This is a genomic window from Bradyrhizobium jicamae (assembly GCF_001440395.1).
Classification (GTDB): domain Bacteria; phylum Pseudomonadota; class Alphaproteobacteria; order Rhizobiales; family Xanthobacteraceae; genus Bradyrhizobium; species Bradyrhizobium jicamae.
Genome location: NZ_LLXZ01000027.1, coordinates 22,024 through 63,234 on the forward strand (window position 1 = coordinate 22,024; position 41,211 = coordinate 63,234).

41 protein-coding genes and 1 riboswitch are annotated in these 41,211 nt (G+C 62.2%); of the genes, 20 read left to right on the top strand and 21 right to left on the bottom strand.

Annotation, left to right across the window (positions count from 1 at the left end; all coding sequences use genetic code 11):
- The 3 genes from metE to CQ12_RS04690 all read right to left on the bottom strand — a co-directional run.
- Positions 1–1,576 (bottom strand): 5-methyltetrahydropteroyltriglutamate--homocysteine S-methyltransferase (metE, locus tag CQ12_RS04680; protein ID WP_245309732.1); only part of this gene is annotated, 1,576 nt, incomplete at its 3' end.
- Between the two features lie 104 nt (positions 1,577–1,680).
- Positions 1,681–1,905, bottom strand: a riboswitch (cobalamin riboswitch).
- Positions 1,906–2,206: 301 nt separating this feature from the next.
- Positions 2,207–2,731 carry a biotin carboxylase N-terminal domain-containing protein gene (locus CQ12_RS47570; RefSeq protein ID WP_430642182.1) on the bottom strand — a complete coding sequence of 175 codons (525 nt, stop codon included), beginning with the start codon at positions 2,729–2,731 and terminating at the stop codon, positions 2,207–2,209.
- 533 nt (positions 2,732–3,264) lie between these two features.
- Positions 3,265–4,362 carry an integrase gene (locus CQ12_RS04690; RefSeq protein ID WP_057834195.1) on the bottom strand — a complete coding sequence of 366 codons (1,098 nt, stop codon included), beginning with the start codon at positions 4,360–4,362 and terminating at the stop codon, positions 3,265–3,267.
- A 149-nt stretch (positions 4,363–4,511) separates the two neighbouring features.
- On the opposite strand from CQ12_RS04690, the gene dusA reads away from it, so the two are divergent.
- Positions 4,512–5,507: a tRNA dihydrouridine(20/20a) synthase DusA gene (gene dusA, locus CQ12_RS04695; RefSeq protein ID WP_283807350.1), complete on the top strand. Its 996-nt coding sequence runs from the start codon at positions 4,512–4,514 to the stop codon at positions 5,505–5,507.
- A 102-nt stretch (positions 5,508–5,609) separates the two neighbouring features.
- Here the strand turns inward: dusA and CQ12_RS04700 are convergent, their stop codons facing one another.
- Genes CQ12_RS04700 through CQ12_RS04715 form a run of 4 tightly spaced genes read right to left on the bottom strand, consistent with a single transcriptional unit; the run spans position 5,610 to position 9,899 of the window.
- Entirely contained in the window at positions 5,610–6,986 is a 1,377-nt protein-coding gene (locus tag CQ12_RS04700; RefSeq protein WP_057834196.1) for an MFS transporter, read from the bottom strand.
- Between the two features lie 45 nt (positions 6,987–7,031).
- Positions 7,032–8,057, bottom strand: a complete 1,026-nt coding sequence (locus CQ12_RS04705) for an amidohydrolase family protein (RefSeq protein WP_057834197.1) — start codon at positions 8,055–8,057, stop codon at positions 7,032–7,034.
- A gap of 40 nt (positions 8,058–8,097) precedes the next feature.
- Positions 8,098–9,330, bottom strand: a complete 1,233-nt coding sequence (locus CQ12_RS04710) for an acyl-CoA dehydrogenase family protein (protein WP_057834198.1) — start codon at positions 9,328–9,330, stop codon at positions 8,098–8,100.
- Between the two features lie 50 nt (positions 9,331–9,380).
- The gene (locus tag CQ12_RS04715; protein ID WP_057834199.1) at positions 9,381–9,899 is read right to left on the bottom strand and encodes a flavin reductase family protein; all 519 of its coding nucleotides are present in this window, start codon (positions 9,897–9,899) and stop codon (positions 9,381–9,383) included.
- Positions 9,900–10,075: 176 nt separating this feature from the next.
- Here CQ12_RS04715 and CQ12_RS04720 point away from each other — a divergent pair, with 176 nt between their 5' ends.
- Entirely contained in the window at positions 10,076–10,558 is a 483-nt protein-coding gene (locus CQ12_RS04720) for a MarR family winged helix-turn-helix transcriptional regulator (protein ID WP_063799674.1), read from the top strand.
- Positions 10,559–10,663: 105 nt separating this feature from the next.
- On the opposite strand, the gene CQ12_RS43395 is transcribed toward CQ12_RS04720, so the two are convergent.
- Entirely contained in the window at positions 10,664–10,858 is a 195-nt protein-coding gene (locus tag CQ12_RS43395) for a hypothetical protein (RefSeq protein WP_157088004.1), read from the bottom strand.
- Positions 10,859–11,066: 208 nt separating this feature from the next.
- Between CQ12_RS43395 and CQ12_RS47575 the strand changes: the two genes are divergently transcribed.
- Entirely contained in the window at positions 11,067–11,474 is a 408-nt protein-coding gene (locus CQ12_RS47575; RefSeq protein ID WP_430642185.1) for a VOC family protein, read from the top strand.
- A gap of 427 nt (positions 11,475–11,901) precedes the next feature.
- Positions 11,902–12,963 (top strand): class I SAM-dependent methyltransferase, encoded by a 1,062-nt coding sequence (locus tag CQ12_RS04735; protein WP_057834202.1) that lies wholly within the window; start codon positions 11,902–11,904, stop codon positions 12,961–12,963.
- A gap of 107 nt (positions 12,964–13,070) precedes the next feature.
- Here CQ12_RS04735 and CQ12_RS04740 read toward each other — a convergent pair whose 3' ends face one another.
- From CQ12_RS04740 to CQ12_RS04755, 4 genes are all read right to left on the bottom strand, one after another.
- A complete protein-coding gene (locus CQ12_RS04740) occupies positions 13,071–13,625 on the bottom strand; it encodes a TIGR02281 family clan AA aspartic protease (RefSeq protein ID WP_057834203.1) in 555 nt (184 codons plus the stop codon).
- A gap of 28 nt (positions 13,626–13,653) precedes the next feature.
- Complete coding sequence (locus CQ12_RS04745) at positions 13,654–13,857, bottom strand: DUF1289 domain-containing protein (RefSeq protein WP_057834204.1); 204 nt, start codon at positions 13,855–13,857, stop codon at positions 13,654–13,656.
- Positions 13,858–13,903: 46 nt separating this feature from the next.
- The gene (locus CQ12_RS04750; protein WP_057834205.1) at positions 13,904–15,505 is read right to left on the bottom strand and encodes a sensor histidine kinase; all 1,602 of its coding nucleotides are present in this window, start codon (positions 15,503–15,505) and stop codon (positions 13,904–13,906) included.
- Between the two features lie 202 nt (positions 15,506–15,707).
- On the bottom strand, positions 15,708–16,580 hold the full coding sequence (locus CQ12_RS04755; protein ID WP_057834206.1) for an NAD(P)-dependent oxidoreductase: 873 nt from the start codon (positions 16,578–16,580) through the stop codon (positions 15,708–15,710).
- 173 nt (positions 16,581–16,753) lie between these two features.
- On the opposite strand from CQ12_RS04755, the gene CQ12_RS04760 reads away from it, so the two are divergent.
- From CQ12_RS04760 to CQ12_RS04775, 4 genes are all read left to right on the top strand, one after another.
- Positions 16,754–17,191, top strand: a complete 438-nt coding sequence (locus CQ12_RS04760; protein ID WP_057834207.1) for a VOC family protein — start codon at positions 16,754–16,756, stop codon at positions 17,189–17,191.
- A gap of 176 nt (positions 17,192–17,367) precedes the next feature.
- A complete protein-coding gene (apbC, locus tag CQ12_RS04765) occupies positions 17,368–18,504 on the top strand; it encodes an iron-sulfur cluster carrier protein ApbC (RefSeq protein ID WP_057834208.1) in 1,137 nt (378 codons plus the stop codon).
- A 185-nt stretch (positions 18,505–18,689) separates the two neighbouring features.
- Positions 18,690–19,778, top strand: coding sequence for a TRAP transporter substrate-binding protein (locus CQ12_RS04770; protein ID WP_057834209.1), 1,089 nt, complete (start codon positions 18,690–18,692; stop codon positions 19,776–19,778).
- A 168-nt stretch (positions 19,779–19,946) separates the two neighbouring features.
- Positions 19,947–21,035, top strand: coding sequence for a TRAP transporter substrate-binding protein (locus CQ12_RS04775; protein ID WP_057834299.1), 1,089 nt, complete (start codon positions 19,947–19,949; stop codon positions 21,033–21,035).
- Between the two features lie 74 nt (positions 21,036–21,109).
- On the opposite strand, the gene CQ12_RS04780 is transcribed toward CQ12_RS04775, so the two are convergent.
- The 4 genes from CQ12_RS04780 to CQ12_RS04795 all read right to left on the bottom strand — a co-directional run bounded on the left by CQ12_RS04780 (position 21,110) and on the right by CQ12_RS04795 (position 25,616).
- Positions 21,110–22,711 carry a TRAP transporter large permease gene (locus CQ12_RS04780; RefSeq protein WP_057834210.1) on the bottom strand — a complete coding sequence of 534 codons (1,602 nt, stop codon included), beginning with the start codon at positions 22,709–22,711 and terminating at the stop codon, positions 21,110–21,112.
- Positions 22,708–23,247, bottom strand: coding sequence for a TRAP transporter small permease subunit (locus CQ12_RS04785; RefSeq protein ID WP_057834211.1), 540 nt, complete (start codon positions 23,245–23,247; stop codon positions 22,708–22,710). Before CQ12_RS04785 ends, CQ12_RS04780 begins: the two co-directional genes overlap by 4 nt.
- A 381-nt stretch (positions 23,248–23,628) precedes the next feature.
- On the bottom strand, positions 23,629–24,657 hold the full coding sequence (gene moaA / locus CQ12_RS04790; protein ID WP_057834212.1) for a GTP 3',8-cyclase MoaA: 1,029 nt from the start codon (positions 24,655–24,657) through the stop codon (positions 23,629–23,631).
- A gap of 272 nt (positions 24,658–24,929) precedes the next feature.
- Positions 24,930–25,616 (bottom strand): HAD hydrolase-like protein, encoded by a 687-nt coding sequence (locus tag CQ12_RS04795; protein ID WP_057834213.1) that lies wholly within the window; start codon positions 25,614–25,616, stop codon positions 24,930–24,932.
- A 64-nt stretch (positions 25,617–25,680) separates the two neighbouring features.
- On the opposite strand from CQ12_RS04795, the gene CQ12_RS04800 reads away from it, so the two are divergent.
- The 6 genes from CQ12_RS04800 (at position 25,681) to CQ12_RS04825 (ending at position 30,690) form a co-directional block, all read left to right on the top strand.
- Positions 25,681–26,517, top strand: coding sequence for an SDR family NAD(P)-dependent oxidoreductase (locus tag CQ12_RS04800; protein ID WP_057834214.1), 837 nt, complete (start codon positions 25,681–25,683; stop codon positions 26,515–26,517).
- A gap of 101 nt (positions 26,518–26,618) precedes the next feature.
- Complete coding sequence (rpiA, locus tag CQ12_RS04805) at positions 26,619–27,311, top strand: ribose-5-phosphate isomerase RpiA (protein WP_057834215.1); 693 nt, start codon at positions 26,619–26,621, stop codon at positions 27,309–27,311.
- A 24-nt stretch (positions 27,312–27,335) separates the two neighbouring features.
- A complete protein-coding gene (locus CQ12_RS04810; RefSeq protein WP_057834216.1) occupies positions 27,336–27,881 on the top strand; it encodes a DUF2059 domain-containing protein in 546 nt (181 codons plus the stop codon).
- Between the two features lie 40 nt (positions 27,882–27,921).
- Positions 27,922–29,307 (top strand): glutathione-disulfide reductase, encoded by a 1,386-nt coding sequence (gor, locus tag CQ12_RS04815; RefSeq protein ID WP_057834217.1) that lies wholly within the window; start codon positions 27,922–27,924, stop codon positions 29,305–29,307.
- A gap of 165 nt (positions 29,308–29,472) precedes the next feature.
- Positions 29,473–30,324: a 3-hydroxybutyryl-CoA dehydrogenase gene (locus tag CQ12_RS04820; RefSeq protein ID WP_057834218.1), complete on the top strand. Its 852-nt coding sequence runs from the start codon at positions 29,473–29,475 to the stop codon at positions 30,322–30,324.
- A gap of 96 nt (positions 30,325–30,420) precedes the next feature.
- Complete coding sequence (locus CQ12_RS04825) at positions 30,421–30,690, top strand: hypothetical protein (protein ID WP_057834300.1); 270 nt, start codon at positions 30,421–30,423, stop codon at positions 30,688–30,690.
- Between the two features lie 88 nt (positions 30,691–30,778).
- Here the strand turns inward: CQ12_RS04825 and CQ12_RS04830 are convergent, their stop codons facing one another.
- Positions 30,779–31,855 carry a flavodoxin family protein gene (locus tag CQ12_RS04830; RefSeq protein WP_057834219.1) on the bottom strand — a complete coding sequence of 359 codons (1,077 nt, stop codon included), beginning with the start codon at positions 31,853–31,855 and terminating at the stop codon, positions 30,779–30,781.
- A 71-nt stretch (positions 31,856–31,926) separates the two neighbouring features.
- A complete protein-coding gene (locus CQ12_RS04835; RefSeq protein WP_057834220.1) occupies positions 31,927–32,517 on the bottom strand; it encodes a cysteine hydrolase family protein in 591 nt (196 codons plus the stop codon).
- Between the two features lie 201 nt (positions 32,518–32,718).
- On the opposite strand from CQ12_RS04835, the gene CQ12_RS46010 reads away from it, so the two are divergent.
- Positions 32,719–33,069: a C40 family peptidase gene (locus tag CQ12_RS46010; protein ID WP_245309734.1), complete on the top strand. Its 351-nt coding sequence runs from the start codon at positions 32,719–32,721 to the stop codon at positions 33,067–33,069.
- A 96-nt stretch (positions 33,070–33,165) separates the two neighbouring features.
- Here CQ12_RS46010 and CQ12_RS04845 read toward each other — a convergent pair whose 3' ends face one another.
- Positions 33,166–33,858: a TetR/AcrR family transcriptional regulator gene (locus CQ12_RS04845; RefSeq protein ID WP_057834221.1), complete on the bottom strand. Its 693-nt coding sequence runs from the start codon at positions 33,856–33,858 to the stop codon at positions 33,166–33,168.
- A 201-nt stretch (positions 33,859–34,059) separates the two neighbouring features.
- Here CQ12_RS04845 and CQ12_RS04850 point away from each other — a divergent pair, with 201 nt between their 5' ends.
- The 3 genes from CQ12_RS04850 to CQ12_RS04860 all read left to right on the top strand — a co-directional run bounded on the left by CQ12_RS04850 (position 34,060) and on the right by CQ12_RS04860 (position 37,449).
- Positions 34,060–35,292 carry an acyl-CoA dehydrogenase family protein gene (locus tag CQ12_RS04850; protein WP_057834222.1) on the top strand — a complete coding sequence of 411 codons (1,233 nt, stop codon included), beginning with the start codon at positions 34,060–34,062 and terminating at the stop codon, positions 35,290–35,292.
- A gap of 55 nt (positions 35,293–35,347) precedes the next feature.
- Entirely contained in the window at positions 35,348–36,406 is a 1,059-nt protein-coding gene (locus CQ12_RS04855; protein ID WP_057834223.1) for a phosphotransferase family protein, read from the top strand.
- A 131-nt stretch (positions 36,407–36,537) separates the two neighbouring features.
- Complete coding sequence (locus tag CQ12_RS04860) at positions 36,538–37,449, top strand: DMT family transporter (RefSeq protein ID WP_057834224.1); 912 nt, start codon at positions 36,538–36,540, stop codon at positions 37,447–37,449.
- A gap of 101 nt (positions 37,450–37,550) precedes the next feature.
- Here CQ12_RS04860 and CQ12_RS04865 read toward each other — a convergent pair whose 3' ends face one another.
- On the bottom strand, positions 37,551–38,336 hold the full coding sequence (locus CQ12_RS04865) for an SDR family NAD(P)-dependent oxidoreductase (RefSeq protein WP_057834225.1): 786 nt from the start codon (positions 38,334–38,336) through the stop codon (positions 37,551–37,553).
- A 138-nt stretch (positions 38,337–38,474) separates the two neighbouring features.
- Here CQ12_RS04865 and CQ12_RS04870 point away from each other — a divergent pair, with 138 nt between their 5' ends.
- Together CQ12_RS04870 and CQ12_RS04875 are read left to right on the top strand one after the other, a co-directional pair.
- Positions 38,475–39,179 (top strand): histidine phosphatase family protein, encoded by a 705-nt coding sequence (locus CQ12_RS04870; protein ID WP_057834226.1) that lies wholly within the window; start codon positions 38,475–38,477, stop codon positions 39,177–39,179.
- Positions 39,180–39,267: 88 nt separating this feature from the next.
- On the top strand, positions 39,268–40,035 hold the full coding sequence (locus CQ12_RS04875) for an SDR family NAD(P)-dependent oxidoreductase (protein WP_057834302.1): 768 nt from the start codon (positions 39,268–39,270) through the stop codon (positions 40,033–40,035).
- Between the two features lie 119 nt (positions 40,036–40,154).
- Here CQ12_RS04875 and CQ12_RS04880 read toward each other — a convergent pair.
- Positions 40,155–41,211: serine hydrolase domain-containing protein (locus CQ12_RS04880; protein WP_245309735.1), on the bottom strand; the 1,057-nt coding region annotated here is incomplete at its 5' end.

Consider the following 41,211-nt stretch of genomic DNA (forward strand, 5'->3'; position numbering starts at 1 on the left):
TGAAGACGAAACCGGAGAGCTGCTCGCCGAAATACTGCACCATATCGTTGCGCTCGAACTCGCCATGGACCAGCACGTCGAGCCCGATCTCCTCCTGCCAGCGCACGGTGCGCGCGGTTTCCTCCTTGAGGAACTGCTCGTACTGTGCGTCGGTCAGCTTCCCGTTCGCATGCGCGGCGCGGGCGTTGCGGACATCGGCGGTTTGCGGGAACGAGCCGATCGTCGTCGTCGGGAAGGCCGGTAAGCCGAAGCGCTTGCGCTGAATTTCCGCGCGGCTAGCAAAACCGCTGGTGCGCCGCCGCATGGCGTCGTCAATCGCCGCCATGCGCTTGGCAACCGCAGCGTCATGGATTTTCGGGGAGGTCTGGCGGGCTTTCGCGGCCTTGTCCGAGGCGGCGAGGGCGTCCGCGACGCCTGTTTCGCCCGCGAGTGCCTTCGCCAGCGTCGACAGCTCGGCGATCTTCTGCACGTAGAAGGCAAGCCAGCTTTTGACGTCCGGATCGAGACCGGTTTCGAGCTCGAGGTCGATCGGCGTATGCAGGAGCGAGCAGGAGGGGGCGATCTGCACGCGGCGCGCGCCGAGCTTTGCAATGACCGGCTTGCAGCCCTCGATCAGCGCCGACAGGTTGGAGCGCCAGACGTTGCGGCCGTCGATGACGCCGAGCGAGATCACGAGGTCGGCGCGGGCGCCGGCTTGGATCTGGCTCAGTTGTTGCGGCGCGCGGACCAGATCGACATGCAATCCAGCCACCGGAAGCGCCAGTGCGGTTGTGAGGTTGTCGCTGATCGCGCCGAAATAGGTGGCGAGCATGATCTTGATGCCCGGCACATCCTTGGCGCAGCGCGCATAGGCGCGCTGGAGCGCGTTCCGCTCGGTCTCGCTGAGATCGAGCACCAGGCAGGGCTCGTCGATCTGGACCCAGTCGGCGCCCCGCTTTGCCAGCTCCTGGAGAACCTCGACATAGACGGGCAGTAGGCCATCTAGCAGTGACACCGGATCGAACGCGGCATCGTGGCTCTTGCCGAGCTTCAGGAAGGTGACAGGACCGACCAGCACCGGGCGAGTCTGATAGCCGAGTGCTTTCGCCTCGTCATATTCCTCGATCGCCTTGTGCGAGGAAAGCTTGAAGGTCTGGCCCTTGTGAAATTCCGGGACCATGTAGTGGTAATTGGTGTCGAACCACTTGGTCATCTCCTGCGCGGTCGCGCCGTGACCATGATGGGCATGACCGCAGCTGACGTCGTGTGTGTCGCCTTGTGATCCACGCGCCATTGCAAAATAGGTCTCGAGAGAGACCGGGCCGCCCTTCCAACCGTATGCGTCGGGGATGGCGCCGACCATGACGCTGGTGTCCAGCACCTGGTCATAGAGCGAGAAGTCGTTCGACGGAATGATGGTGGCGCCGAGCGATTTCTGGCGTGCCCAGTTGGCAGCACGGAGCCCGGCTGCAGTTTCGAGAAGCTCTTTCTCGCTGATCTTGCCGGCCCAGAAGCCTTCGAGCGCGAGCTTGAGTTCGCGGCGCGGCCCGATGCGGGGCGTGCCAAGTGTTGCGACTGGAAGTGAAGGAGAAGTCATAGCTTTAACCCCATTATGGTGGGGGCAAAGGCCATGGCGGACGCTGGCAGGGCCGCCGCGGATGCGGCAGCTGCTTGGCGCACCACCGGGACACCCCGCCCGTGGACGATTATGTTGTCGGGGCAGGTCTCCTGGCTCGCGGGTCGTCGCCTGCATCCGGCCTTCCCGAAGCTTTCGCTTCAGTGACACTGATGGATACGGACTCACCGCTTACAGTTGCGGGGGCAGCGCCGGCATTGCGTCAGTCCGAACTGGACCGGGAGCGCACCGGCTTCCCTCTTAGCTCCGGATCAAGCGGGACCCGGAGAACCTCGACGGTTTCGATTATCTGCAACGATGGGGTGCCGTCAACCTCTCAGTTCACTTGTGTTGTGGCATACCGGACAGAACCATCGTTTGAACGATCGAGGAATCGGGCGCACATGAGCGTCGATTGACTCCGTGAGCCAGCCCGTTTCTCCGCTCATTCGCGATCCAGTGTGCCGAAGTCCAGATCAAAGCGGTTGGAAGAAGCTCGGCAGATCATCAAGGATTACGCGGGCGATCAGCTAGAGATCATGAGAAAGCTCTGACGACGCGTGAATTAAGGGCGCCGCAGTTGGCGGCCTCTTTCAATCGAGTACTTCATATTCAAAAGCCTCGCCTTCGGGACCGTTTTCCTCGAACGAGGTTTCCGTGCCCTCCAGTAGTGGCGAAGACCTTGACGTGCTCGCGAGCGCCGACCTGTTTGCTGGTCTTGGTGTAAATAAAGACATTCATATCGGCCCTCTCGATCTCAGGTCTATCCAAACCTAATCCGGAGAAATCTGCTGCTTCATTTGCATGACAATAATGGCCGTCATGGCGCACGCAATCAGGCAAGCCAACGCGATCAACAAAGCGCGCTGCTTTGAAGACGCGTTCGATGTTGAGATAGCTGTCACGCGCCCGCGCCGGCCCGAGCAGCACGGCCTCATCGGCCATGGCGAAGTACATCGCGTCGCGGTCGGCCTCGGAGTCTTCATTGATCTCTCTTGAGCTTCCTCCGCCCCCAGTGATGCTTTTCCTTGACACTGTAAACTCGTGGACGTGGCCACGGTTCAATGCCCGCATGACGCCGATCCGGGCCAATGTTGTCGGGCCGCCGTTCTCTGCAACAAGGATTAGCGCCTCCATCGCCGCCTGCAATTCCCGGACCCAAATGCTTCATTGCAAAGCGTGCCAAGCGAACTTCTTCAGCCGACACTTCAATGCCGTGCACCGCTGCAGCAAGGGTAGCGACGGTTCTAATGAAGGAGAAATCGATAGCCAATGTTGCCGGCTCGGCACCTTGCTTCGCTCGCGTCCGACTAAATTCGATTAGTCGCTCGCGTTTAAGCCGGGGCAATGCACTGTTCCCAATGCTTCCCTCAGGGCCTCCAACACGGCGGCCTTGGAGGGCGGGGAAGGCAGCCGACCTCATGCGTATCTTCGATGTGCAGGTCGATGACGTCACCGAAAGTTCGAGCCTGCACGGCGGCGGCGTGGTTTCGGTGAACCCTTACGATCGATATTGCGCTCCATATCGAGCGCCCAGTCGTCGCCATCCTTGCGGCGGCAAAAGGTCTCCGCCGCGTATCGGTTCTTACGACGGGACGACCCAACCGTCGTGACCCATCTGTAGTCCAGGTAGTGTGTTCGTGTCACACCGCGGAGTATAAGTATGCGGCCTAATTCGCAGCCAGCGTTGCCATGAATTGCTCCATCGAAGGTTGTGAAGCAGTTTGCATTTTGTGCAGGTCTTCGGGCTTTAGATTCGTATAGCGGCGGAGCATCCGCCAATCCTTATGCCCCGTCACCATGGCGACCTGCTGTATTGAGAAACCGGCTTCAAAGAGGCGGCTTGTGCCTTCATGTCGTAAATCGTGAAAACACAAATCGTCGAGATCGATAGCGTTGCATGACCGATGGAATGCAGCTCCAACGGATTTCGAGTGATGGGGGAACACCCGCCCGAGGCCGCGCGTGACAATACGTTGCTCGAGAATGATCTGCCATGCGTCGTAGCCTGTGGAATTGAGGAGAGGAACTATTTGATGATTTCCGTCCTTTCGTCGCGGGTCCTTGCGATCGCGGACGGTGACCGTTCGCTTCGTCATATCGACATCAGTCCATTCTATCCGACAAATCTCGGCCTGGCGCATTGCAGTCGCGACTGCGAAGCGGATAATTCTTCCGAGCGGTATAAACTGTAGGGGATTGCCTTCAACATATTCAATCAATCGATTCAGTTCGTCCTGCGTGGGACGGCGATCGCGCTCGTTTGATTTTCCCACGAGATCGAGGTGCTTCAGTGCAGCTCGCGCTAACTGAACACTCTCTACAGAAACTTCGATGCCGTGGACTGACGCAGCGTGCAGTAGGATGGTTCTAATGAAAGAGAGATCAATCGCAAGGGTTGCCGGCCCGGCTCCTTGCGCTGCTCGCTTCCGTCCGAACTCGATCAATCTTTCGCGGGTTATGTCTTTGAGATTTGCGCGTCCGAGAGAAGTCTTGAGCGCCTTGAGCACCATGGACTTGGATCGTCGTACAGGCTTACCAACCTGAGCAAGATCGTCGAGATGCAGCGCGATCAAGTCGGAAAAGACACGCGGCTGCTCATGAGGCCGGGAGCGTGGGGCAGGGCGGCCACGGTCGATTGAGCGCTCCGCCTCGATGGCCCACTCTTCGGCATCGCGTCGCCGGATGAAAGTGTTCGCAACGTATTGACGTTTCCTTCTGACCTGAACTCGCCAGCTGCCAGATTTCAGCTTCGTAAATGTCGGCATTTGCGTGTGCACTCCACCCCGAATTCGTGTGCGCTACGTGTGCACCGGGAGATCAAATGCGGTACAAACGTGTGCAATTTTGGCTAGATTGGAGTGCACACGTGTGCACTTGTTCCTGATCTAGTCCATTGAAATAGTAGGGTAAGTATTTGGAATATCAAGGCTATCGCTTTTCTGTGGCACCCATGATGGATTGGACCGACCGGCATTGCCGTGTCTTCCATCGTCTGATGGGCCGGCGTGCGCGGCTCTATACCGAGATGCTGACGACCGGCGCCATTATTCATGGCGATCGCAGGCGGCTGCTCGGGTTCGATGCCAGCGAGCATCCGTTGGCGCTGCAGCTCGGCGGGTCGGTTCCGGATGATCTCGCCATGGCTGCGAAGATCGGCGAAGACTTTGGCTACGATGAAATCAATCTCAATGTCGGCTGTCCCTCCGACCGGGTGAAGGACGGCCGCTTCGGCGCCTGCCTGATGGCGGAGCCGGCGCTGGTCGCCGACGGCGTTGCCGCGATGAAGCGCGCGGTCAGGATTCCCGTCACGGTGAAATGCCGGATCGGCATCGACGATCAGGATCCGGAAGTGGCGCTCGACGTGCTGGCGCGCGGTGTGGTCGCGGCCGGCGCGGATGCGCTGGTCGTGCATGCCCGAAAAGCCTGGCTCAACGGATTGTCCCCGAAGGAAAATCGCGACATCCCGCCGCTCGATTACGACAGGGTCTACCGGCTCAAGGCAGCGATGCCAGATGTGCCCGTCATCATCAATGGTGGCATCGGCAGCATTGCGGAGGCGAAGCGGCATCTGGACCATGTCGACGGCGTAATGCTGGGGCGGGCGGCCTATCAGGAGCCGTGGCGCCTGCTCGATGTCGATCCGGAATTGTTCGGCGAGGCGGCGCCTTGCACGACGATGAAGGACGTCTTCGAAGCGATGTTGCCCTACATCGAAGACCAGTTGTCCCAAGGCGCAAGGCTGCATGCGATGACGCGGCACTTCGTCGGCGCATTTCACGGCGTTCCCGGTGCGCGCGCCTTCCGCCGCCATCTCGCCGAGAAGGGCGTCAAGCCGGGCGCCGGTGTCGATGTGCTGCGCGATGCGGTTGCGCTGGTCGAGGATCGCGCGGCTGCGTTGGTCGCGGCGTAAACGTAGCGTTTTCGGTTCGCGTGAAGAAAACGCGTCAAAACTAAAACCCGGCTCCGGGGTCAGACTGTCCCGGAGCCGGACGTTCCGCATCGACGCCTCATCTCAGGAGGCGGGCTGTGCCACCTTGCGCAAGCCGGCCGTCGCTTCAAGGCTGTTGGAAGCGACCGCCGCCGGCCGCTTCGCCAGCAGGATGATCGCGCCGGCGGCGATCGCGGAGATGCCGATCGACAGGAACATCGGCGTCGGGCTCTGGTAGTATTGCTGGAGCGCGCCGGCGACGAACGGGCCGAGAATGGCGCCGACGCGCGCAACCCCGAGTTCCATGCCGACCGCGGTGGCACGCACGCCGGTCTCATAGGACGCCGCGGTAAAGTTGTTCAGCACGAACTGCGCGCCGATAATGAAGAAGCCGGCGGCGGCGACCGAGGTGATGTTGACGAGGTGGTCGTTCATCGCCACCAGCGACAGCACGGCGAGGCCGCCGAACGCCCACCAGGTTGCGATCAGCCCACGGCTATAGCCGGACCGGTCGACGAGGTGGCCGAGCACGAGGCCGCCGACGAACGACATGATCTGCATCAGCGCGCCGAAGCCGAAGCTGGCCGCAAAGGTTTCGCCACGTTGCATCATCACGGTCGGAATCCATCCCGACAGGCCGAAGATGCAGAACAGGCTGAGGAACGCCGACGCCCAGATCGCGAGCGTGGTCCGGCGATACTTGGTCTGAAGCAGCGTCGCGACCGAATTGACCGGCTTCTCGGACTCTCCCACAGCAATCTCGGCCGATTTGTAGGCATTGGCGCGCTCCGGACGGAGCTTGGTCAGCATGTCGCGGATTTCGTCGACGCGGCCCTGCAGTGCCAGAAACTTCGGCGATTCCGGCAGCATCAGGTGCATGAAGGGCAAGAGCAGGAACGACAGCGAGCCGATCCAATAGAGCGACGTCCAGCCGAATACCGGGGTCGCAAACACACCGGCGACACCGGCGAGCGTCCCGCCCAGCGCCCAGCCGAGGGCTACGCCCCACAGCGCAAACGTGTTCGCCACGCGCCGCGGCGCCAGCTCGTTGATGTAGGTGGTCGCAAGCGGCAGCAGCACGCCAAGCCCGATGCCGGTCAGGATCCGCAGGATGCAGAACGACAGGAACGAGTCCGCCGAGGTCGCGGTGAGCAAAGTGAAGATGCTGGTGATCCACAGACCCCCTAGCAGGGTGCCGCGGCGGCCGAACCGGTCGGCAATGATGCCGTGGATCGCAGCCCCGATCAGGAATCCGACCAGCCCGCTGGAGATCAAAAGTCCCGCCTGGCCGGCCTGAAGGCCCCATGGTTTTGCGACGTAATGAATGACGTAGGCCGGATTGAACGTGTCGTAGCCGTCGAACAGCGTCAGCAGTCCCATGATGGCGCCGAGGCGCCAGTGAAATTTTCCGACCTTTGCTTCGGCGAGCTCTTCATGAAGATCGATTGCCTGTGCGGCCATGGCCGTTTTCCCTCCCAAGATGGTGATTGTGTCGTGTGAGACCGCTTATTCCGCGGCTTGATGGATGCCGTTCCCGGCGACGGTGGTTTCGCCGAGATTGAGCTTGAACAGGTCGATGGCGTTGCGTCGGCCGATCTTCAAACGGTCGTTCTCGCTGATGCTGGCGCTGTTGAACCAGTCGGAAGCATGATCGACATTTTCGAACGGCCAGTCGACCGAGAACAGGATGCGGTCCGCGCCGATCTCCAGAATGGAATCGATCAGCGTTTGCGTGCGGAAATTGCCCGAGGTGGTCAGGAAGAAGTTGGCGTTGAAATAGTCGCAGATCTTCTTCTTGGCCTTGTGCTTCGGCGGCGCCTTGACCCAGCCGTTGCGATGATCGACGCGCCACATGCTGTAGGGCAGGCCTTCGCCCATGTGGCCGAGGATGATTTTCAGTTTCGGATAGGCATCGAACAGGCCCGATCCCATCAGGCGCAGCGCATGCACCGCGGTCTCCTGTCCGAACGCCCAGGTCGGGCCCATCAGCCACGGATGTCCTTCATAGATCGCGCAGTCTTCCGGCAAGGGATTGCGCGGGTGCAGGTAGAAGGGCAGGCCGGTCTCTTCGACCTTGGCCCAGAACGGCCAGTATTGCGGCAGGTCGTAATAGACGGGACGCTTGCCGTCGCCAATTTGCGAGAAGCCGTTGACCAGCGCGCCGCGGAAGCCGAGCGTGTTGATGCAGCGCTCGAGCTCCTTGATTGCGAGATCGGGATCCTGCATCGGCAGCGCGGCAAAGGCCTGAAACCGCGACGGCCGCTTCGCCACCTGCTCGGCAAGGAAGTCGTTGGCGCGGATCGCAATCGCGTTGGCGCGGGCGACATCGGGAATCGCCTGAACCGCCGGCGCGTTCAAGGACAGGATCATCATCTCGATGCCGTGCTGGTCCATCTGCGCCAGCCGCTTGTCCTGGATGTCAAGCAGGCGGTCCTTCAGTTCAGGCCAATAGGATTCCGGGACGAAGCCCGCTGAATCCATCAGCGTGTCCGGAATGGCGAAATGTTCCTCCAATGCGATCTTGCCCTGCATGTCGTCCTCGCTGATGTCTGATGTTGGTTAGTACTGTCCCTTAGTATTGACCTTGCGGCGTCAGCCCGAGCGCGAGCTGGCCGTACATGGTGCCGACGGCATCCCAGTTCATGCTGATATGGCGGCCGACGGCATTGGCATCGCGCCAGGCGCGCTGCACCGGATTGGAAAGATCGAGGCCGAGTCCGCCGGTCGAGGCGTTCAGCGCTTCGCTGGCGCGGATGGCGAGTGCGACCGAAAACGCCTGGCCGCGTCGGCTGACGATGCGGTCCTCGACCGAGACCGGGTTGCCGGCGCGGATCGTCGCTGCGCGATCCCTGAGGTCGCGCAGCAGCACTTCGCGCGCGGCATCGACGGAAGCGGTCGCTTCGGCGACGCGCAGCTGGATGGTTGGAAATTCCGCCATGCGGTTGTTGTGCCCGGCGACCGCGCCGCGGGTGATCCGCCTTGCGGTGGCGGCGAGATAGTCCTCCAGCGCGCCGGCGGCGGCGCCGACCGCGGCGGAAGCCAGGCAGGAGGGAATGTTCGACAGCATCGGGATCGAGAAGGCGGGATTGGCGGCATGGAGCGCGGCGCCCGGTGTCGTGCCGGATGTGGTGTCGGCGAACGACAACAGGCGGTGCGCCGGCACGAATACGTCCGATAGCACCAGTGTCTTGCTGCCGGTGCCGCTGAGGCCGACGACGTTCCAGGTATCGTCGATGACGTAATCGGACGCCGGCACCAGCAGGAACGCCGGCGCAAACTGGCCGCTGTCCGTCTTCGACGGCAACAGCGCCGCACACAACGACCATTGCGCGTTGTCGCAGCCGCTGGCGAACGACCAGCGGCCGGAGAGGCGATAGCCGCCCTCGACTTCGATGGCCTTGGTAGCCGGCGCATAGGAGCCGCAGGCTACCGCATCGGGATTCGCGTCCCAGACGTCGCGCTGCGCGGCTTCCGGAAATCCCGCGATCAGCCATTGATGGGCTGCGAGCAGGCCGCCGACCCACGCTGTCGAAGCGCAGCTTTTCGCGAGTTCGATGTTCAGTTCGACCAGCACGTCGAAATCATGCTCGTAGCCGCCGAACATCGCGGGCTTGACGATGTCGAAATAGCCGATGTGGCGCAGTGCCGTGATGTTCTCTTCCGGAACGCGGCCTGCCTTTTCGGTATTGTGGGCGCGCGCCTTGATCTGCGGCGCGATCTGCGCCACGCGGCTGCGCAACTCGGCAAGGTCGGGGCGAGGGGCGGGCTGTGCCGGCACGTCCTTCAACTGGGCGACTGATACCATTGGCTTGCTCCGTATCTTCGATTGTCTGAAAGGTGAGGGGGCCCGCGCGTTCACGCAGCCTGGCTGTCGTGGGGTACCGAGAAGCAGTAGGTCGCATCCTGGTAGATCAGGGGCTCGATCGGATCGCGGACGTTCACGGTCTCGGCTTCGCCGATGAAGATCGTGTGGGTGCCGTAGGGGACCGCTGCAGCCTTCTTGCAGAAGATGTTGATCTGGGCATCGGCGAGATAGGTGACGCCCTCGGCCGACGTCATCCACTGGCCGAGCTCGAACCGCTCTTCGGGCGGTACCGCGCCGCTGAATGCCGATGACAGGGAGATCTGGTCGCGGCGCAGCACGTTGACGCAGAACCGGCGCGCCAGGAGCATGATGTCGTGAAGCAGCGTCTGCTGGTTGACGCAGACGATCAGGGAAGGCGGGTCGAGCGACAGCGACGTTACCGCGGTGGCGGTCATGCCGTGACGACGGTTCTGGTCTGATGACGTAATGACCGACACGGCGGCGGGAAATCGCCGCAGCGCGCGCTTGAACGTTTCACGCAATTCGTCGGATGCCGAATCCAGCGACATGGTTTCCTCCACTGAACGATCCGCTCTTGTCCGGCGGCTTAACTTTCGAGAACAATAATTGCATTTGCAAATATCGGTCAAGCAGAAACTTTCAAATGCAACAATTGCCTTGAAAAGCGATCGGTGTGCAGTTATTGAAGGCTCGCAACAATTGCGACAGCACGGATTGCAAGACCTTGTACAGGCTGACGAATTCCTTTCCCTATCTGCTCAACCGCGTCGGCGTGCAGATGGGCGAACTGTTTTCCAGGCGTATTGCCGGCTACGGCGTGACCCTGCCGATGTATCGCGTGATGGCCGCGCTGTGGGAAACCGGCGATCAGCGACTCGGCGATCTCGCTGCGATGACGACGATCGAGATATCGACGTTGTCGCGCCTCGTCGGCGAGATGAAACGGCGCGGCCTCGTCACGCGTGCGCGGCTGAAGGACAACGGCCGCACCGTCGCGATCAACCTCACGCCGAAGGGGCGGACACTGGTCGAGGAGTTGATCCCGATTGCCATCCACTTCGAGGAGGTTGCGGTTCGCGATTTTCCGTCGAAGAGCATTTCAGACCTGAAGTCCGTTCTGGCCGAGATCTACGAGAGCCTGAAATCGCTCGAACCCGAGATCGAGGAAGCAAACAAGGTGCGCAAGGCGGCAAAGACGAAAGCCTGACGTCTCCGCGGACGTTCGACGAATCCGCTCGTGCAATGTTGAATCGCACAGTCGTGTCCGACCAATGGAATGCGACAGATCGTGCCGGGCGAGCTCTGCCAGCCTTTAGCTGCGCATGGCGGCGCGGAAGCCGACGAAGCTCAACGCGCCCGCCACGGCGACGGCAATCCAGCTTGCCCAGAAAGGCACATCAACGCCATTCAAGGTGACGGACCACCCCATCACAATCCGGATCAACTGCAAAAGTGCGATCAGTGCAAAGATGGCGGCGGCAAGCGTGCAAAAGGTTCTTATGGTCATTGCCCATCTCCGATGGCTCACGAGAATGTGCTTGTCCCTCGCCAAGGAGGACGAGAAACATCAAATCCATTGCATGAGCTAAATCCCGCTGGTTGGATAGCACTTCAATAATGAGCAGGCGACGCGTCGTCGCTTATTGTTGGCGAAGCCGGAGGTAGGCATGCAGTTGCTCAACGACATACATCACCTGACGTTTATCACCGCCGACATGAGCCGATTGATATGTTTCTACGAACGTATCTTCGGAGCGCGCGTCACGGTTGATCTCGAGGAGGAGGGGCTGCGCCACGCCTTCATCGAAGTGGGGCCGCACACTGTCCTGCACCCATTTCAGGTCCCTGGAATTGAACCTCCTTGCCACCAGCCCATGTTCAAGCGCGGGCGCCTCGACCACTTTGCGCTCAATGCCGCAAGCGAGGAGGCGTTCCGGGAAGTACGGCGGCGCCTCGTCGCCGAGGGCGTAAGTGATGGAACCGTTACAGACATGGGCTCGCTCCTCCTTCTTAGCTTCACTGACCCCGACGGAGGCGGCCATGAGGTAGTTTGGGTCAAGCCTGGTGTCCCTGTCGCGCAAGGGCTCAAGCGTTCCGAGTGGACGAAAGTCCAGCTGGATTAACATGCACGCAAGATGTGTACCCTGGGCCATACGACTGCCAAGGCATTTTCTCTTAATGGTTCGGACCTGCCATTATCACCTGACGGTGTCCCCTTCCGAGGGCAGACCGCACACCTCGGTCACGAGGCCAAACTTCCGAAAGTGGACCCTGGCTGTGTGAAAACGTGAATCCTTGCGAACGCCGGAGAATGTGTTGCTCCGCAGCTCAGTATGCTCCTTCACCCTCCCAGAAAGGGCGCGTGGAGGAATGCTTTTCTCCGCGATTTGCTTGCCGCTGCGTTTGTACACAAGCAAGACCCTAAGCTGACATCGAGCGGCGCACGGCCATTCGCTTAAACGTGAACCCCTTCACACTTGCAATCCGCCGGTCGTCCTAGGCTTATCCAACTAACGCTGGGGCTGTTCTCAAAGAGTGGAGGAAGCTGCAATGCGTGAACCAAACCTTGAAAAGTTGAACGCGCTCGTAGGAAAGCTGGTCGGCGACCTCGGCATCTCACTCGGCGGCGCGAGCATACTGCTCGGCGATCGCCTCGGGCTCTACAAGGCGATGGCGGATGGTGCGGTGGTCACTCCGTCCGAGCTTGCCAAGAAGACCGGTCTGCATGAACGTTATGTGCGCGAATGGCTGTCCGGGCAGGCTGCCTCTGGGTACATCGATTACCACCCCGAAAAAAATGCTTTCTCACTCTCGGCGGAGCAAGCCATGGCGTTCGCCGAGGAAGGGTCGCCTGCCTTCTTTGCCGGTGCATTCGATGTCGTGCAGGCCACCTATCTCGATGAACCGAAGGTCGCGGAAGCGTTTCGAACCGGGAAAGGCGTTGGCTGGCACGAGCATTCGAAGTGTCTTTTCTCCGGCACCGAACGCTTCTTCAGGCCGGGCTATAACGCCAATCTGGTGTCGAACTGGATTCCGACGCTCGAAGGCGTTGAGGCGAAACTGAAAGCTGGCGCCAGGGTAGCCGATGTCGGATGCGGACACGGCGCCTCTACGATTGTGATGGCGCAGGCCTATCCCAATTCAGAGTTCTTCGGATTCGATTACCACAAGCCTTCCATTGAACGCGCGAAGGTCCTGGCGCAGGAAGCGGGAGTTGGCGACCGCATCACGTTCGCGCAGGCCAGTGCCAAGGATTTTCCGGCGAAAGATTATGACCTGGTGGCGTTCTTCGATTGCCTGCATGACATGGGCGACCCCGTGGGTGCCGGCAAGCATGTCAAGGAAACGTTGGCCAAGGATGGGTCGTGGATGATCGTCGAGCCGTTCGCTCATGACAATCTCAAGGACAATCTCAACCCGGTCGGATGCGTCTACTATCACGCCTCGACATTCATCTGTACGCCGGCATCACTCTCTCAGGAGGTGGGCTTGGGGCTCGGTGCGCAGGCGGGCGAAAGCAGATTGCGGCAGGTGGCAACTGAAGCGGGTTTCAAGCGCTTCCGCCGCGCGAGCGAGACGCCGTTCAACATGATCTTCGAAGTACGTTCCTGACCGATTAGGGCTACGCATCAGTCCGGATGCTTGCAGGCAATGCGGCTCAGAGCCCTGCATTCACTCCGGACTGATGTGCTTAGTGGCCCATCGCGTCGGTAAATGCCCTAATTCGCTGCCGCGCGACGCTTGCTACGGCCGCCTGCGACGTCGGGATAGCCGTGCAGCATCACCTTGTCGGCCTGCACGCCCCAGCTTTCCAGCCGGTCCAGAAAACTCATGCCGAGCAGGTTGGTCTTCATCTGCCCGCGCGGCACCACCAGTGCCGGGATCGATTTCTCGACGAGCTGACCTACCGCAAGGCGATCGAGCGTCAGCCGCGCCGCCTTGGTGTGGCCACCGGCGGTTTCGACGTCGACATTATATTCGAGCATCTCGATCGGCAGGCCGATCGCCTTGGCCGTCTCCCAGGTCAGCACCACCGAGGTCGCGCCGGTGTCGATCACCATCGGCGCCTTGACGCCATTGATCTTGGCGTGGAGCGCGAATTCGCCGGCTCTGCCGCGCGCGATCTCGACGGCAGGCGCGGGCTCCAGGCTGCGTTGCCTCAGCATTTTCGATACCGAGTTGCCGGCGCGCGCGATCTGGTCGGGATCGCCATAGGCGACAACGGCGCCGGCGGTGGCTGCGAGCATCGCCAGAACGAGCATGACGCGGATCACCTGGCGCCTCCGCTGGCTTGTCCGGCGATCAGCCGCGTTCGGCGCGCGGTGGTATCGGCGCCAGACCTGCGTCGGCCATGCGCGCCGCAAGCCCTTCCATCACGGCCAGACGTTCCGCGGTCTCCATGCGGTGCCAGCGCGCGATCTCCGGCAACGTCCGTCCGCAGCCGAAGCAGAGTTTGGTCTTGGGATCCATCATACAGACTGCGATACACGGCGTTTCTTTGCTCATTCGCTGATAGTGAAGTGATTTACATCCCTTGCGCAAGCGCTTGTGGCTACAGTCCGGTGCCGGCACTCATGATCGGTTTGTGACGCGCCCGCCGCTTTTCGTCGGCCGCTGAGACGGCGGGTTCCGGCTGCAGGGGCGGGGCCTCCTCGGCCATCGGCGCCAGCGCGCTCATCACGCGCTCCGGCGGGAAGGTGACGATGACTTCGGTGCCAATTCTGAGTTTCGATTTCAGCGTGAAGGTGCCGCCATGCATGTCGATCAGGCTCTTGGCGATCGGAAGGCCCAGGCCCGCGCCCTGTTCGGCCGACTTGATCGAGTTGGAGCCCTGGCCGAATGACGCCAGCACGACCGGGATCTCGTCTTCGGCAATGCCCGAGCCGGTATCCTTGACGCTCAGATATTGCCCGCCGGAAGCGGTCCAGCCGACCTTGAGCCAGATATCGCCGCCTTGCGGGGTGAACTTGATCGAGTTGGATATGAGATTGAGCACGACCTGACGCGTGGCACGCTCGTCGCCCCAGATGCGGGGCATGCCGTGCTCGAACACCTCGTGGATAGTGATGCCGCGGCTGCTCGCGCGCAGCTTGAGCAGATGATGGCAGTCGGCGACGACGTGCACGAGCGCCACCGCTTCCTCGTTGAGTTCGTAGCGGCCGGCCTCGATCCGCGACAGATCGAGAATTTCGTTGATGAGATTGAGCAGGTGGACGCCGGAATGATGGATGTCGGCGGAATATTCCTTGTAGACCGTTACCGCGTGCGCGCCGAAGATTTCGCTCTTCATCACCTCGGAGAAACCGAGGATCGCGTTCAGCGGCGTGCGCAGTTCGTGGCTCATCTGCGCCAGAAAGCGCGATTTGGCCACGTTGGCGGATTCGGCGCGGTGCCGCGCCTCGTCCGAGATCGCCTTGGCCTGTTCGAGCTCACCGATCAGCGCGTCCTTTTCGGCGCGCGCTTCCAGGGTCTGCAGCGTCGTCGAATGAAGCTGATGGGCCAGCAGGGCAAAATAGCATTCGGCGGCGACCGCCAGCAGCGCGAGGGCGTAATTGTCGAAAGTGCCGCCCATCACGAAGTTGAGCGCGATCGCGGCCGTCACCGGCGCGGTTGCCGCCACCGCCGCGATCGGCAGTGTCGCCGCCAGCATGCTCGACACTGCAATCACCAGCAGCATCAGGAACATCATCATCGTGTTCGAGACGGTATCGAGGCCGGCCGGATGCAGCAGGATCGCGGTCCAGCACAGGCCGTAGAGCAGGTCGAGCAGTACGAACCGCGTCTGCCATTTGCGCGTCTCGGCGAGCGTGGGCTGCTCGCGAAGGAAACGCTTGCAGTTGCGGATGATGGCGGCATGGATGCACAGCATGCCGACGGTCCAGACCGTGGCCGGCACGACATACTTCCAGAGGCCGAACAGCACGCCGGTCGAAACCACCAGCAGCATGACGACGAAGGAAGCCGAGACCCGGGTCTGCGCGTATTGCCGGAGCAGTTCGGTATCGAAGGCGGGACGGGTGCCGCTGGTCGACGTTAACCGATCGCGCGCCTCGCGCACTCGTTGTGCTGCCACGCGCCGCGTATTCACCGGTGGTGCGACCTGCGCTTCCGCCGGAAGCTGGACAACCTCAGGCTTTTCTGCGGCGTTACTCATCGAACAACACAAATCCTGCCCGCGAACCGCGCGGGCTTTTGCATTGTCTATCTGTGCCGCGAAATCATTAAGCGATGACTTAAAGAGCTAAAAATTCTCGTTAACGGGAAGTTAAAATTAACCAGTCGAGTGGAGGGAACCCCCGCTTCCGACAGGACAAGAAGCGGGGGTCTGGCTCGTCGCCTTAACCTGTTTCTTTAACTCAGCGCTCCAGCCGGGCCAAAAGGCTCGACGTATCCCAGCGCTTGCCGCCCATCTTCTCGACCTCGGCGTAGAACTGGTCGACGAGTGCGGTCACCGGCAGGTTGGCGCCGTTGCGGCGGGCCTCCGCGATGCAGATCGAGAGGTCCTTGCGCATCCATTCCACAGCAAAGCCGAAGTCGAACTTGTCGTCATTCATGGTCTTGTAGCGGTTCTCCATCTGCCAGGACTGTGCCGCGCCCTTGGAGATGGTCTCGATCACGGAAGGAACGTCCAGCCCTGACTTCTTGGCGAAATGGATCCCCTCCGACAGGCCCTGGACCAGGCCCGCGATGCAGATCTGGTTGACCATCTTGGTGAGCTGGCCGGCGCCGGCCGGCCCGAGCAGTTTGCACATCCTGGCGTAGGCGCCGGAAATGATCGGCTCGGCAGCGGCATAGGCGTCTTCCTTGCCACCGCACATCACCGTCAGCACGCCGTTTTCCGCACCCGCCTGACCGCCCGACACCGGCGCGTCGATGAACTTGAAGCCCGCCTTGACGGCGGCGGCATCAAGCTCGCGGGCGACCTCGGCGGAGGCTGTGGTGTGGTCGACGAATATGGCGCCCTTCTTCATGCCGGCAAACGCGCCGTCGGTGCCGATCGTGACCGCGCGCAGGTCGTTGTCATTGCCGACACAGCACATCACGAAGTCCTGGCCTTCGGCGGCGGCCTTCGGCGTCGGCGCGGCCCGCCCGCCGAACTTGTCCGCCCACTCCTTCGCCTTGGCTCCGGTCCGGTTGTACACGGTCACCTCATGGCTGCCTTTTTTCACCAGATGTCCTGCCATGGGGAAACCCATTACGCCGAGACCGAGAAAAGCGACTTTAGCCATGTGTGATACCTTGGAGTTTTCGCCGGCGACGTTGGGCCGGCCGGACGGTGTTTTTGGAGGAGCCGCACCATACCGACTGCGCAGGGGAGGGCAACGCCTTCGTTGGTCGGCCGGACCGGATTTGTGCTAGGATAGGCCCCTCAAGAACCTCACAAAAAAGGGAGTGACATCGCATGGGGATCAGCGTCGGCGTGCTCGACCATTTCAATATCCGGACCCGCAACCTTGCCGATACGGTCCGGTTCTATGAGGACGTTCTGGGCCTGGAAAAGGGTGCCCGGCCGAACTTCGCATTTCCAGGAGCGTGGATGTACAGCGAGGGCAAGGCGGTGGTGCACCTTGTCGATATCTCCAAGACCGAGGAACCGCAGAAGCCGGACTCCGGCGTCGTCCACCATGTCGCGTTCGCGAGCTACGGCTTTGACGGCATGAAGCGGCGGCTGGAACAGAAGGGCATGGCCTACGATTCCCGGCAGGTTCCGGGCGGCGACCTCTGGCAGATCTTCGTCAACGACCCCAATGGCGTGATGATCGAACTGAACTATGAGGCCGCCAAGGAAGGGACCGCTGCGGCCCCCGCCGAGCGGCGGGACGACGTGGGAGCGAGGTAGCCTTTTGCGCTGAACCGCTCTATTGGGTCGCATCGGACTGGCAAAGCGTTTTGCAACGCAGCCCGCTCGCGGATTTGCTCCGGGGGCGGATTGGGCCGCGTCAGGAAAGCGCGTCGATACAAGCGAGTAGGGCCCGGTTCTGAATCGGAGCCACAAGGGCTTCAGGAGATGCGCGAGTGAGCGTAACGCAGCAACAGGTTCTCGATTCCCTTAAGCAGGTGGCGTCTCCCCGTGGCGTGCCCCTGACCAATGCCAACGTGCTGTCGGCGATTTCGGTCACCGACGGCAAGGTGTTCTTCTCCATCAATGTCGATGCCGCCGAGGCCAGAGCCTGGGAAAGCGTGCGCGCGCAGGCCGAAGCCGCCGTGCGCGCAATTCCAGGTGTGGCGACAGCGATGATCGCGCTGACCGCCGAGCGCAAGCCGGGGTCGCCGCAGGCCGCGCCCGCGGCGCATCGGCATTCCCACGGCGTGCAACCGGCTTCAGCCCACCGCCCGCCGCAGGGCGCAGCGGCTTCGCCGATGTCGAAGCAGGCGGAAATCCCCGGCGTTGCCGCCGTCATCGCGGTGGCATCGGGCAAGGGCGGTGTCGGCAAATCGACCACCGCGCTCAATCTGGCGCTCGGCCTGCGTGACCTCGGCCTGCGTGTCGGCCTGCTCGACGCTGACATTTACGGCCCGTCGGTGCCGCGGCTGACCGGCATCAGCGAGAAGCCGCAACTCGACGACAACAGGAAGATGATTCCGATCAAGCGCTTCGGGCTGTCGATCATGTCGATCGGTTTCCTGGTCGAGGAAGACACCGCGATGATCTGGCGCGGGCCGATGGTGATGTCGGCGATCACCCAGATGCTGCGCGATGTGGCGTGGGGCACGCTCGACATTCTCGTCGTCGACATGCCGCCCGGCACGGGCGATGCGCAACTGACGCTGGCGCAGAACGTGCCGCTGAAGGGGGCGGTGATCATCTCGACCCCGCAGGACCTCTCGCTGATCGACGCCCGCCGGGGGCTTGCGATGTTCAAGAAGGTCAACGTGCCGGTGCTCGGCATTGTCGAGAACATGAGCTATTTCCAGTGCCCGGAGTGCGGCACGCGCTCGGACATCTTCGGCCATGGCGGCGCGCGGCATGAAGCGGAACGGCTGGGTGTCCCGTTCCTGGGCGAGATCCCCTTGCACATGTCGATCCGTACCACCTCGGACGAAGGTAATCCGGTGGTGGTGAGCGAGCCGGACGGGCCGCATGCCGCAATCTACCGGGCCATCGGAACCAGGGTTCGCGACCAGCTTCAGGGCGCCATTGCGGCGGCGTAAGCCTCCCTTATAACCCTCTATAAGACTTTGGTTTTAATCAGTGCAGTCATGCCTTTGTCGCGTTTTCGCTAGCCAACTTCCGTGTTAAAGCCGCCCCGCCAGAGCGCCCCGGATGAGGCAGAATCGGCCCCACCGGAGGGCATGCTCCAGGAAATATGGAAACGTCCCGTCTTAAGGAGACTTGAATGAAGCGTCGTGATTTTTTGAAGGTTTCAGCGGCCGGTGCTGCCGCGACAGCCGTTGCCTCGCCGGCGATCGCGCAATCATCGCCTGAGATCAAATGGCGCCTGACGTCGAGCTTTCCGAAGTCGCTCGATACCATCTATGGCGGTGCCGAGCAGGTGGCGAAGTACGTCGCCGAGATGACCGACAACAAGTTTCAGATCCAGGTGTTCGCGGCCGGCGAAATCGTTCCGGGCCTGCAGGCGCTCGATGCGACCTCCAACAACACCGTCGAGATGTGCCATACCGTCTCGTATTATTATGTCGGCAAGGACCCGACCTTTGCGATCTACGCCTCGGTCCCGTTCGGCCTCAATGCGCGCCAGCAGAATTCCTGGTGGTCGCAGGGCGGCGGCGAGGCACTCGGCAACGAGTTCTTCAAGAAGTTCGGCGTGGTCGGCTTCGCCACCGGCAACACCGGCACGCAGATGGGCGGCTGGTTCCGCAAGGAGATCAAGACCGTTGCTGATCTCTCGGGCCTCAAGATGCGCATCGGCGGCATCGCCGGACAGGTCTTGCAGAAGGTCGGCGTGGTGCCGCAGCAGCTCGCCGGCGGCGACATCTATCCGGCGCTGGAAAAGGGCACCATCGACGCGGCCGAGTGGGTCGGTCCGTATGACGACGAAAAGCTCGGCTTCCAGAAGGTCGCCAAGTTCTACTATTACCCGGGCTTCTGGGAAGGCGGTCCGATGGTCCACGCCTTCGCCAACCTCGAAAAGTGGAATTCGCTGCCGAAGAACTACCAGGCGATCCTGAGCAATGCGTGCGCCCACGCCAACAGCTGGATGAATGCGCGTTACGATATGCAGAACCCGGCCGCGCTGAAGCGGTTGGTTGCCGGCGGCACGCAGCTTCGGCCCTTCACCAATGAAGTGCTGGAAGCCTGCCTGAAGGCGACCAACGAGCTGTGGGCCGAGATCTCCGGCAAGAACCCCGACTTCAAGAAGTCGATCGACGCGATGCAGGCCTACCGCTCCGACCAGTACCTGTGGTGGCAGGTCGCTGAGTACACCTATGACAGCTTCATGATCCGCTCGCGCACCCGCGGCTGATTACGTCTTAAGTCGTAGAAAATGGCCCGGCCTTCCCTAGGGGAAGGCCGGGCTTTTTCGTTTTTCCGTATAGTTCGGGATGGAAATCGGGAACCGGTTGTTCCATGCTGGCTCGGCAAGGCCTCCCCAAGAAGGCCACGACACGTTTCACCAGCAGGGATGGATTCAATGAAAAGAAGAGATTTTCTCAAAGTGACCGGTATTGGCGCAGCCGGCGCCGCGACCTTGGCGGCCCCCGCCATCGCGCAATCGATGCCGGAACTGAAATGGCGCCTGACCGCGAGCTGGCCGAAATCGCTCGACACCCTCTGGGGCGGGGTGGAGCTGATGGCGAAGCTCGTTGGCGAAGCCACCGACAACAAGTTCCAGATCCAGGCCTTCGCCGGTGGCGAAATCGTTCCCGGCCTGCAGGTGCTCGATGCCGTGCAGAACGGCACCGTCGAAATGGGCCATACGGCGTCCTACTATTATTTCGGCAAGGACCCGACGTTCGCTTTCGGCACGGCGGTGCCGTTCGGTCCCAACCAGCGGCTGAACCAGGCCTGGTACATGCTGGGCGGCGGCAGGGACCTGCTCAACCAGTTCTACAAGAGCTACAACGTCACCTCGTTTCTGGCCGGCAACACCGGCTGCCAGATGGGCGGCTGGTTCCGCAAGGAGATCAACACCGTCGATGATCTGAAGGGCCTGAAGATGCGCATCGGCGGCTTTGCCGGCCGCGTGATGGCGAAACTCGGCGTGGTGCCGCAGCAGCTTGCCGGCGGCGACATCTATCCCGCGCTCGAAAAGGGTACGATCGATGCGGCGGAATGGGTCGGGCCGTATGACGACGAGAAGCTCGGCTTCAACAAGGTCGCGCCGCATTACTACTATCCCGGCTGGTGGGAAGGCGGCCCGATGCTGCTCGGCATCGTCAACCTGGATAAGTGGAATTCGCTGCCGAAATACTATCAGAGCGCCCTTGAGCAGGCGGGCCAGGCCGCCAATAGCTGGATGATGGCCAAGTACGACCAGGGCAACCCGCCGGCGCTGAAGAAGCTGCTGGCCGGCGGCACCAAGCTGCACGCGTTCTCTCCGCCGATCATGCAGGCCTGCCTGAAGGCGACCAAGGAATTGTATGCCGAGACGTCGGCGTCCAATCCGACCTTCAAGAAGGTTCTGGACTCGATGAACTCGTTCACGAGCAACGGATACCAGTGGTGGCAGGTCGCCGAACTCGGCTACGACAGCTTCATGGCGCGTAATCCGCAAGGCTGATTGCGATCGTTTCAACAAACGAAACCCCGGAGCGAAAGCTCCGGGGTTTTTTGTTTCTGCGAATGCGATGGCCGCTACTGTTTGGGCCCGCCGAAATCGAGCGGCGGCAGTTCGATCTGCGGCACCTCGATCTTGACCTTGCTGAGATCGACGTCGAGTGGCTTGTCGAGCAGCGCCGTCACCACGACGGGGAAAGCGATCACGATCGCCACCATGATCGCCTGCAGGCCGATCCAGGGTAGCGCGCCCCAATAGATGTCGGAGCTCTTCACTTCCTTGGGCGCAACGCCGCGCAGATAGAACAGCGCGAAGCCGAACGGCGGATGCAGGAACGAGGTCTGCATGTTGACGCAGAGCATGACGCCGAACCAGATCAGCGCCGCATCGGGGCCGACGACCGGCGCCAGCACCTTCTGCGCAATCGGCGCCACCATCGGCAGGATGATGAAGGCGATCTCGAAGAAATCGAGGAAGAACGCCAGGAAGAAGATGAAGAGGTTGATGAAAATCAGGAAGCCCCAGACCCCGCCGGGAATCGAGGTCAGGTGATGCTCCAGCCATACGCCGCCATTGACGCCGAGGAACACTACCGAGAAGCAGGTCGAACCGATCAGGATGAACACCACCATGCAGGAGAGGCGCATGGTCGACTGGTAGCCCTGCTTGATCAGATCGCGCAGGTCGGGAATGCGGACGGCTTCCAGGCAGAGCCAGACGACGGCGAGATAGAGCACTGCGAAGGTCAGCTTGAGCGCTTTGCCTTCGCCGACGAGCATTCCGACGATCACTGCGACGCCGGTAGCGGCAACGCCGACGAGCAGCATCTTGTGTCCCTTGCTGCTCAGATCCTTGTGATGGATCGCGGCGAGCACGATGGCACCGATGGCACCCATCGCGCCGGCTTCCGTCGGTGTCGCCAAGCCCATCATCATGGTGCCCAGCACCACGAAGATCAGGACGGCCGAGGGAATGATGCCCATCAGGCATTTGCGCCAGAGCGGCCAGCCCCGTAGCGTAAGCGCGTCCCTGGGGACGGCCGGAACGTGGTGGGGCAGGAAGATGCTCAGAACGAACGTGTAGCCGGCGAACAGGACGATCTGCAGGATAGAGGGTCCCCAGGCGCCGAGATACATGTCGCCGACCGATTTGCCGAGCTGGTCGGCCATCACGATCAGGACCAGCGAGGGCGGCACGAGCTGGGTGATGGTGCCGGATGCGGCGAGCACGCCGGTGATGTAACGGACGTTGTAGCCGTAGCGGAGCATCACCGGCATCGAGATCAGCGCCATGGCGATGACCTGCGCCGCCACCGTGCCGGTGATCGCGCCCAGGATGAAGCCGACGATGATGACGGAATAGCCGAGGCCGCCGCGAACCGGGCCAAACAACTGACCCATCGAATCAAGCATGTCCTCGGCGAGGCCGCAGCGCTCGAGCACGGAGCCCATGAAGGTGAAGAAGGGGATCGCGAGCAGCAATTCGTTGGACAGCACGCCGCCGAAGATGCGGCCGGGAATTGCCTGCAGGAAGTTGAGGTCGAAAAAGCCGAGATGGATCGACAGGAAGCCGAATGACAGCCCGAGGGCGGCCAGCGTGAAGGCCACCGGGAAGCCGATCAACATGGCCAGAATCAAGCCGCCGAACATCAGCGGCGGCATCATCTCCAGCGTGATCATTGGGTCGGCCTCTCATACTTCGCATCGATCACGACATAACCCTGCAGGGCCGCTATGCGCTTGATCACCTCGGAGACGCCTTGCAGCGCCAGGAAAACGAAGCCCACGGGAACGACGAGCTTGATCGGCCAGCGCAGCAGGCCGCCGGCATTGCTCGAGGTCTCGCCCACGGCGTAGGCCTGCATGAAGAACGGCCAGGACAGATAGGCGAGCAGCAGACAGGACGGGATCAGGAAGAACAGCGTGCCGATCAGATCGAGCTTGAGCTGTCCGCGTTCGGACAGCATCAGGTAGATGATTTCAACCCGGACATGCTCGTTCTTCTTGAAGGTATAGGAGGCACCGAACATCACGAAGACGGCGAACATGTACCACTGCAATTCGAGCCAGGCGTTGGAAGAGTAGCCGAACGCATAGCGGATCATCGCATTGGCGGCGCTCACCACGCAGGCTGCGAGCACGAGCCAGTTGCAGACGCCGCCTAGTTTCTCATTGAGCCAATCGATTGAATTACTCAGTGCCAACAATGGGCGCATTACGCTCTCCTCGGACACGTCATCGACGTGCGCCGGATGTCTTCATTGATATTGCGCTGCCATCTCGCGCCGGGCGACTGGAGCTGCCGCCGCGCCACCGGCGCGCAGATTCGTTCCCGCGCGAAAAACGCACGAGCCCGCAGCTCATTCGCAGATGCGATTGCAACGATAAGTCCTCCCCCGTCTCGCGCTTCCGCCGTCTTGACTGCAACCCTTGGGATGCGGCGGCCTTGTTCCGGCCGTGCTGGCGTGAAAGCAGCCGCACCATTTCAGCGCGCTGCGGCGGCGTCAATCGGAAAATGGACAAATTGACGCGGCGGCCAATTGGTTGGTTGGCCTGATAAATCCGCGTTTTTACGGGCGATAAGTTAACCGGCAGACTTAGCCGCCGGTCACGCTCATGTGGCGCGAGACGCTCGGCCGGTTATGCCGGCGGTCGATGATGAAGTCGTGGCCCTTCGGCTTCAGCCCGATGGCGCGATCGATCGCCGCGGACAGCAGATCGTCGTCGGCGGAGGCCCGCAACGGTTTGCGCAAATCGGAGGCATCCTCATGGCCGAGGCAGGTGTGCAGCGTGCCGGTGCAGGTGATCCGTACCCGGTTACAGGACTCGCAGAAATTATGGGTCATCGGCGTGATGAAGCCGAGCTTGCCGCCGGTCTCGGCGACGCGGACATAGCGGGCGGGGCCGCCGGTATTTTCGTCGAGGTCGGTGAGCGTGTAGTGCTGCGCCAGCCGCGCGCGCAACAACGACAGCGGCACATATTGGTCGATGCGGCCTTCGCCGATCTCGCCCATCGGCATGACTTCGATCAGCGTCAGCGCCATGCCCTTGCCGTGCGCCCATTCCATCAGCGAGGGGATTTCCTCCTCGTTCATGTTCTTCAGCGCCACCGCGTTGATCTTGACCGCAAGGCCCGCGTCCCGTGCGGCCTCGATGCCGGCCAGAACCTTGTCGAGATCGCCCCAGCGGGTGATGGCGCGGAACTTCTGCGCATCGAGCGTATCGAGCGAGACGTTAACGCGGCGGATGCCGCAGTCGCGCAATTCGCCGGCGAAGCGCGCCAGTTGCGAACCATTGGTGGTCAGCGTCAGTTCATCGAGCGCGCCAGTGCCGAGATGGCGCGACAGCGAGCGCACCAGCGTCATGACGTTGCGCCGGACCAGCGGCTCGCCGCCGGTGAGGCGGATCTTGCGCACGCCCTTGGCAATGAAGGCGGAACACAGCCGGTCGAGTTCCTCCAGCGTCAGCAGGTCCTTTTTCGGCAGGAAGGTCATGTCCTCGGACATGCAGTAGAAGCAGCGCAGATCGCAGCGATCCGTCACCGACACGCGCAGATACCGGATGGTCCGGCCGAAGGGATCGACCATCGGGCGTGTCAGCTGATCGGTTGACGGGGAGCCGTTCATTCAAACTGCCTTGTAAAGGAGCTAGCCTGTTGGTTCGCTAGCATAATCTAGGCAGCTTGTACGGCGGCTACAATCCACATCAGCACGCGGGCTGCGCTGGGTAGGGGTCGGGCCTGGGAAGGCCGATCCGGCCGCCGGCGCCGCGGCCGGTTTCAGTTCCGCGAATACCGGGCTCGGCTCGATGTTGTTCGTCGCAGGCCAGGCGAAATCGCCGGAACTGCGGATCAAATGCCGGCAAGTAGGGATCCAATAAATGCAATGAAATCAGCCAGCTAGGCCTGCGATACGGCTTTTCTCAGCCCGTCCACCGCAGCCGGCAGCTCCCGCATATGCCCGATCAGCCGGTCAGGCTTGAGCTCGGCGATGGGCACATCGGTGTAGCCGAATTCGACCCCGATTACGGGAACGCCGGCCCGCCTGGCGACGCCGACGTCAGGTCCGGCATCGCCGACCATGATGGTCGCGCCGATATCCCCGCCGGCCCGCGCCACCGTCTGTTGCAGGATGATGGGGTCGGGCTTGGAGACACCGAACGTATCGGCGCCGCAGATCGCGGCAAACCGTCCGCTCAGGCCCAGTTGGTCAAGCAGCCGTTTCGACAGCCATTCCAGCTTGTTGGTGCAGACCGCAAAGCGGCAACCCTGCGCCGCGAGGTCGTCGAGGGCGGTCTCCAGCCCCTCGAAGGGCCGCGAGGCGTCGGCGATATGGTCGGCGTAATAGTCGATGAAATCCTTCGTCAGCCGGTTGACGTCTTCGACGCTTGCGACGCGGCCGTCCACCTCGAGCCCGCGCTCGATCAGCTTGCGCGCACCGGCGCCGATCATGTTGCGCGCGGATTTCATGGGGATGGGCGGCAGGCCTTCGCGCGCCAGCACGAAATTGAGCGCGGCAATCAGGTCGGGGGCGGTGTCGACAAGGGTGCCGTCGAGGTCGAAGACAACGGTGCGGGGAAAGGTCATGGGAATTCGCTAGCGGCAGGCAAGGCATCATGCAAGTAGGGAACCTGAAATCCGGGAGGACGACATGCGCGAGCTTGTGGGCAAGACCGCCTTTGTGACCGGTGGGGCCGGTGGAATCGGACTGGCGCTCGGCCGCGCCTTTGCGCGAGCCGGCATGAAGGTGATGCTGGCCGATATCGAAGCGGATGCGCTGCAGGCCGCCGTCAAAGGCTTGCGGGAAATCTCGCCGGATGTCAGCGGCATCATCTGCGATGTCGCCGATGCCGCGAGTGTGGAACGCGCCGCTCAGGCCGCATTCGACGCCTTCGGCAAGGTGCACGTGGTCTGCAACAATGCCGGCGTCGCCGCGGGCGGCGGCATCGACCATATCTCGCTCGACAATTGGCGCTGGGTGATCGACGTCAACCTGATGGGCGTGGTTCACGGCATCAAGAGCTTTCTGCCGCACATCCGCGCGCATGGCGAAGGCGGCCATATCGTCAACACCGCCTCGATGGCGGGGATGCAGACCGGATTGGGATTCAGTCCCTATGGCGCGAGCAAATTTGCCGTGGTGAGCATGTCGGAAGGGCTGAGCCATCAGCTCAAGCCGCACGGCATCGGCGTCAGCGTATTATGTCCAAGCTATGTGCGCACCCGCATCGGCGAGAGTGGACGCAATCGACAAGAGCGTTACGGCCCGACGCAACCGCTCGATCCCGCCAGTCCGGCAGCGGCCCTGGTCGCCGACCTTGCCCGGAATATCGACGCCGGACTTGAGCCCGACGCGGTTGCCGCGCGTGTGCTCGCCGCGATCCGCCAAGATGACCTCTACATTTTTACCCATCCCGAAAGCCGGGCCGAGGTCGAGCCGCGTTTCGCCGCCATTTTGGCCGCAATGGATCGGGTTTCACCCCCATAATCCTTCTCACGCAAGACTTTAGACGCTGTTCCTGCCGGTAAAACGACGCTAGACATGCGCCCGCGGATCGGCGGATTCCTGGGAGCATCGTCAACGTGGATATGGACGGACTTAAGCGGCAGGCGGCGGCGCAGGCGCTGGAGCAGGTGCAGGACGGCATGAAGCTCGGACTCGGCACCGGCTCGACCGCCAAGCATTTTGTCGAATTGCTCGGTCAGCGCGTGGCCGGTGGGTTGCGCGTGGTCGGCGTGCCGACCTCGGAAGCGACCCGCGCCCAGGCCGAAGCCTGCAAAATTCCCCTGACCACGCTCGACGAAGTCGACCGGCTCGATCTCACCGTCGACGGCGCCGACGAACTCGATTCCGCGCTCAACCTGATCAAGGGCGGCGGTGGCGCGCTGTTGCGGGAGAAGATCGTGGCGGCGGCCTCGGATCGCATGATCGTGATTGCCGACGATACCAAATGGGTCGATGTCCTCGGCCGTTTCCCTCTACCTGTCGAGGTGATCCCGTTCGGGCTGGCCGCAACCCAGCGGGCCATGGCCGCGGCATTTGCCCAAAGCGGCGTTTCCGGGCAAATGGGGCTCCGCAAGGGCAAGGACGGCCACGTTTTTGTCACCGATGGCGGCCACTGGATTGTCGATGCCCATCTCGGGCGCATTGCCGATGCGCCGCGTCTGGCGGGCCTGTTGAGCCTGATCCCGGGTGTCGTCGAACATGGGTTGTTCATTGGCCTGGCCAGCACCGCCGTCCTGGCAGGTGCCCAGGGAATTCGCGTAGTTGAGCGGCGGTAACGCCGGAAATCGAGGAGAATAGGAATGAAGAGCCTTTCACGGATTTTGTCGGCGACCGGCCTTGCAGTGGGGCTCGCGCTGGCCGCCGTTCCGGCCGGTGCGCAGCAGAAGAACGCCCCTGCGGCGCCTGCGACCACGCAGCTCAAGCCCGGCTCACCGGGTGCGATCGCCGCCGCCAAGGAAATCCTGGCGATGAAGAACGCGAGCGCGATGTACGCCAACGCCGTTCCCAACCTGGTCCAGCAGACCAAGAACGTGCTGTTGCAGAGCAATCTGAACTACCAGAAGGATCTCAACGAGGTCGCCGAAATCGTCGCCAAGAATCTCGCCGGCCGCGAAAAGGAAATCGGCGACGGCATGGCGCAAGTCTACGCCAACGAGTTCACCGAGCAGGAGCTGAAGGATCTCGTCACCTTCTACAAGTCGCCGCTCGGCCAGAAGCTGCTGGCCAGCGAGCCCCGTGCGATCCAGTTCAGCATGTCCTACATGAACCAGTGGGCGCAGGCCTTTGCCGAAACCATCAACGGCCAGTTCCGCGCCGAGATGAAGAAGCGCGGCAAGGATATCTGATCCTCTATCCAAACCAGAGGCGACTTCGGGCGGAGTTGAGATGGCTGAGTTCGACGTCGATCTGTTTGTCATCGGTGGTGGTTCGGGCGGCGTGCGCGCCGCCCGCATCGCCGCCGGCTACGGCGCCAAGGTCATGGTTGCCGAAGAATACCGGATGGGTGGCACCTGTGTGATCCGGGGCTGCGTGCCGAAAAAACTGTTCGTGCTCGGCTCGCATGTCCGCCACGAAATCGCTGACGCCGCTGGTTTCGGCTGGACCATCCCCGAATTCTCCTTCGACTGGTCGACGCTGGTCGCCAACAAGGACAAGGAGATCGCCCGGCTCGAAGGCATCTATGCCGCCAATGTCGAGAAAAGTGGCGCGCGTATCGCGAAAACCCGCGCGGTGCTGGAAGACGCCCATACGCTGCGGCTGCTGACCGGCGAAACGGTCACCGCGAAATACATCCTGATCGCGACCGGCGGCGCGCCCAATCACGGCCGCGAGATCCCCGGCATCGAGCACGTGATTTCCTCCAACGAGGCATTTCATCTCACCGAATTGCCGAAGCGCATCGTGATCCAGGGCGGCGGCTATATCGCGCTGGAATTCGCCGGCATCTTTGCGGGCTTCGGCTCCGACGTCACTGTCATCTACCGCGGCGATAACATTTTGCGCGGATTTGACGAGGATGTCCGCAAGCACGTGCGCGCCGAAATGGAGAAGCAGGGCATCACCATCATCACCGGCTGCACCATCGACAAGGTGGACAAGCACGGCAAGGAATTCACCACGCATCTGTCGAGCGGTTCGAGCATCGCCTCTGACCAGGTGATGTTTGCGATCGGCCGCCACCCGAACGTCGCCAATCTCGGGCTCGAAAAGGCCGGCGTCGCCATCAATCCGGCCAATGGCGGCATCGCCGTCGATGAATGGTCGAAGACCTCGGTCGACAACATCTATGCGATCGGCGACGTCACCCATCGCCTCAACCTGACGCCGGTCGCGATCCGCGAGGGCCACGCCTTCGCCGACACCGTCTTCGGCAAGCGCCCGGTCCAGGTCGATCACGCCACCATTCCGACGGCGGTGTTCTCGCAGCCCGAGGTCGGCACCGTCGGCCTGACCGAAGCGCAGGCGCGCGCGCAAGTCAGCCATGTCGATATCTACAAGGCCGATTTCCGTCCCATCAAGGCAACGATGTCCGGCCGCGACACCCGCGTGCTGATGAAGCTCGTGGTCGACGGCACCACCGACCGCGTGCTCGGCTGTCACATCGTCGGCGACACCGCCGCCGAGATCGTGCAGGCGGTCGCCATTGCCGTGAAGATGAAGGCGACGAAGGCCGATTTCGACGCCACGATCGCGCTGCATCCGACGGCGGCGGAAGAGCTGGTGACGATGCGCACGCCGACGGCGCGGCATGTGCGGCAGGCGGCGGAGTAGGTATCTTCGTAGGATGGGTTGAGCGAAGCGATACCCATCAACTGTCGCGCAACGCAAATGCTGGGTATCGCTTCGCTCCACCCATCCTACGGGGCTGGCAGCTACCGATTGGCTTGGCCCTCTGCTAACGGTACAAGCCAGCATCAAAAAACGGAGTTACCCATCATGATCGAACAAATCGGTATCGTAGGCGCGGGCACCATGGGTAACGGCATCGCCCAGGTGTGCGCCGCCGCCGGCCTTCCCGTCGTCATGACCGACATCTCCGACGCCGCGCTCACCCGCGGCATGTCGGTCGTCTCGAACAGCCTGGAGCGCCTCGTCAACAAGCAGAAGATGACCGACGCCGACCGGCAGGCCGCGCTGGCCCGGATCACGACGACGACGGACAATACGAAATTTTCCACCTGCGATCTCGTGATCGAGGCGGCGACCGAGAATGAAGAGCTGAAGGTCAAGATCCTGAAGGATCTCTGCACGAAGATCCGCCCGCAGGCGCTGCTCGCGACCAACACTTCCTCGATCTCGATCACCAAGCTTGCTGCTGCGACCGATCGTCCGGACCGCTTCATCGGCATGCACTTCTTCAATCCGGTGCCGCTGATGGCGCTCTTGGAATTGATCCGCGGCCTGCAGACGTCGGACGATACCCACGCCAAGGCGGAAGCCTTTGCCAAGAAAGTCGGCAAGGTCGCGATCACCGCGAAGAACAGCCCAGGCTTCGCGGTCAACCGCATCCTGTGCCCGATGATCAACGAGGCGATCTTTGCGCTTCAGGAAGGTATCGCGACGGCGGAAGACCTCGACGCCGGCATGAAACTCGGCTGCAATCACCCGATCGGCCCGCTGGCGCTCGCCGACATGATCGGCCTCGACACCATGCTGTCGGTGATGGAAGTGTTCTACGAAGGCTTCAACGACCCGAAATACCGCCCCGCGCCGCTCTTGAAGGAAATGGTCGCCGCCGGCCATCTCGGCCGCAAGACCGGGCAGGGGTTTTACAGCTACGGGAAGTGAGCTTAGGGCAGGAAGTGCCGCTGGGAACGCGTAGCCCGGATGAGCGAAAGCGACATCCGGGGCCTACTTGCTGGCTCGCGCAGGCAGGAGGCGCCCATGTCCGTGAATGCCGACGATCTTGCTGAAGTCGTGCGCTATGCGCTGGAGACCACCCGCGCCACAGCGGCGTGCCCGTTCCACTGGGATGTGATCATCCGTATCGGCGATGACGCCGCCGAGAGCCATGCTTTCGAACGCGCAAGGAAAATCGTCAGGAGCGATGGCACAAATTGGCCGGCAGTTGCTCTCAGGAAAGAGTTTGCCCGCCAACTCGGCGCGGCCGCAGACGGTCGATGTCCCATGTGTGGGGTAGACGGCAGTGCGTAACGCGCAGGATGGGTAGAGCGCAGCGAAACCCATCGTTCTTTGCGCAGAGATGTGATGGGTTTCGCTGCGCTCTACCCATCCTACGAAGTCATTTCGGATTGGGATCGACGAGTCCCTTTCCGGGGTTCTCGAACTTCCCCGCGCGCGCCAGTTTCACCGCATTGCCAAGCGCACGCGCGGCGTTGCGCACCTCGTCCTGGAATGCGCGGTCCTCATCCAGCGCCTGATGCGAGGTGGCGTAGGGCTCCATGTAGCCGATATAGCCATCGGCTTCCGACGTGCGGCCGGCCGAGATCAGCGACATGTCGGTCAGCCAGTCCGACAGCGAGCGGCGCAGCATTTCGGCGCCGGCGCTGTCGCCGTGCACGACGAGCCCGAAATGGCGGCCGGCCAGATGCCGCGGGTAGGGCCAGCCCTTCAATTCGAGCGCCTTTGCCTGGTCGGCATGCTTGCCATGGGTGGACGTCGGATCGGGGTTGCCGCCGTCGGCGCAGACCAGCCGGTCCATCATCGCCTTCAGCGGCGTCGGCGCGTGATACCAGTTCACCGGCGTCACGATCAGGATGCCGTGCGCTGCCACCCACAACGGATAAATCTCGTTCATCCAGTCGTCGGTCTGGCTGAGCGCGTAGTTCGGATAGCAACTGCAGGGCCAGTGGCACAGCGGCATCGCGGTACTGACGCAGGATTTGCAGGGATGAATCTGTCGGCCGTACTCCGATGTCAGCCGCGACAGATCGAGAATGTCGACCGCAAATCCCATCCCGGCCAGCATTGGCTCGGCGAGCTTGACCAGCCGCCACGTCTTCGACATCTCGCCGGGGCAGGTGTGCTCACTGCGCGCCGAGCCGTTGATGACGAGAATGCGCGGCGGCGCGGCCGCATCGTCGTGACGTCGCTGCGCCTCAAGAATGACCTCGCGCGCGGCGAGCCAGTCCACCGAGATTTCATACTCGGGATCGGCAAAGCCCGCGCCCGCCTTGCGTGTCCGCGGCGCTTTTCGCGAATCGCTATAGGCGTCCCAGGCAGCGGCGACGATGGCGTCGAGCTCGTGCTGCAGCGGCTGGAAGACCGGATCGACGAAGCGGCGGCGATAGCGTTTTTCGAATTCCGCGCGCGGCAATTTTACGGGCGGCATTCCCTTGCGAACGTCCGGCTCCGCCATGGATCGATCCTCGCGCGACGATGTGCTGATTCCTCAACGTTGGAGGCGGAGCGGAGGTTCCGACGCGGCGCCTAGCCCGGACGCCACATGTCGAACAGCTCCGCCGCGCTGACCAGATCGATCTGCTCGTTGAATCGCATCCGGTACATGGTCATCAGCGCATCGTGGCCGGCATCGGACGAGCTGCACAGCGCGTCCTGCACGATGACGACGCGGAAGCCGAGATCGACCGCGCCGAGCACGGTGGCGAGCACGCAGACGTCGGTCTCCGCGCCCGACACCACCACCGTGCTGACGTGCCGCTCGACCAGGAGATGACCGAGACGAGAGCCGAAGAATGCCGAATAAGCCGGTTTGTCGACGACAAGCGCCGGCGGCGAATAGCGCGCCAGCTCGGGCACGATGTCGAGCGCGCCGGGTGCGAGATTGCCGCGCGTCGCGCGGTGCCATCTCGTGAAATAGGCCTGCCACTGGCCGCGCCGGTCTTCCGGTCGCTCCGGCGTGATGAAGCGCGAGAACACCGTACGCTCCCGGTAGCGCGCGCAAATTTCCGAGATGACCGGCAATACCCGCTCCATCCACGGTGTTTCCCACACGCCGCCCTTGACGAATATGTTTTGCATGTCGATGCACAGATGCGCAGCGTCGCGAATTCCCGCCATGTGCGGCCTCTCACCTCATCGGGAGGCTAATTCGGTAGATATGAACTGGTTTCAAGGACGTCATGAATGGGACCGTCATGCCATCCCGTATTTGGTTCTGCTCGTTCACAGCTAGGAAAGAATGGCAGTCATGCGGGAACCATCCACGTTGATCGCTGTTGGCGGCGGGTTTGTACCTCCAACCCCAGCGTGGAGTAACTGATGCTGAAGCCTCTCGCAGCCGCCTCCGTTCTGCTGTTCGTCTTCTCCATTGAAGCAAATGCGCGCCCTCAACACCGGCATCACGGCCATCGAGCCTGGTGCGGCAGCTATCTCAGTAAATATCTTGGCAAACCGGACCGCCGTCTCGCGCTGGCGCGCTCCTGGGCGAGCGAAGGCATGAATGCCGGCGGCCCCGGCATCGGCGTCGTCGTGGTTTGGCGGCATCACGTCGGGATCATCACCGGACAAACGCCTGACGGCCAGTGGATCGTTCACAGCGGCAACGACGGCGGCGCGGTGCGCACGCGCGCCCGATCGCTGGCCCGCGCGATTGCATTCAGACGTGTGTAGCAGGCGCAGCGACGTGCCCACCCTCTATTCGCGATAATTGTCGTGGATGGTGGGCACGCTTCGCTTTGCCCACCCTACGGCTATTCGCAAGTCAACTCAGAGGTCTTGCCGGGTCAATCTGCCGTGTGACGCCGCCACTTTGCCGGGCGCTTTCTTCGTAGGCGCTTCGCCGCCCGTCAGCGCCATCACCGAGACCGACACCACGCGTTCGACGATGGCATCGACGTCGTTGAGGTCGCATTGCCCTTCCGACAATTTCGCAAGCCGTTCTTTTTCCCTGATGGTGTGATGCGACATCGCGAGCGCAAAATGCAGGCCCCAATAGAGGTCGGCGTCGTCGCGGCCGGGCATCGCACGGCGCATCGCGGCGATAAATTTCCGCAAGTGATCGACTTCGCGGTTCTTGATGCGACGGATCGGCGGCACTGACTCAATCGAGGCGCGGATCATGAAGCGTGCCGCGGTCGAGCCTTCGCGGTCGGGGCCGAGGCAGCCGCGCAGGGTAGGGCCGACCAGCGCGTGCAAGATGGCTTCAATCGGGGCGCGGCCGCCGCCCTTTTCCTCGGCCGCCTTCAATTCGTTGAGCCGCTCGCGGTTGGTGGCGAGACTGCGGGTGACGAACAATTCTGCGATCAATTCGTCCTTGGAGCCGAAATGATAATTCACCGCGGCGAGATTGACGTTCGCTTCCGCGACGATGTCGCGCAACGTCACGTCGCCGAAGCCGCGATCGGCATAAAGCCGTTCAGCGGCGGCGAGAATGGCAGACCGGGTCCGATCGCTCGACATATCAGGTCCCCGTTTGCGGAGTTGCAATTCAAACACTTGTATGAAACTATCGTTTGAAGGGCCGGAAATGTCAACCGTCTGCGAGCGTGTCTCATCTCCGGTCAGCCGGGCTGTCAGATTCGCAAAATGGCTTGCGGGCCATGGGTAGCGGGCAGACAGTGCGGCCCAACCTTTTCAAAAGCTGAAGGCGAGGAGCGTCCCATGAACTTCGATATGTCCGAAAAGCAAAAGGAATGGCTGAACCGCGTTCGCGCGTTCATGGACGCGCATGTCCGTCCGGCGGTGCCGATTTACAGGCAGCAGGACGAGGAGGGGCCGCGCTGGAAGGTGATCCCGATCCTCGAAGACCTGAAGAAGAAGGCGCGGGCCGAAGGTCTCTGGAACATGTTCATGCCGCCGAACGCGCATGAGGACGACGAATTCCGCGGTGCGGGATTGACCAACCTGGAATACGCGCTGCTCGCCGAAGAGATGGGCCACATCGGCTGGGCTTCGGAAGTGTTCAACTGCTCCGCACCCGATACCGGCAACATGGAAGTGTTCATGCGCTACGGTACCAAGGAGCAGAAGCGCAAATGGCTGCGTCCGCTGATGGACGGCGAAATCCGCTCCGCCTTCCTGATGACCGAGCCCGCGGTTGCATCCTCGGACGCCACCAATATCGAAACGCGCATCGAGAGCGACGGCGATCACTACGTCATCAACGGCCGCAAATGGTGGTCGTCCGGCGTCGGCGATCCCCGCTGCAAGATCGCGATCCTGATGGGCAAGACCGATCCGACGTTGGCCAAGCATCAGCAGCAGTCGCAAGTCCTGGTTCCGCTCGACACGCCCGGCATCAAGGTCGAGAAAATGCTGCCGGTGTTCGGTTTCGACGACGCGCCGCATGGCCACGCCCAGGTGCTTTTGGAGAACGTCCGCGTTCCCAAGGCGAACATCCTGCTCGGCGAGGGCCGCGGCTTTGAAATCGCGCAGGGCCGCCTCGGTCCGGGCCGCATCCATCACTGCATGCGCACCATCGGCAAGGCCGAGGAGGCGCTGGCGAAGATGGTGAAGCGGCTGTCCTCGCGCACCGCCTTCGGCAAGAAGATCATCGAGCATTCGGTCTGGGAACAGCGCATCGCCGAAGCCCGCACCGATATCGAGATGAACCGCCTGCTGTGCCTCAAGGCCGCCGACATGATGGACAAGGTCGGCAACAAGACCGCGCAGCTTGAAATTGCCATGATCAAGGTGTCGGCGCCGAACATGGCGCTGAAGATCATCGACAACGCGATTCAGGCCTATGGCGGCGCCGGTGTTTCCGACGATGCAGGGCTTGCGCGGGACTATGCTTCCATGCGCACCATGCGCCTGGCGGATGGTCCGGACGAGGTGCATAACCGCGCCATTGCCAGACTTGAACTTCGGAAGTATGCAAACTCTACGCACTAACGGGAACGTCAAGATGGCGCTCCCCAAGTCCAAGAAGAATTAAGGGAGCGTCATCGTGGCGGACGGCGTCAGGAAAGACGAAGAGTTCTCGGGCACCAAGGAAGTCGAGGAGCGTCATCGCATCAACGAGGCAAGCCTCGATGCGTGGATGCGCGAGCATGTCGATGGTTTTCAGGGGCCGCTGACCGTCCTGCAATTCAAGGGCGGCCAGTCCAATCCGACCTACAAGCTGGAAACGCCCGGCCGATCCTATGTGATGCGCCGAAAGCCGTTCGGTAAATTGCTGCCGTCGGCGCATGCGGTCGACCGCGAGTTCCGCGTCATCGCGGCGCTCGGCAAGCAGGGCTTTCCGGTCGCAAAGGCCTATGCGCTGTGCACCGACGACGCCGTGATCGGCGCCGCCTTCTACATCATGTCGATGGAAGAGGGGCGGGTGTTCTGGGATCCGACGCTGCCGAGCCAGACGCCGGATGCGCGCCGAAAAATCTTCACCAGCAAGATCGAGACGCTGGCGAAACTCCACGTCTTCAATCCGGAAACGATCGGCCTCGGCGATTTCGGCAAGCCGGGCAATTATTTCGCCCGCCAGATCGACCGCTGGACCAAGCAATACCGTGCCTCGGAGACGCAGCACATTCCGGAATTCGAGAAGGTGGCCGAATGGCTGCCGCGAACCGTGCCGGAGCAGAAGCGCGTCTCGATCGTCCATGGCGACTACCGCCTCGACAACATGATTTTCCATGCGACGGAACCGCGCGTGCAGGCGGTGCTGGACTGGGAATTGTCGACGCTCGGCGATCCCATGGCCGACTTCACCTATCTATTGATGCAGTGGACCATGCCGGGGCTGGCCAACGCCGATCTCAAGGCGTTGAATATTCCGAGCGTGGAGGAGGCGGCGCAGATCTACTGCGACGTCACCGGCATGGAAGTGCCCGACCTCAACTGGTACTTCGCCTACAACATGTTCCGCCTCGCGGGCATCACGCAGGGTATCGCCGGACGTATCCGCGACGGCACCGCGGCCAATGCCAAGGCGCTGGAGTCGGCGGCGCGCACCGTGCCGCTGTCGAAATCTTCCTGGGAATACGCTCAGAAGGCCGGCGCGACCTAATTCGCGCCGTCAAAGCGGGATGACTTTTCTTCGACGCGTCATCCCGCGTTATCTTTTTGTTTGAGCATGATCTCTTCGGAAAACCGCTACACACTTTTCCGGATCATGCTCCAGTTTAGCCGTTAGCTTCCTTGGCACTCTCCCCGAATATTCGCGGCAGCCTGCTCATGGCGGTGTCCATGGCGGCGTTCACCACGAACGACTCCATCACCAAGGTGGTGTCGTCCGAGATGAACTTCGGCCAGGTGATCCTGGTGCGCGGGCTGTTTGCGATCGTGCTGGTCGCGGCATTCGCCTGGCAGCAGGGCGCACTGCGTCCGCTGCGCACGCTGATGGTAAAGCCGGTGGCGCTCAGGGTATTCGGCGAGATCGGCGGCACCATCACGTTCATGGCGGCGCTCGCGCATCTGCCGCTCGCCAACACTTCGGCGATCTTCCAGGCGCTGCCGCTTGCGATCACGCTCGGTGCTGCCGTGATCTTCCGCGAGCCGGTCGGCTGGCGGCGCTGGTCGGCAATCGCCGCAGGCTTCATCGGCGTGCTCATCATCGTGCGGCCGGGGCTGGCCGGCTTCAGCCAGTACTCGCTGTTCGCGCTGGTGTCGGTCGCGTTCTGCGCGCTGCGCGATCTCGCAACCCGGAAGATTCCCGCCAAGATTCCGTCGCTGTTCATTACCTTGCTGACCACCGTGACGGTGACGACCGCAGGCGGCGTCATTCTCGTTCCGCTCGGTGGCTGGACGCCGCCATCCGCCGGCGCGCTCGGCCTGCAGGCGCTCGCCGCCGTGCTGCTGCTGATCGGCTATCAATGCATCATCTCGGCGCTGCGCTCGGGCGACATCTCGGCGGTGGCGCCGTTCCGCTATTCCGCGCTGCTGTGGGCGATGCTGCTCGGCTATCTCATATTCGGCGAGGTGCCCGACGCGATGATGGTGACGGGCGCCGCGATCATCGTTGCCTCCGGCCTCTACGCCTTCTACCGCGAGCGCATCCGCCACCGCGCGCTGGCGGCGGAATCATCCGGCCTGCCGCCCGACGGGTTGTGAGATGCCATGGCATCCGTCATTGCGAGCGAAGCGAAGCAATCCATCGCGCCACTTGCCGAGACATGGATTGCTTCGTCGCTAACGCTCCTCGCAATGACGAGTTAGACCGGCCTGCCCGTATACGGCATCGACGCGGTGAGGCCGCCGTCGACCGGGATCGCCTGGCCGTTGACGTAGGACGCCTCGTCGCTGGCGAGGAACAGCCCCATCGCCGCGAGCTCGTGCGGCTGACCGGCGCGCTTCAGCGGATTGAGTTGGCCGATCTTGTCTTGGGTGCCGCGCTCCTTGGCGCGATCGAACGTCGGCTTGGTCATGCCGGTCTCGATCAGGCCGGGACAGATCGCGTTGATGCGCACGCCGGTGCCGGACAGCGAGTAGGCGGTGGTCTGCACCAGGCTGATGACGCCGGCCTTGCTGGCGCCGTAAGGGTGACCGCTGGCGCCGGCCTTCAGGCCCGCCACCGAGGCCGTGCAGACGATCGAGCCGGACTTCTGCTTGATCATGTGCGGCATCGAATGCTTGATCGCGAGGAACGGCCCGATCAGATTGACGCGCAATACTTCCTGCCAATGTTCGACAGTCTGATCGGCCAGTGGCACCAGCCCGCCGCTGACGCCGGCATTGGCCCAGATGGCATCGAGCCTGCCATATTTGGCGACCGCCTTGTCGATGAACGCCTTCACGTCGGCTTCCAAACCGGCATCGGCCATCACGGCTTCGACCGTGCCGCCGGCATCGCTGACCAGTTTGACGGTCTCCTTCACACCCTCGGTCTTGTCGACGATGATGAGCTTGGCGCCTTCCCGCGAGAACAGCACCGATGCTGCGCGCCCGATGCCGCTGCCAGCACCTGTAATGACGACGGATTTGCCTTCGAGGCGGCCCATGAGTCTCTCCCTGATAGCTATGCGCTTAGGCGTCTGCCGCCTTGCGGAATTCAAACAAGATTTCAAACGTCAGATTCGCTTGAGACGGTGACTGCTCTGACGTACAGCGACAACGAACAGTATTGAAGGGTCTTGGCGATGTCCAATGCAGGCAAACCGTTGATAGTCACCACGCGATGGTGGTGGATTCGCCACGCGCCGGTCCGCGAGGATGAGGGCCGCATTTACGGACAGAAGGATCTCAACTGCGACACCAGCGACCGCGTCGTGTTCGAGGCCGTCGGAAAGATCCTGCCGCGCAATGCAGTCTGGTATGCAAGCAATCTGAAGCGTACGCACCAGACGGCCGATGCCATCTGGGCCGCCGGTTTTCCCAAGCCGTCAGATATGCCGCATGTGAACGCGTTCGCGGAGCAGCATCTTGGCGAGCTGCAGGGCATGAATCGCGCGGCATTTTACGCGAGTCTGCCGGCCGGCAGTCACTGGCTTACCGGTATCGATGAACCCGCGCCCGGCGGCGAGAGTTTTATGGACCTCTATAACCGCGTCTGCGCCGCCATCGAACGCATCAATGCCGAACAGATGGGCAGGGATGTCATCGTCGTCGCGCATGGCGGCACGATCAGGGCCGCTGTCGCGCTTGCACTCGGCGGTCAGCCGGATAAAGGCCTCGCCTTCGATATCGACAATTGCTCGGTGACGCGGCTCGACCATCTCTCAGGCGCCAATTACACCGGCTGGCGGCTGCCGATGGTCAACCAGCAGCCCTGGATCGCGGACGCTTCGCACAACGCGATGCATCAGCCGGCCGGGCCCGAGATCGAGCCGCCGAAACTCGCCTGATGCTCGGTTGTCGAAAACTGCAAACGCTGCTTAGTTCGAATTCAAGATGAAGCCGGCATCGCGCCGGATCAACCTTCGGGAGAGAGACATGAGCTTGTTCGATATGACCGGGAAAGTCGCCGTCATCACCGGCTCCACACGCGGCATCGGCCGTGCCATCGCCGAGCGCATGGCCGAGCACGGCGCCAAGGTCGTGATCTCCTCGCGCAAGCAGGACGTCTGCGATCAGGTTACCAAGGAGGTCAACGAGAAGTTCGGCAAGGGGACGGCGGTTGCGATCGCCGCGAACATCTCGAACAAGGAAAATTTGCAGAACCTCGTCGACGAATCCAATCGCGCCTTCGGCAAGATCGACGTGCTGGTCTGCAACGCCGCGTCCAATCCCTATTACGGTCCGCTCGGCGGCATTTCCGACGACCAGTTCCGAAAAATCTTGGACAATAACATCGTCGCCAACAATTGGCTGATCAACATGGTGGTGCCGCAGATGATCGAGCGCAAGGACGGCTCGATCGTGATCGTGTCCTCGATCGGCGGTCTCAAGGGCTCGACCGTGCTCGGCGCCTACGCGATATCGAAGGCGGCCGACATGCAGCTGGCGCGCAATCTCGCCTGCGAATACGGCAAGCACAACATCCGCGTGAACTGCATCGCGCCTGGTTTGATCAAGACCGATTTCGCGAAAGCGCTGTGGGACAATCCGGAGACGCTGAAGGCCTCCACCGCGCGTTCGCCGCTATTGCGCATCGGCGTGCCCGACGAGATCGCGGGCGCTGCGGTGCTGATGGGATCGAAGGCCGGCGACTTCATGACCGGCCAGACCATCGTGATCGACGGCGGCGCTACGATTAGTTGAGGTTGGCACGTCATTCCGGGGCGATGCGAAGCATCGAACCCGGAATCTCGAGATTCTCTGGTGCGCAAGTGCGCACCGGAGTTCAGCCCTTTCGGGCTGCCCCGGAATGACGCTGTGCCTCACTCCACCGCCGCGTAAACCAGATCCCGCAGCAGGTTGCGGATGTATTCGCGCTGGCCGGGGCCCTGCATCATGAATACCGTGAACAGGTCTTCCGCAGGATCGATGAAGAAGAACGTGCCGGCCATGCCGCTCCAGAAGAACTGGCCAAGCGAGCCCGGGAACGGCGCAATGCCCCTGTGCGTACGGACCGCGAAGCCGAGGCCGAAACCATGGCCGGGCGGCATCAGCGGCGAACAGACCTTCACGCCGGCGGTGAGATGATCTGAGGCCATCAGCTCCAGCGTCTTGCGGCCGATGATCCTGTTGCCGTCGAGCGCGCCGCCATTGAGCAGCATCTGGCAGAACCGCGCATAATCCATCGTGGTCGAGACCAGCCCGCCGCCGCCGGATTCCATCGCGGGCTTCTCCAGCATGTTGAAGAGTTGCACCTTGTCGCCATTCCAGGGATCGATCGCAAACGGCTCGGCGAGACGGCCGGCGTTGCCTTCCGGCGTATGGAACGCGGTCTCGGCCATCTGCAGCGGCGCCAGGATGCGCTCGGTCAGGAACGCGCCGAGCGACTTGCCGGAGACGACCTCGATGATGCGGCCGAGAACGTCGGTCGAGCGGCTGTAATTCCATTCCGCGCCCGGCTGGCAGACCAGCGGCATGCCGGCGATCATGGTCGCGTGCTCGGCATTGGTGATCTTGCGGCTGCGCAGCCGCGACTGCTGGTAGAGTTGCTGCACGAGACCATTGCCGGTGTGGTCGTAGGTCAGGCCCGAGGTGTGCCGGAGCAGGTCCTGAACCGTCATCTGCCGCTTCACGGGAACCAGGTCGAGCCTGCCGTTGTTGTCGACGCCGACCTTCTGGCCCGCAAACTCCGGAATGAACTTGGCGACGGGGTCGCCGAGGATGAAGTGGCCGTCCTCGACCAGCATCATGATGCCGACCGAGACGATCGGCTTGGTCATCGAGAAGATGCGAAAGATGCTGTCATGAGCCATCGGCGTGGCTGCCGCCGGGCCCTGCCGGCCGATCGCATCGAACCAGCCGATCTGGCCCCGCCGCGCC

What these genes read in the sequence shown, in the direction of transcription:
- CQ12_RS47570 (WP_430642182.1), bottom strand. Translation starts at nt 2,731, where the DNA reads ATGGAGGCGCTAATCCTTGTTGCAGAGAACGGCGGCCCGACAACATTG.
- CQ12_RS04690 (WP_057834195.1), bottom strand. Translation starts at nt 4,362, where the DNA reads ATGCCGACATTTACGAAGCTGAAATCTGGCAGCTGGCGAGTTCAGGTC.
- CQ12_RS04700 (WP_057834196.1), bottom strand. Translation starts at nt 6,986, where the DNA reads ATGGCCGCACAGGCAATCGATCTTCATGAAGAGCTCGCCGAAGCAAAG.
- CQ12_RS04705 (WP_057834197.1), bottom strand. Translation starts at nt 8,057, where the DNA reads ATGCAGGGCAAGATCGCATTGGAGGAACATTTCGCCATTCCGGACACG.
- CQ12_RS04710 (WP_057834198.1), bottom strand. Translation starts at nt 9,330, where the DNA reads ATGGTATCAGTCGCCCAGTTGAAGGACGTGCCGGCACAGCCCGCCCCT.
- CQ12_RS04715 (WP_057834199.1), bottom strand. Translation starts at nt 9,899, where the DNA reads ATGTCGCTGGATTCGGCATCCGACGAATTGCGTGAAACGTTCAAGCGC.
- CQ12_RS43395 (WP_157088004.1), bottom strand. Translation starts at nt 10,858, where the DNA reads ATGACCATAAGAACCTTTTGCACGCTTGCCGCCGCCATCTTTGCACTG.
- CQ12_RS47575 (WP_430642185.1), top strand. Translation starts at nt 11,067, where the DNA reads ATGAGCCGATTGATATGTTTCTACGAACGTATCTTCGGAGCGCGCGTC.
- CQ12_RS04735 (WP_057834202.1), top strand. Translation starts at nt 11,902, where the DNA reads ATGCGTGAACCAAACCTTGAAAAGTTGAACGCGCTCGTAGGAAAGCTG.
- CQ12_RS04745 (WP_057834204.1), bottom strand. Translation starts at nt 13,857, where the DNA reads ATGAGCAAAGAAACGCCGTGTATCGCAGTCTGTATGATGGATCCCAAG.
- CQ12_RS04750 (WP_057834205.1), bottom strand. Translation starts at nt 15,505, where the DNA reads ATGAGTAACGCCGCAGAAAAGCCTGAGGTTGTCCAGCTTCCGGCGGAA.
- CQ12_RS04755 (WP_057834206.1), bottom strand. Translation starts at nt 16,580, where the DNA reads ATGGCTAAAGTCGCTTTTCTCGGTCTCGGCGTAATGGGTTTCCCCATG.
- CQ12_RS04760 (WP_057834207.1), top strand. Translation starts at nt 16,754, where the DNA reads ATGGGGATCAGCGTCGGCGTGCTCGACCATTTCAATATCCGGACCCGC.
- CQ12_RS04770 (WP_057834209.1), top strand. Translation starts at nt 18,690, where the DNA reads ATGAAGCGTCGTGATTTTTTGAAGGTTTCAGCGGCCGGTGCTGCCGCG.
- CQ12_RS04775 (WP_057834299.1), top strand. Translation starts at nt 19,947, where the DNA reads ATGAAAAGAAGAGATTTTCTCAAAGTGACCGGTATTGGCGCAGCCGGC.
- CQ12_RS04780 (WP_057834210.1), bottom strand. Translation starts at nt 22,711, where the DNA reads ATGATCACGCTGGAGATGATGCCGCCGCTGATGTTCGGCGGCTTGATT.
- CQ12_RS04785 (WP_057834211.1), bottom strand. Translation starts at nt 23,247, where the DNA reads ATGCGCCCATTGTTGGCACTGAGTAATTCAATCGATTGGCTCAATGAG.
- moaA (WP_057834212.1), bottom strand. Translation starts at nt 24,657, where the DNA reads ATGAACGGCTCCCCGTCAACCGATCAGCTGACACGCCCGATGGTCGAT.
- CQ12_RS04795 (WP_057834213.1), bottom strand. Translation starts at nt 25,616, where the DNA reads ATGACCTTTCCCCGCACCGTTGTCTTCGACCTCGACGGCACCCTTGTC.
- CQ12_RS04800 (WP_057834214.1), top strand. Translation starts at nt 25,681, where the DNA reads ATGCGCGAGCTTGTGGGCAAGACCGCCTTTGTGACCGGTGGGGCCGGT.
- rpiA (WP_057834215.1), top strand. Translation starts at nt 26,619, where the DNA reads ATGGACGGACTTAAGCGGCAGGCGGCGGCGCAGGCGCTGGAGCAGGTG.
- CQ12_RS04810 (WP_057834216.1), top strand. Translation starts at nt 27,336, where the DNA reads ATGAAGAGCCTTTCACGGATTTTGTCGGCGACCGGCCTTGCAGTGGGG.
- gor (WP_057834217.1), top strand. Translation starts at nt 27,922, where the DNA reads ATGGCTGAGTTCGACGTCGATCTGTTTGTCATCGGTGGTGGTTCGGGC.
- CQ12_RS04820 (WP_057834218.1), top strand. Translation starts at nt 29,473, where the DNA reads ATGATCGAACAAATCGGTATCGTAGGCGCGGGCACCATGGGTAACGGC.
- CQ12_RS04825 (WP_057834300.1), top strand. Translation starts at nt 30,421, where the DNA reads ATGTCCGTGAATGCCGACGATCTTGCTGAAGTCGTGCGCTATGCGCTG.
- CQ12_RS04830 (WP_057834219.1), bottom strand. Translation starts at nt 31,855, where the DNA reads ATGGCGGAGCCGGACGTTCGCAAGGGAATGCCGCCCGTAAAATTGCCG.
- CQ12_RS04835 (WP_057834220.1), bottom strand. Translation starts at nt 32,517, where the DNA reads ATGGCGGGAATTCGCGACGCTGCGCATCTGTGCATCGACATGCAAAAC.
- CQ12_RS46010 (WP_245309734.1), top strand. Translation starts at nt 32,719, where the DNA reads ATGCTGAAGCCTCTCGCAGCCGCCTCCGTTCTGCTGTTCGTCTTCTCC.
- CQ12_RS04845 (WP_057834221.1), bottom strand. Translation starts at nt 33,858, where the DNA reads ATGTCGAGCGATCGGACCCGGTCTGCCATTCTCGCCGCCGCTGAACGG.
- CQ12_RS04850 (WP_057834222.1), top strand. Translation starts at nt 34,060, where the DNA reads ATGAACTTCGATATGTCCGAAAAGCAAAAGGAATGGCTGAACCGCGTT.
- CQ12_RS04865 (WP_057834225.1), bottom strand. Translation starts at nt 38,336, where the DNA reads ATGGGCCGCCTCGAAGGCAAATCCGTCGTCATTACAGGTGCTGGCAGC.
- CQ12_RS04870 (WP_057834226.1), top strand. Translation starts at nt 38,475, where the DNA reads ATGTCCAATGCAGGCAAACCGTTGATAGTCACCACGCGATGGTGGTGG.
- CQ12_RS04875 (WP_057834302.1), top strand. Translation starts at nt 39,268, where the DNA reads ATGAGCTTGTTCGATATGACCGGGAAAGTCGCCGTCATCACCGGCTCC.